Source organism: Streptomyces sp. NPDC055749, assembly GCF_053617235.1.
This window is the reverse complement of sequence record NZ_JBSHFH010000024.1, coordinates 1-57,671: the sequence shown is the minus strand read 5'-3', so window position 1 is coordinate 57,671 and position 57,671 is coordinate 1. Positions and strand designations below refer to the sequence as shown.

Annotated in this window: 37 protein-coding genes (1 of these 37 running past the window's edge); 17 read left to right on the top strand and 20 right to left on the bottom strand. The window is 70.5% G+C overall.

Translation table 11 applies throughout. The features are described from left to right. Nucleotides 1-1,326 carry the 5' portion of a serine/threonine-protein kinase gene (locus ACWGO0_RS19655; protein ID WP_453536166.1) on the bottom strand. It extends 279 nt beyond the left edge of the window, so only the first 1,326 of its 1,605 coding nucleotides appear in the window; its start codon is at nucleotides 1,324-1,326; its stop codon lies beyond the left edge, outside the window. 475 nt (nucleotides 1,327-1,801) lie between these two features. On the opposite strand from ACWGO0_RS19655, the gene ACWGO0_RS19650 reads away from it, so the two are divergent. From ACWGO0_RS19650 to ACWGO0_RS19630, 5 genes are all read left to right on the top strand, one after another. Further along, nucleotides 1,802-5,338 (top strand): FHA domain-containing protein, encoded by a 3,537-nt coding sequence (locus ACWGO0_RS19650; protein WP_453536163.1) that lies wholly within the window; start codon nucleotides 1,802-1,804, stop codon nucleotides 5,336-5,338. Nucleotides 5,339-5,533: 195 nt separating this feature from the next. Next, nucleotides 5,534-6,898 (top strand): ABC transporter substrate-binding protein, encoded by a 1,365-nt coding sequence (locus ACWGO0_RS19645; protein WP_453536160.1) that lies wholly within the window; start codon nucleotides 5,534-5,536, stop codon nucleotides 6,896-6,898. A 4-nt stretch (nucleotides 6,899-6,902) separates the two neighbouring features. Continuing rightward, nucleotides 6,903-8,264 carry a carbohydrate ABC transporter permease gene (locus ACWGO0_RS19640; protein ID WP_453536157.1) on the top strand — a complete coding sequence of 454 codons (1,362 nt, stop codon included), beginning with the start codon at nucleotides 6,903-6,905 and terminating at the stop codon, nucleotides 8,262-8,264. Further along, nucleotides 8,261-9,139: a carbohydrate ABC transporter permease gene (locus ACWGO0_RS19635; RefSeq protein WP_453536154.1), complete on the top strand. Its 879-nt coding sequence runs from the start codon at nucleotides 8,261-8,263 to the stop codon at nucleotides 9,137-9,139. Before ACWGO0_RS19640 ends, ACWGO0_RS19635 begins: the two co-directional genes overlap by 4 nt. Before the next feature lie 157 nt (nucleotides 9,140-9,296). Then, nucleotides 9,297-11,534: a bifunctional glycosyltransferase/CDP-glycerol:glycerophosphate glycerophosphotransferase gene (locus ACWGO0_RS19630; protein WP_453536151.1), complete on the top strand. Its 2,238-nt coding sequence runs from the start codon at nucleotides 9,297-9,299 to the stop codon at nucleotides 11,532-11,534. Between the two features lie 30 nt (nucleotides 11,535-11,564). Here ACWGO0_RS19630 and ACWGO0_RS19625 read toward each other — a convergent pair whose 3' ends face one another. The 7 genes from ACWGO0_RS19625 to ACWGO0_RS19595 all read right to left on the bottom strand — a co-directional run bounded on the left by ACWGO0_RS19625 (nucleotide 11,565) and on the right by ACWGO0_RS19595 (nucleotide 24,319). Then, nucleotides 11,565-12,713, bottom strand: a complete 1,149-nt coding sequence (locus tag ACWGO0_RS19625; RefSeq protein ID WP_453536148.1) for a glycosyltransferase — start codon at nucleotides 12,711-12,713, stop codon at nucleotides 11,565-11,567. Beyond that, a complete protein-coding gene (locus ACWGO0_RS19620; RefSeq protein WP_453536145.1) occupies nucleotides 12,710-15,580 on the bottom strand; it encodes a CDP-glycerol glycerophosphotransferase family protein in 2,871 nt (956 codons plus the stop codon). Before ACWGO0_RS19620 ends, ACWGO0_RS19625 begins: the two co-directional genes overlap by 4 nt. Continuing rightward, nucleotides 15,577-19,035: a CDP-glycerol glycerophosphotransferase family protein gene (locus ACWGO0_RS19615; protein WP_453536142.1), complete on the bottom strand. Its 3,459-nt coding sequence runs from the start codon at nucleotides 19,033-19,035 to the stop codon at nucleotides 15,577-15,579. The genes ACWGO0_RS19620 and ACWGO0_RS19615 overlap by 4 nt, the downstream gene beginning before the upstream one ends. Before the next feature lie 212 nt (nucleotides 19,036-19,247). Continuing rightward, nucleotides 19,248-20,114, bottom strand: a complete 867-nt coding sequence (locus tag ACWGO0_RS19610) for a TylF/MycF/NovP-related O-methyltransferase (protein ID WP_453536139.1) — start codon at nucleotides 20,112-20,114, stop codon at nucleotides 19,248-19,250. 49 nt (nucleotides 20,115-20,163) lie between these two features. Beyond that, nucleotides 20,164-20,883, bottom strand: coding sequence for a methyltransferase domain-containing protein (locus tag ACWGO0_RS19605; protein WP_453536136.1), 720 nt, complete (start codon nucleotides 20,881-20,883; stop codon nucleotides 20,164-20,166). A 106-nt stretch (nucleotides 20,884-20,989) separates the two neighbouring features. After that, entirely contained in the window at nucleotides 20,990-22,984 is a 1,995-nt protein-coding gene (locus ACWGO0_RS19600) for a CDP-glycerol:glycerophosphate glycerophosphotransferase (RefSeq protein WP_453536133.1), read from the bottom strand. A gap of 138 nt (nucleotides 22,985-23,122) precedes the next feature. After that, nucleotides 23,123-24,319, bottom strand: a complete 1,197-nt coding sequence (locus ACWGO0_RS19595) for an RNA-guided endonuclease InsQ/TnpB family protein (protein WP_453536130.1) — start codon at nucleotides 24,317-24,319, stop codon at nucleotides 23,123-23,125. 143 nt (nucleotides 24,320-24,462) lie between these two features. On the opposite strand from ACWGO0_RS19595, the gene ACWGO0_RS19590 reads away from it, so the two are divergent. After that, nucleotides 24,463-27,855 carry a bifunctional glycosyltransferase/CDP-glycerol:glycerophosphate glycerophosphotransferase gene (locus ACWGO0_RS19590; RefSeq protein ID WP_453536127.1) on the top strand — a complete coding sequence of 1,131 codons (3,393 nt, stop codon included), beginning with the start codon at nucleotides 24,463-24,465 and terminating at the stop codon, nucleotides 27,853-27,855. 15 nt (nucleotides 27,856-27,870) lie between these two features. On the opposite strand, the gene ACWGO0_RS19585 is transcribed toward ACWGO0_RS19590, so the two are convergent. Continuing rightward, nucleotides 27,871-28,479: a TetR/AcrR family transcriptional regulator gene (locus ACWGO0_RS19585; protein ID WP_453536124.1), complete on the bottom strand. Its 609-nt coding sequence runs from the start codon at nucleotides 28,477-28,479 to the stop codon at nucleotides 27,871-27,873. A gap of 127 nt (nucleotides 28,480-28,606) precedes the next feature. Between ACWGO0_RS19585 and ACWGO0_RS19580 the strand changes: the two genes are divergently transcribed. Both ACWGO0_RS19580 and ACWGO0_RS19575 read left to right on the top strand, forming a co-directional pair. Continuing rightward, nucleotides 28,607-29,554 (top strand): ABC transporter permease, encoded by a 948-nt coding sequence (locus tag ACWGO0_RS19580; protein ID WP_453536122.1) that lies wholly within the window; start codon nucleotides 28,607-28,609, stop codon nucleotides 29,552-29,554. 10 nt (nucleotides 29,555-29,564) lie between these two features. Then, nucleotides 29,565-30,338, top strand: a complete 774-nt coding sequence (locus tag ACWGO0_RS19575; protein WP_453536296.1) for an ABC transporter ATP-binding protein — start codon at nucleotides 29,565-29,567, stop codon at nucleotides 30,336-30,338. Between the two features lie 74 nt (nucleotides 30,339-30,412). Here ACWGO0_RS19575 and ACWGO0_RS19570 read toward each other — a convergent pair whose 3' ends face one another. Further along, nucleotides 30,413-35,431 carry an NAD-glutamate dehydrogenase gene (locus ACWGO0_RS19570; protein WP_453536119.1) on the bottom strand — a complete coding sequence of 1,673 codons (5,019 nt, stop codon included), beginning with the start codon at nucleotides 35,429-35,431 and terminating at the stop codon, nucleotides 30,413-30,415. Between the two features lie 412 nt (nucleotides 35,432-35,843). On the opposite strand from ACWGO0_RS19570, the gene ACWGO0_RS19565 reads away from it, so the two are divergent. Further along, a complete protein-coding gene (locus ACWGO0_RS19565; RefSeq protein WP_453536116.1) occupies nucleotides 35,844-36,410 on the top strand; it encodes a DJ-1/PfpI family protein in 567 nt (188 codons plus the stop codon). 24 nt (nucleotides 36,411-36,434) lie between these two features. Here ACWGO0_RS19565 and ACWGO0_RS19560 read toward each other — a convergent pair whose 3' ends face one another. Together ACWGO0_RS19560 and ACWGO0_RS19555 are read right to left on the bottom strand one after the other, a co-directional pair. Beyond that, nucleotides 36,435-37,112 (bottom strand): HAD family hydrolase, encoded by a 678-nt coding sequence (locus ACWGO0_RS19560; protein WP_453536114.1) that lies wholly within the window; start codon nucleotides 37,110-37,112, stop codon nucleotides 36,435-36,437. A gap of 66 nt (nucleotides 37,113-37,178) precedes the next feature. Beyond that, a complete protein-coding gene (locus ACWGO0_RS19555) occupies nucleotides 37,179-37,685 on the bottom strand; it encodes a DUF6912 family protein (RefSeq protein ID WP_453536111.1) in 507 nt (168 codons plus the stop codon). A 277-nt stretch (nucleotides 37,686-37,962) separates the two neighbouring features. Between ACWGO0_RS19555 and ACWGO0_RS19550 the strand changes: the two genes are divergently transcribed. Beyond that, on the top strand, nucleotides 37,963-38,409 hold the full coding sequence (locus ACWGO0_RS19550; protein ID WP_453536109.1) for an Rv3235 family protein: 447 nt from the start codon (nucleotides 37,963-37,965) through the stop codon (nucleotides 38,407-38,409). A gap of 137 nt (nucleotides 38,410-38,546) precedes the next feature. Here the strand turns inward: ACWGO0_RS19550 and secA are convergent, their stop codons facing one another. After that, complete coding sequence (gene secA, locus ACWGO0_RS19545) at nucleotides 38,547-41,375, bottom strand: preprotein translocase subunit SecA (protein WP_453536106.1); 2,829 nt, start codon at nucleotides 41,373-41,375, stop codon at nucleotides 38,547-38,549. 240 nt (nucleotides 41,376-41,615) lie between these two features. Here secA and ACWGO0_RS19540 point away from each other — a divergent pair, with 240 nt between their 5' ends. Together ACWGO0_RS19540 and ACWGO0_RS19535 are read left to right on the top strand one after the other, a co-directional pair. Then, the gene (locus ACWGO0_RS19540; RefSeq protein ID WP_453536103.1) at nucleotides 41,616-42,191 is read left to right on the top strand and encodes a GNAT family N-acetyltransferase; all 576 of its coding nucleotides are present in this window, start codon (nucleotides 41,616-41,618) and stop codon (nucleotides 42,189-42,191) included. 82 nt (nucleotides 42,192-42,273) lie between these two features. Further along, the gene (locus ACWGO0_RS19535) at nucleotides 42,274-43,449 is read left to right on the top strand and encodes a winged helix-turn-helix domain-containing protein (RefSeq protein ID WP_453536101.1); all 1,176 of its coding nucleotides are present in this window, start codon (nucleotides 42,274-42,276) and stop codon (nucleotides 43,447-43,449) included. Nucleotides 43,450-43,455: 6 nt separating this feature from the next. Here ACWGO0_RS19535 and ACWGO0_RS19530 read toward each other — a convergent pair whose 3' ends face one another. The 7 genes from ACWGO0_RS19530 to mtnA form a co-directional block, all read right to left on the bottom strand. Further along, the gene (locus ACWGO0_RS19530; RefSeq protein ID WP_453536098.1) at nucleotides 43,456-44,214 is read right to left on the bottom strand and encodes a response regulator; all 759 of its coding nucleotides are present in this window, start codon (nucleotides 44,212-44,214) and stop codon (nucleotides 43,456-43,458) included. 185 nt (nucleotides 44,215-44,399) lie between these two features. After that, complete coding sequence (hpf, locus tag ACWGO0_RS19525; protein WP_453536096.1) at nucleotides 44,400-45,092, bottom strand: ribosome hibernation-promoting factor, HPF/YfiA family; 693 nt, start codon at nucleotides 45,090-45,092, stop codon at nucleotides 44,400-44,402. A gap of 329 nt (nucleotides 45,093-45,421) precedes the next feature. Beyond that, nucleotides 45,422-46,162 (bottom strand): ComF family protein, encoded by a 741-nt coding sequence (locus ACWGO0_RS19520; protein WP_453536093.1) that lies wholly within the window; start codon nucleotides 46,160-46,162, stop codon nucleotides 45,422-45,424. Between the two features lie 62 nt (nucleotides 46,163-46,224). Further along, complete coding sequence (locus tag ACWGO0_RS19515) at nucleotides 46,225-48,048, bottom strand: LpqB family beta-propeller domain-containing protein (protein WP_453536293.1); 1,824 nt, start codon at nucleotides 48,046-48,048, stop codon at nucleotides 46,225-46,227. A gap of 34 nt (nucleotides 48,049-48,082) precedes the next feature. Then, a complete protein-coding gene (gene mtrB / locus ACWGO0_RS19510; protein ID WP_453536090.1) occupies nucleotides 48,083-50,035 on the bottom strand; it encodes an MtrAB system histidine kinase MtrB in 1,953 nt (650 codons plus the stop codon). A 14-nt stretch (nucleotides 50,036-50,049) separates the two neighbouring features. Next, nucleotides 50,050-50,739 (bottom strand): two-component system response regulator MtrA, encoded by a 690-nt coding sequence (mtrA, locus tag ACWGO0_RS19505; RefSeq protein ID WP_187281934.1) that lies wholly within the window; start codon nucleotides 50,737-50,739, stop codon nucleotides 50,050-50,052. A 4-nt stretch (nucleotides 50,740-50,743) separates the two neighbouring features. After that, entirely contained in the window at nucleotides 50,744-51,889 is a 1,146-nt protein-coding gene (mtnA, locus tag ACWGO0_RS19500) for an S-methyl-5-thioribose-1-phosphate isomerase (protein ID WP_453536086.1), read from the bottom strand. Between the two features lie 140 nt (nucleotides 51,890-52,029). Here mtnA and ACWGO0_RS19495 point away from each other — a divergent pair, with 140 nt between their 5' ends. Genes ACWGO0_RS19495 through ACWGO0_RS19475 form a run of 5 tightly spaced genes read left to right on the top strand, consistent with a single transcriptional unit; the run spans nucleotide 52,030 to nucleotide 57,516 of the window. Next, a complete protein-coding gene (locus tag ACWGO0_RS19495; protein ID WP_453536083.1) occupies nucleotides 52,030-53,235 on the top strand; it encodes a hypothetical protein in 1,206 nt (401 codons plus the stop codon). A gap of 4 nt (nucleotides 53,236-53,239) precedes the next feature. Then, the gene (locus ACWGO0_RS19490) at nucleotides 53,240-53,926 is read left to right on the top strand and encodes a DUF4129 domain-containing protein (protein ID WP_453536080.1); all 687 of its coding nucleotides are present in this window, start codon (nucleotides 53,240-53,242) and stop codon (nucleotides 53,924-53,926) included. After that, nucleotides 53,923-55,167, top strand: a complete 1,245-nt coding sequence (locus tag ACWGO0_RS19485) for a DUF4350 domain-containing protein (protein WP_453536077.1) — start codon at nucleotides 53,923-53,925, stop codon at nucleotides 55,165-55,167. Before ACWGO0_RS19490 ends, ACWGO0_RS19485 begins: the two co-directional genes overlap by 4 nt. Beyond that, a complete protein-coding gene (locus ACWGO0_RS19480) occupies nucleotides 55,164-56,192 on the top strand; it encodes an AAA family ATPase (RefSeq protein WP_453536074.1) in 1,029 nt (342 codons plus the stop codon). The genes ACWGO0_RS19485 and ACWGO0_RS19480 overlap by 4 nt, the downstream gene beginning before the upstream one ends. 10 nt (nucleotides 56,193-56,202) lie before the next feature. Next, nucleotides 56,203-57,516, top strand: a complete 1,314-nt coding sequence (locus tag ACWGO0_RS19475; RefSeq protein ID WP_453536072.1) for a DUF58 domain-containing protein — start codon at nucleotides 56,203-56,205, stop codon at nucleotides 57,514-57,516. Nucleotides 57,517-57,671: the final 155 nt, after the last annotated feature.

Genomic DNA, 57,671 nt, shown 5'->3' with positions numbered 1-57,671 from the left:
CGGCGGCGCGTACTGCTGGCGCTGCTGCCGCTGGGGCTGCTGCGGCTGCTGGTAGCGCTGGGGCTGCTGCGGCGGGTACTGCTGGTGCTGCGGGGGCTGCTGGCGCTGCGGCTGATGCTGAGGCGGCTGTGGCGGCTGCTGCTGGCGCTGGGGCCTGCGGCGCAGCGGGTCCTGGCTCGGGTCGAGGTACTGGACCTGCGTCTGTTCGTTGCGGTCGCGCGCCGCCTGGAGCTGCGACTGCCACGGGTGCGGGCCGTCGGGCTCCTGGGCGCCGTCGCGGGGCGGTACGGGGCTCTGCTGCATGACGCTGGTCGCGGCCGAGGGGTCGTAGGCGTTCGGGTCGTACGAGCCCGCGTTGCTCGGCAGCACCTGCGTGGGGTCGGCCGCGCCCGGGGTCTCCGGCACCGCGGCGGGTGCCGGGTCGGGAGCGAGCAGGGCGCCCACACCTTCGGCCGCCGCGATCTGGGCGGAGTTGGCGTGCACGCCGATGCCCGCGGCGACGGTACGCAGCGCACGGGCCAGGTTCTCGGCGCTGGGCCGCTGGTCGGGGTCCTTGCGCAGGCAGCGCTCTATGACCGTCCACAGCGGTGCGGGCACCGTGGTGGGGCGGCGCGGTTCCTCGCTGAGGTGCCGGTGCAGGACTTCGAGTGCGGTGCCGCCGGCGAACGGCGGGCGGCCGGTGACCAGCTCGTACAGCAGGATGCCCGCGCCGTAGATGTCCACGGCGGAGGTCTGCGGGCGGCCCTCGGCGGACTCCGGTGCCACATAGGCCGGTGTGCCGACGAACTCGTGGGTCCGGGTCAGGCCCGGGGAGTCCGCGAGCCGCGCGATGCCGAAGTCGGTGAGCATCGGGTGCATCTGGCCGTTGCGCTCGTCGAGCAGCACGTTGGCGGGCTTGAGGTCGCGGTGGACGACGCCGTCGGCGTGGCTGGCGGCGAGCGCGTCCGCGATCTGGGCGGTGAGGAGGGAGGCGGCGACCGGGGTGAGCGGGCCGTTCTCGCGGAGATAGCGGTGCAGGTCGGGACCGTCGATCAGGTCCATGACGAGGGCGAGAAGATCTCCCTCGACGACCAGGTCCCGGGTGCGCACGATGTTCTCGTGGGTGAGCCGCAGAAGCACGGAACGCTCGCGCAGGAACCGCATCACGACATCCGCGTCGTTGGCGAGCTCCTCCTTGAGGACCTTGATCGCGACGGTCTCGCCGGGCTGGCCCGCGACGGCCGCCTCGGCGCCCGCGGTCTCCCGCTGGCGGGCTCGCCAGACGGTGCCGGTGGCGCCGCGTCCGAGCGGCTCCTCCAGGAGGTACTTGCTGCCTACAGGCCGCACGTCATGCGCTCCCTGCTGATCGTGGTGCTCGCGGTCCGCCGGGCCTGCCCGGATGTTCCGGCCCACTCTAATGCCGTCGTACGGGCCGCCGGCCGGTCGCGTTCACACCGTGTTCCCGCTGTGTCCTGTGTGTCCTGGAGTGTGTGGGGAGAAGACGCAGCGCACACATGGATGGTTGCCGAACGGGCGTACAGAAGGGCTTCACGGAGTGCGGCGGGCATCCCGCGGGAGGCTTCGGGACCGACCCAAGCAGGCACTTTTACGCCCACAGCCGACCATTCAAGATCACTTAGTGCTGGCCCCCGGGCGTGTTGTCAGTGGCAGGTGCGAGGATGCCTCCAGCACGGAACTGTGGGGTCGGGAGCCTCGCGGTACGTGACGACCTGTACCGGACGACGCGTCCGTGCCGGGTGGGGGGAATCACAGGTCATCTCCCCCTGCCGGGCGCCCCGCGCAGAAGGGACCGCTGACGGCGATGCAGATCCGGCTGACCGTCCTCGCGCCGCGCAGCGGCCAGACCCCGACCCCGGCGCGCGCCTGCGATGTGCTCGTCACCGCCCCCGCGGGCACCGCACTCGCCGCCGTCGCCTCCGGCCTGGCATCGGCCGTGTCCGGACCCGACAGCTCCATGGGCGGCGGTGCGGTGGTGCTGTTCGCCGGACGCGAGCGGCTCGACGCGCAGCGCATCGCCCTGGGTGAGCCACCGCTGGTGGACGGCGCGGTGCTCTCGCTCCAGGTGCCCGGTGAGGACGAGGCGGCGGACGACGCCGTCCCCGCGCACCTGCACGTGATCGCCGGACCCGACGCGGGCGGGGTGCATCTGCTGCACGGCGGGCAGATCAGGATCGGCCGCTCCGCCGACGCGGACGTCCCCCTCGACGACCCGGACGTGTCCCGGCTGCACTGCGCGGTGACGGTCTCCGAGGACGGCCGGGTCTCGGTGACGGACCTGGGCTCGACGAACGGCACATCGCTGGACGGTACGGAGGTCCACGACCGGCCGGTCCGGCTGAACCCGGGCGCGCTGCTGCGCCTCGGCGAATCGACGCTCCGGCTCACTTCGGGCACCCGTGCCCCCGTGCTGCCGACGGCCCCGGACGGCGAGGGCCACCTGCGGGTGAACCGGGCGTCCGTCGCCCACACCCCGGAGCCTTCGCAGCGTGAGGCGGAGTACGGGGAGAGTTACGGGGACGGCTCGGCGCACGCGTACGGCGAGGCCCCTTCGCGGGGCGGCCAGGGGCCGGCCGCACACGACGACCACCGGTACGGGCAGGCCGGGGCGCACTCCCCCGCCACCCATGGGCACGGCACCCGTGTCACGGCGGAGGAGGCTCCCCGGCGCGGCGGCATAGGCGCCTGGGCGCGACGGCTCGCCGGCGGCAGGGGCGACGGGGCGCACGACACAGCAGGGCAGGCGGACGATTCCTTCGCCCCCGCCCCGTCGCCCTCTCCCTTCTCCTCGCCGCCCGCGCGTTCCGCCGCCCCGGAGGGGACGTGGCCCGACCCGGCGGCGGTGCTCCTGACGGCTCTCGGACCCGGCCCGCGCCTGTGGGAGCGCGACACCGCGCACCCCGAGGCCCTGGTCGTACGGCTGGGGACGACCGACCGCGCCGACCTGCCTGCCGTTCCGGTGACCGTGGGCCTGCGGGAGGCCGGTTCGCTCGGTCTCGCGGGGCCCAGGGCCCGGCTGGCCGGACTGGCCCGGTCGACGGTCGCGCAGCTCGCCGCGCTGCACTCCCCTTTCGATCTGGAGATCGTGCTGATCAGCACGGACCGCGCACGCAGCGCGGACGAGCGCCGCCGCGAGTGGGCGTGGCTCGGGTGGCTGCCGCACCTGCGGCCGATGCACGGGCAGGACTGCAGGCTGCTCCTGGCGTACGACCGGGAGCAGGCCACGGCGCGTACGGCGGAGCTGGTGCGCCGGCTGGACGAGGGGCCGCTCGGAGCGGGCTGGGCGAGCGTCGACCGGTCCACGGTCGCCGAGGCCGCCCGGCGGCACACAGGTCCGTACACCGTGGTGATCGTCGACGGCGACCCCGGTTCCGCGGCGCTGCGCGAGACCACGGCCAGGCTGGCCGGTGCGGGGGCGGCTGCCGGTATCCATGTGATCTGCCTGGCCGAGACACCGGCCTCGTCGCCCACGTCTCCGGTCGCCGCGACGTACGACGCGGCCTGCCGGGCCTCGATCGCGTTCCGGGAGTGCGGGGCCGTCGCCATGCTGAGCGGCGACGTGGCGACCGCGCTGCGCCTGCTGCGTACGGCGGGCGGACAGACCGCGGGCCACGGCACCGTGGCGGCCGTGGACGCGGTGTCGCAGGCCTGGGCCGAGCGGTTCGGGCGGGCGCTCGCCCCGCTGCGCGAGGAGGGCTCGGTGGCCCTGCCGGGCCGCCCGATCGCCGCGGCTCTGCCGCCGTCGGCACGCTTGCTGGACGAGCTGGGGCTGGCGAGGGCCACCCCTGCGTCGCTGATGGCGCGCTGGGCCTCCACGGCGGAGGAACAGCCGGGTGCGACACCCCGCCCCGCCGCCGCGCCCGGCCCGTCGGCCGCGGACCTGGACACCCCGGGCTCGGGGCGGACGGTCAGCACAGCCGCCCGCGTGGGCCCTCAGCGCACACCCCCGGAGGGGGGCACCCGCGACTCGGGCCGCACGCCGTACCCGGGAACCACGACCCACGGCTCGGGCCGCACGCCGTACCCGGGCACGGACACGCACGGCTCGGGCCGCACCCCGTACCCCCGCACCGACAACACAGGCTCTGGCCGCACTCCGTACCCCGGCGCCGACACCCGCGACTCCGGCCGTACCCCATACCCCCGCACCGACACCCGTGACTCCGGCCGGACCACGTACCCCGACACCCGTGACTCCGGCCGGACCCCGTACCCCGGAACGGACGCCTGGGGCTCGGGACCAACCCCGTACCCCGGCGCCGAGTCATCCGGCTCCGGCCGCACCCCCGGCGGCGCTTCGGCGGGGTATGCCGGGCGGCCCGTGATCGTGCTCGGGGCCGGGCCCCGGGGGGCCCTCAGTATCGATCTGGCCGACGAAGGGCCGCACCTGCTCGTCGAGGGCCCCGCGGGCAGCGGGCGTACCGAGTTGCTGCGTGCCGTCGCCGCCTCGCTGTCCGCCGCGGCCCGGCCCGACCGGCTCGGCATCCTGCTCATCGACGGCGCGGGCAACGAGCGCGGCGAGGGACTTCGTCCCTGCACCGAACTCCCGCACGTCTTCACGCACTTGGTGGCATCCGATCCCGTGAGGATGCGGGAGTTCGCCCAGGCACTCGGCGGTGAGCTGAAGCGCCGGGCCGAGCTGCTCGGCCCGCTGGACTTCGCCGAGTGGCACGCGCGGCACGAGGTGTCGCAGCGGATGGTGGGCCAGCGTCCGCCGAGCGCGGCCGAGCAGCGCGGCGACATCGACTCTCCGGCCACCGGCACCCTGCGGCTGAGACCCGCCTCGCGGACCGCGGACCCGGGCCCTTCGCCGCTGCCCCGGCTCGTCGTCCTGGCGGACGACTTCGACGCCCTGGTCGCCCCAGCCCTCGGCAGCCCCGGCCGCCCGGCCGCCGGGTCCGTCGTCCGGGCCCTGGAGGCCGTGGCCAGGGACGGCGGCCGGCTCGGCGTCCACCTGGTCGCGACCTCCGCGCGCCCGGACCGCACCGAGGACACCGAACTGGCACGCGGGGCCCGGTTGCGGATCATCCTCGACGCACCGGCCGTACCACCGTCCCCGGACGAACCCGCCCCGGGTCGCGGGCGGTTGGGGCATCCCGACGGCCGGGTCACCCCGTTCCAGGGCGGCCGGGTCACCGGCCGTATCCCCCGTACGGCGACCCTGCGCCCCACCGTCGTCCCGCTGGAGTGGGAGCGGATGGGCGATCCGCCCACCCGGCGCCCCGTCCGCGAGCTGGGCAACGGACCGACGGACCTGGCGCTGCTGGCCAGCGCCCTGGAGCGCGCGGCCCGTTCGGTGAACGCGGAGCGACTGCCCCCGCTCCTCCCCTTCCCTTCCTGACGTCACGAGGCCATCACGATCGGCTGGTTGGGGCTGATCGCGGTATTGCGGCGCCCGTGCCCCGGGCGTAGGACTGTGCGCACGGACGACGTGAACGCACTGAACGCACGACATGTGTACGGAGTGGCAGCGCACGCAGGCCCATCGGCGGCGCCATCGCTCCGCGCACATGCGCGCAGGAGAGACGGGGCAGGGATGCGCACAACCCTTCGAATGCGTAGGGCCGCACTGGTATGCACCGCCGTCGGGGCACTGGCCCTCACCGGCTGCGGTGGGGACAGCGACGGCAAGGACAAGCCGGGCAAGGGTTCCGCCAAGGACACCACCAGCCCGTCGAGCGTCGTATTACCGAAACTGGACGGCGAGAAGATCTCGGTCGCAGCCGTGTGGACCGGGCCCGAGCAGGCCAACTTCACCAAGGTTCTGGACGAGTTCGAGAAGCGCACGGGTTCGACGGTCACCTTCGTCCCGGCGCAGGACCCGATCGTCAACTTCCTCGGTACGAAGGTGGCGGGAGGCCAGCCGCCGGACGTCGCGATGATCCCGCAGGTCGGCGCGATCCAGCAGGCCGTGGCGAAGAAGTGGGCCAAGCCGGTGGGGCCCGAGGCGAGGGCCCAGCTGGGCCAGAACTACGCACAGGTCTGGCAGGACCTCGGAGCGGTCGACGGCACCCAGTACGGGGTGTACTTCAAGGCCGCGAACAAGTCCCTGATCTGGTACAACGCGAAGGCGTTCGAGAACGCGGGCGCGAGCGAGCCGAAGACCTGGAAGGACTTCCTGGCCACCGCCGAGACGGTCTCCGCCTCCGGTGTCACCCCGGTCTCGGTCGGCGGCGCGGACGGCTGGACCCTCACCGACTGGTTCGAGAACGTGTACCTCTCCCAGGCGGGCCCGGAGAAGTACGACCAGCTGGCGCAGCACGAGATCAAGTGGACGGACCCGTCCGTGAAGGACGCGCTCACCACGCTCGCCCAGCTCTTCGGCAAGCCCAGCCTGATCGCGGGGGGCGCCGACGGCGCGCTCCAGACGGAGTTCCCGGCGTCCGTCACCCAGACGTTCACCGGCGGCGACCAGCCCAAGGGCGCCATGGTCTTCGAGGGCGACTTCGTCTCCATCAACATCGCCCAGACCGAGGCCAAGATCGGGACGGACGCCAAGGTGTTCCCGTTCCCGGCGGTCGGCGCCGAATCCCCCGTGGTGACGGGCGGCGACGCGGCGGTGGCCCTGAAGGACAGCAAGGGCGCGCAGGCGCTGCTGACCTGGCTGGCCTCCACCGACGCGGCGAAGATCTGGGCAGAGGCGGGCGGGTTCATCTCGCCGAACAAGGGCCTGGACGCCGCCGCGTATCCGAACGAGGTGCAGCGCACGATGGCCGAGGCACTGATCGCGGCCGGTGACGACGTCAGGTTCGACATGTCCGACCAGGCACCGCAGTCCTTCGGCGGTACCCCCGGGAAGGGCGAGTGGAAGATTCTCCAGGACTTCCTGAAGAACCCGAAGGACATCGCGGGGACTCAAGCCAAGCTGGAGTCCGACGCGGCCAAGGCGTTCAAGAGCTGACGGGATGAGCGAAGCGGCCAAGGGGGACACCGCCTCGGTGTCCCCCGCAGACCAGCGTCCACATCAGCGCCCGCGCAGGAGCGTGACCGGTACCCGGAAGATCATCGCGGCGGTGTTCCTGCTGCCCGCACTGGTGCTCCTCGGCGCGCTCGTGGTCTATCCCATCGTCTACTCCGTCTACCGGTCCTTCTTCGACCAGGCGGGTACGGGCTTCGCCGGGATCGACAACTACAAGGCCCTGTTCTCCGACACCACCATCCGTACGGCGGTCAAGAACAACGCGGTCTGGGTGGTGTTCGCACCGACCATTTCCACCGCCCTCGGGCTGATCTTCGCGGTGCTCACCGAACGCATCCGCTGGGGTACGGCGTTCAAACTGATCGTCTTCATGCCGATGGCGATCTCGATGCTCGCCGCCGGCATCATCTTCCGGCTGGTGTACGACCAGGCACCGGAGCGCGGTGTCGCCAACGCCGTATGGGTGGGTGTGCACGACACGTTCGCCGAGTCGGCGGGCTTCCCCAAGGCGCATCCGCTGCCCGTGCATCCGCTGAAGGCGGGCGGCGGCGGTTCGTTCGTCACTAAGCAGCCGGTGAAGGCCGGTGAGCCGGTCCTGATTCCGCTCGTCGGCGTGGCACCGGCCAAGATGCCGGGCGACGCCGCTCCGGCGAAGGCGGCCACCGCCGGGGACGGGAAGATCACCGGCACCGCCTGGCTCGACTTCACCAAGGGCGGCGGCGGCAAACCCAATGTCGTCGACCCCAAGGAGCTCGGCCTCAAGGGCATCAAGGTCGAGGCGGTCAAGGACGGCAAGGTGATCGCGTCGGCGACGGCGGGCGCGGACGGTACGTTCACGCTGCCCGCCTCTGCCGACGGCGCCCAGGTCCGGCTGCCCGCAGCCAACTTCGCGGAGCCGTACAACGGCGTCGACTGGCTCGGACCGTCCCTGGTGACGCCCGGGATCATCGGCAGTTACGTGTGGATGTGGGCGGGCTTCGCGATGGTACTGATCGCGGCGGGCCTGGCCGGTCTGCCGCGTGAACTCCTGGAAGCGGCCCGGGTGGACGGCGCCAGTGAATGGCAGGTGTTCCGCCGGATCACGGTCCCGCTGCTCGCACCGGTCCTCGCGGTGGTGCTGGTCACCCTGATGATCAACGTCCTGAAGATCTTCGACCTGGTGTTCATCATCGCGCCGGGGTCCTCGCAGGACGACGCGAACGTGCTGGCGCTCCAGCTGTACCGGTCCTCGTTCGGCACGGACGCCGACCTGGGGATCGGCAGCGCCATCGCCGTACTCCTGCTGCTGCTGGTGATCCCGGTGATGCTGTTCAACATCCGCCGGATACGGAAGGAGGGGCGCCGGTGACCACAGCGCCAACGGTGAAGGCCAAGCAGTCACTCGGCGCGCGGATCGCCGCCCGGGCCGGCGGCGGGGTGATGCGGGTCTTCCTGATCCTGGTCGGCCTGTTCTGGCTGATGCCGACGATCGGACTGCTCCTCTCCTCGCTGCGGGGCGCCGACGACATCGCGGCGACCGGCTGGTGGAAGGTCCTCACCGCCCCCTCCGAGCTCACCTTCGACAACTACCAGCGCCTGCTGGACAATTCGGTCATCACCGATTCCCTGCTCAGTACGGTGATGATCACCGTCCCGACCACGTTCCTGGTCGTGGTGATCGGTTCGCTCGCCGGATACGCCTTCGCCTGGATGGAGTTCCCCGGCCGCGACTGGTGGTTCCTGATCGTCGTCGGGCTGCTGGTCGTGCCCGTACAGGTCGCCCTGATCCCGGTGTCCGAACTCTTCGGCGTCATCGGGATCTTCGAGACGACCTTCGGCGTGATCATGTTCCACACGGCCTTCGGGCTGCCGTTCGCGATCTTCCTGCTGCGGAACTTCTTCGCGGAGATCCCGCGCGAACTGCTGGAAGCCGCACGGCTCGACGGGGCGGGCGAGATCAGGCTCTTCACCCGTGTGGTGATGCCGCTGGGCGGACCGGCGATCGCCTCGCTCGGGATCTTCCAGTTCCTCTGGGTGTGGAACGACATGCTCGTGGCGCTGATCTTCGCCGACTCCGAGTCCCCGCCGATCACCGTGGCGCTCCAGCAGCAGGTGCGCCAGTTCGGCAACAACATCGACGTGCTGGCGCCCGGCGCCTTCGTCTCGATGGTGATTCCGCTGGCCGTCTTCTTCGCGTTCCAGCGGCAGTTCGTGTCCGGTGTGATGGCGGGCGCAGTGAAGTAGCCATCCTGCCCGACACGTCAACCCGGAGCGGCCCTGTTACCCATAACCGGGCCGCTCCACCGCGTACGTCCCCCGAATGCCACGTCTGGCGTAACCATGTCACTCCATCGGCCGTTTGCGGGCCACCTGCCGCCCGCGACCGACCCATGGATGTGTTGTGCCCCGGTTCAGTGTCATCGTGCCCGCGTACCGGGTCCAGGCGTATCTGCACGAGTGCCTGGACTCGGTGTCGGGCCAGTCCTTCAAGGACTTCGAAATCATCGTGGTCGACGACGGCTCACCGGACGCCTGCGGCGCCATCGCCGACGAGTACGCCGGCCGCGACCACCGGGTCGATGTCGTCCATCTGCCGCAGAACACCGGTCTCGGCCCGGCGCGCAACGCCGGTATCGCCAGGGCGACCGGGGACTACCTGATCTTCCTGGACGGGGACGACACGCTCCTGCCGGACGCGCTCCGGACCATCGCCGACCGGATCGCGGAGACCGGTGGTCCCGACGTCCTCGTCTACGACTACACCCGCGTGTACTGGAACGGCGACACCGTCCGCAACCAGCTCGCCATACACCTCGCCGAGACCGGGCCGGGCTCCTTCCGGCTCGCCGACCGCCCCGAACTCCTCAAGGTCCTGATGGTCGTCTGGAACAAGGCGTACCGCCGCGAGTTCGTGGAGGCCGAGGGCTTCACCTTCCCGCCCGGCTACTACGAGGACACACCCTGGACCTATCCGGTGCTGATGGCCGCCGGATCGGTCGCGGTCCTCGACGCCGTGTGCGTCGGCTACCGCCAGCGGCGCCGGGGCAACATCCTCTCCACCACCAGCCGCCGGCACTTCGACGTCTTCGACCAGTACGACCGGGTCTTCGCGTTCATCGACGCACGCCCCGAACTCGCCGTGTGGCGGCCGGTGATGTTCCGGCGGATGCTCGACCACTTCTCGACCCTGTTCACCTCGCACGGACGGCTGCCGCAGGGCACGCGCGCCGAGTTCTTCCGCCGCGCCCGCGCCCACTGCGCCCGCTACCGCACACCGGGCGCCCGCGTCCCGCGCCGCGCGCGCATGCGCCACGGTCTGTTCCGGCTGGGCGCCCACCGCACGTACCGTCTGCTGTGGGCCGCGCAGCGGCTGCGCGGCGCCCTGGGGCTGCGCGCGGCCTCGCTGCGCCACGTGGTGCGCGGGACCCTCCTCCAGCTGCACTACCGCGTCCAGCTGCGGCTGCCTGTCCGTTCCCGCGAGGCCGTGTTCGCCGCCTACTGGAACCGGGGCTACGCCTGCAACCCGGCGGCGATCGAGGCGAAGGCCCGCGAGCTGGTGCCCGGACTGCGGACCTCGTGGATCTGCCGTCCCGAAGACGCGCACACCGTGCCCACGAGCACCCGCACGCTGCACCCGGGGACGTACCGCTACTGGACCGCACTGGCCCGCTCCAAGTACCTCGTGAACAACGTCAACTTCGACCGGCGGCTGGTGAAGAGGCGTAGTCAGGTGCTGTTGCAGACCCACCACGGGACGCCGCTGAAGACGATGGGGACGGACCTGCGGGACCGTCCGGCCGCTGCCGGGACCACGGACTTCGATCAGCTGCTGCGCAACATCGACAAGTGGGACTACTCCCTCTCCGCCAATCCGCACTCCACGCTCGTGTGGGAGCGGACCTACCCCTCCGGCTACACGACGCTGGAGTACGGCTATCCGCGCAACGACGTCTTCCAGCGCACGAACGCGCAGGAGGTGGCCAGACTGCGCGAGACGCTCTCCATCCCCGAGGACTGCACCGCGATCCTGTACGCGCCGACGCACCGCGACTACCGGCGCTCCCAGCGGCACTCCCTGGACCTGGAACAACTCCTCCAGGTGCTCGGACCGCGTTATGTGGTCCTGGCCCGCTCCCACTACCTGCACAGCGCCCCGAAGGCCCCGGCCCGCCGGACCCCGCACCCCCGGATCATCGACGTCAGCGACCATCCGTCGCTGGAGACACTGTGTCTCGCATCGGACGCGCTGATCACGGACTACTCGTCACTGATGTTCGACTACGCCAACCTGGACCGCCCGCTCGTCATCCACCTGGACGACAGCCAGGCGTACGAGGCGGCCCGGGGGACGTACTTCGACCTCCAGGCGTTCCCGCCCGGAGTCGTCGCGCGCAGCCAGGACGAACTGCTCGACATCTTCACCACGGACCACTGGCGCGGCTCCCGCTCCGCACAGCTGCGGGCGGCGTTCCGGAGCCGGTTCTGTCCGTACGACGACGGGTACGCCGCCGAGCGGGTGGTGCGCCGGGTCTTCCTGGGCGAGACGGCCGGGCTGCCCGCGCCCGTACCGCTCAAGGAACGCCGGCCCATCGGGGCGCTGCCCCGGCAGACCGCCGTGCGGGAGTCCATGGGCGGGTGAGATCAAGCCCGTCCGCGCGCCGGGAGGAGCTCACCGCTCCAGGAAGTCGAAGAGCTCCTCCCAGCGCCGTACGGTCTCCGCCTCGGAGAACCGCTGCACATTGGCCCGTGCCCGCTCCCCCATCGCGTCCCGCATCCGCGGGTTGCCGGTCAGCCGCAGCAGCCGGTCGGCGAGGGCGCCGATGTCCCCGGGCGCCGCGAGGAGGCCGTCCTCGCCGTCGCGCACGATCTCCCGTACGCCGGGCGCGCAGTCGAAGGCGGCGCACGGCACACCGCTCGCCATCGCCTCCATGAGCGCCAGCGGGAAGCCTTCGCCGCGTGAGGACTGCACGAAGACCGAGGCGTCGGCGAGGGCCCCCGGCACGTCGTCCGTGCGGCCCTTCCACTCGACCGAACCGTCCAGGCCCAGTTCGCTGCACCGGGCCCTCAGTTCCGCTTCGTCCTCGCCCGCCCCGTACACCGCGAGCCGCCATTCAGGGCGCTGCGGGGCCACCAGTGCCCAGGTGTCCAGGAGCATGTCGATGCCCTTCTGGTCGCTGAGCCTGCCGATGCTCGCCACGCTCGTCGCGGTGCGCGGGGAGGGCACTTCGGGCAGCCCGGCCAGGGCGTTCGGCATGAATCCGACGTTGTTCATGCCGTCGCCCGCCCAGATGTCGGCGTCCTCCGCGGTGAGGACGAGCCAGTGGTCCAGGGCGCTGTAGTGGTTCTTGATCCAGCGGTAGCGGTGGCTCGCGCGGGAGTAGTCGTACGACTCGTGGCTCATCCCGATGACCCGGTGGCCGGAGGTGTCGGCCTCGCCGACCCATTCCATGGCCCACACCTGGGTGACGACGACGACGGCCCCGGGCGGCGCCGAGCGGAAGATCTCCGAGAGCCGCCGGACCGCGTGCCGCTTCTCCTCGGCTCTGGCCGCCTCCCTGCGGCGTGCCGGGAGCCGGAAGCGGTCCCGCAGACTCCTGGGCGCCCAAGGGGTCGGCGGGTGGGCCGGGTAGAGGGCGGTGACGGGGATGCCGGGGGCTTCGGGCAGCGCCATCTTCAGCTCCGACGCGTGGATGCCGATCACCTGCACCCGGTGTCCGCGCTGCTGGAAGAGCCGGGCGGTCCGGTGCGTCCAGCCGGTGACTCCGCCGAGTTCGTCCGTGCTGTTGGAGACGAGGAACACGTCACGGCTGCGGCTCATCGGCCTGCCTCCTCGGTGTTGCGGGACAGATGGCGGGCGAAGAGGGTCCGGACGACGGTACGGGCCGCGTCGCCCTTGTCGTAGCCGCCGAACTCCTCGGCGAACGCGGCGCGCGCCTCCTGGAACTCGACGTCGGTGGCCTTGAGCCTGCCCATCACGGCGAACAGTTCGTCCTCCGTCTCCGCCACCGGACCCGGTGCCTTCTCCCGCAGGTCGAAGTAGCTGCCGCGGGCCTCGGCATAGGCGTCGAGGTCGGGCGCGAACAGGACGACGGGGCGGTCGAGGAGTGCGTAGTCGAACATGATCGACGAGTAGTCGGTGATCAGCACATCGGCGAGCGTGAGGAGTTCGGTGACGTCGTGGTGCGAGGAGACGTCCAGCACCGTCCCGGGCGGGCACACGGGCAGCCTCGCGGCCTCCAGGTAGTGGGCCCGCACGAGCAGGGTGTACTCGTCGCCGAAGCGCTGCGCGAAGCGCGCCACGTCCAGCAGGAGGCGGCGGCGCTTGCGCTTCCCGGTGCCGCCGCGGAACGTCGGCGCGTACAGCACGACCTTCTTGTGGTCGGGGATGCCGAGCTCCTCGGCGAGCGCCGGGCGCGGCAGCCGCCCTTCGGCCTCGTCCCTGGCGCGCGCGGCGGCCAGGGCGTCGTTGCGGGGGTAGCCGGTCGCCAGCAGCCGCTCGGCGGGGAGCCGGTAGGCGCGGGCGAGGGTGTTCACGTCGTGCCCGGAGCGGACGAGGAAGTGGTCGAAGCGGTGCACGGCCTCCTGGAGGCGTTGGCGCTGCGGGGCGTTCTGCATCCGGACGCGCGTCTCGTCGAAGCCCATCCGCTTGTACGCCGAGCCGTGCCAGGTCTGGAGATAGGTGGTGCCGGGGCGCTTGCGCAGGTTCTGCGGGAAGCCCTGGTTGTCGACCCAGTACTCGGCCCTGGCCAGCGCCCACAGATACCGCCACGACCAGCGCCGTACGAGCCGGGCGTCGGCCGGGAAGCCCTTGGGGGAGCTCTCGTACGACCAGACGCAGCGCAGCGCGAGGCCCTGTCGGCGGACCTCTTCGTGGATGGCGCGGGGGCTGTCGCCGTAGCACTTGCCCATGTGGCTCTCGAAGACGACGGAGCCCTTGCGTACGGGCAGCCGGCAGAGCCAGGTGTTGTAGACGGGGGCCTTGAAGGCGCGCGAGTGCAACCGGTCGCGCCGCTTGCGCAGGGCCCGCAGCAGGAGCTGGGCCTTGCGTGCGGGGCGGAAGTGGGTGGCGTAGTGGACCAGGCGGCGCAGGACGCGGGCGGGGCGGCTGCGGGCCACGAGGCGCAGGGCCAGGTGGTCCTTGAGCGTGACGTAGGGCTCCCAGGTGTCTCCGGCGAGCCGTCCGAGGCGTGGCCTGGCGGTGAAGCGGTCCGCCCGGCCGAGCAGGTCGTGGGCGGCGAACAGGTCGCTGACGTTGCGGGCGTCACCGGACTCGACGAACAGGCGGGCGTCCCACAGGGTGTCCCGTGCGCCGAGCGGGCGCAGGACGCGGGTGAGGTCGGCGTGGGCCCGCCAGCGGATGCCGGTGGCCTCGCGGCGCAGTTCACCGACCGGGAAGCGGAAGGCGCGCGAGCCGTCCCGCACCCGGAACTCCAGCTGTGCGGTGAGCGGAAGTTCGGGGTCGGGTCCGGCGTGGGAGGGCAGGACCAGGTGCCCTTCCAGGAGCAGCTGTCCGTTGTCGGTGGTGCACCGGGTGAGCCTGTTCATCAGCCGCAGCTCACCGAACGTGCGGTACTGATGGCCGAGTTCGGTGACGTCGAGGCCGACGGGCGCCGCCTGACCGCTGTCCCCGGCGGGCCAGTGGACGCGTCCGTCGTCGCCGGTGGTGAGGGGGGCGGCCACCGTCCCGGGGCGGCTCAGGGCGTACGCCGCCGCGAGTACGCCGTCCGCGTCGCCCTGGGCGAGCAGGTGGACGGCGACGCGTTCGAGGGGCGGCAGCGTCTCCCGGACCGGGCCCGGGACGCTGCCGGCCAGGCCGAGGGCGGTGGCCGCGGCGATCCGGTCGCGTTCGGCGGCGGGCAGCCGGGGGAAACTCCGGGCGAGGGGCACCAGCCGGTCGACGGCGAAGGCGCGTTCCCGCTGCTCGCGCAGTTCGTGCAGACCCTGTGCGACCAGCGTGTTGCATACGCCGCGGTGGGCCCGGAACGATCCGGCGACGTCCGGCCCGTCCGCCGCCCGCCCGGTCACGATCAGTCTGCGTACGAGGGCGATGCGGCCGACCGCGGCGGCGGCCAGGGGCCCGAACAGGATCTCGCTGCGGGTGAGGTCGTCCTCGTACCGCAGGCCGTGCCGCTCCAGGGCCTCGCGGCGCACACAAAATCCGGTCACCAGGGCGTCCCTGACGGTCAGTTCGGGTGCGTCGGTGAAGCGGGCGAGCGTCCGGGAGCGGGCGAACAGCTGGTGCTGCCAGGGAGGCTCCTGCTCCTTCACGCCGTCCCCGGTGAGCCGGCTCCAGCGGCCGGCGACGAGGTCGGCTCCGGTGCGTTCGGCGGCCTCCAAGAGGTTGCGGCAGGCGTGGAGGTGGAGCCGTTCGCCCTCGCCGAGCACGAGGACATGACGACCCCCGGCGGCATCAAGTCCCATGTTCCGCATGGCCGCCGTGGTGCTCGCGTCCCCTTCCGCGACGAGGAGGCGGACCCGGCCGGGGCTCGCCGCGGCGAGTGCGTCGGCCGCCGCCCGGGTGTCCGCGTCGCAGCCGGCGGCGAGGACGACGAGGGCCTCGGTGGCCCGCAGGCTCTGACCGGTCACGGAGTCGACGGACGCCCGCAGCGCGGCGGCCCCTCCCCCGCCGGTGACCACACAGCTGAAGTCCGGTGCGTTCACGACCGTCGGGTCCGGTGCGCTCATACCTGCTCCCCCTTGAGCATCAGATCGGCGACCCGCGCCGCAGCGCCGCCGTCGTCGAGGTCGCAGAAAGACTCACGGAACCTGGCGTAGGCGTCGCGATGGGATTCGCTGACGGACGCGAGGTCCCGCAGGGCCTCCACCACACCCGCCGATGTGGGGATCAGCGGCCCCGGTGCCCGAGCGGCGAAGTCGAAGCAGAAGCCGCGCAGGGTGTCGCGGTAGTGCTCCAGGTCGTATGTGTGGAACACCATCGGGCGGCCGGTCCCGGCGAAGTCGAACATCAGGGACGAGTAGTCGGTGACCAGGACGTCACTGATCAGGATCAGCTCGGCGACGTCCGGGTAGCGCGACACGTCGCGGACGAACTCGCCGCGCGGGATGCTCCCGCCCACCAGGTAGTGGCGGCGCACCAGCAGGACGCTGTCCTCGCCGAGTTCCTTCTCGGCGTGTTCCAGGTCGAGTTGGAGGTCGAGTCCGTAGCGACCGCCCTTCTTGGGCCGGTCCTCGCGCCAGGTGGGCGCGTAGAGGATCACGCGCTTGCCGTCGGGGATGCCGAGCCGTTCCCGTACGGCGTCGGCGACCTTCTCCCGGTCGGGGGCGTACAGGAGGTCGTTGCGCGGGTAGCCGCACTCGACGACCGCGCCGGTGTGCCCGAAGGCGCGCCGCATGACCGGAGTGGAGAAGGTGTTCGGCGAGACAAGGACGCTCCACTGGGCGGCGCGGTGCGGCATCGACGCCATGTAGGCGGCGTCCGCCGTCGGGGTGCCCGCCAGGTCGCGGCCGATGCGCTTGAGCGGGGTGCCGTGCCAGGTCTGTACGACGAACTGGCCGTCCGCCCGCTCGAACCACTCGGGCAGCTGCGTGTTGGAGACGATCCAGCGGCTGCGGGCCAGCGCCTCGTGCCACTCGGCGCTGTGCAGCGCGACCGCGCGCGCTCCGGCCGGTACGCGGACCTGCTCGTCGCGGACCACCCAGAGGTGTTCGAGCGTGGTGTCGCGGCGGGCCAGCTCCTCGTGGACCGCGCGGGGCGAATCGGAGAACTGGCGTCCGTCGAAGCTGCTGTACAGGACGGCCCTGCGCAGCTCCCCCTCCCCGCGCAGGGTGGCGTACCGCTCGCGCAGCCGGCGCTGTCCGTACGCTCCCCGGTCCGCGACGGGCAGGGCGCTGCCGGACTCCAGGGCCAGCCGGTCGTGGAAGCGCCGCTCCAGGGTGAAGAGCCGGCCGCCCGCCGGTTCGCGCCGGAGGGGCAGCCCTGCGTGGAGCGGCGTCCCGGCCCGCACCGGCAGATAGGCGTCCGGGTCGGTCTCGCCCCGTTCGCGCAGGAAGAGGTACCAACGGCCCTCGGCGAGCGGGAGAGTGCCGCCGAGCCCCTCGACGGCAGCCGGGTCGAATCCGGCGCGGAACACGCCCGCCACGGTCTCGGCCGCGAAGGCGCTCTCCTCCTGGTGCCCGCTGTGGCGCAGGACGAGTTCGATGCCTCTGTCGTACGTCCCGGGCAGGCTGCCTTCGATGTCGAGTTCCCCGGTCTCCGTCCAGGAGAGCCGCTCGACGACCGGCTGCACGGCGCGGTCGGTGAGGACCAGGTCGCCGGAGGGGTTGGCGGATGCGTACAGTTCGCGGCCACCCGCGAGCGGGTAGCGCGCCGACGCGGTCTCCGGCCGGGCGGCCACCGTCACCCGGCGCTTCCCGCCGACCAGTTGGACCCCCCACACCCCGTCGGAGCCGCGGAAGGCCGTCAGCGGCAGCTCGGCGACGACCGTGCCGTCCGCCGCCCCGTCCGGGCCGCTGAGTCCCAGAGGGAATTCGCGGGTCTCCTTGGTACGCCATTCCTGGACGCGCAGGGCGGTCGGCTCGCTTCCGTCGAGGACCCGTACCTCGATCCGTACGCCGTCCCCGGTGGCGGTGTGCGAGACGAGGACGGCGTCGATCCGGTCGGTGCGCAGCTCCAGCTTGTTGCCCGACAGGGCGGGGACGATCCGGGTGCGCTCGTCGGTGTACACGACGGCGGGGGCCGCCGGGTTGCCGAGCAGCCGCATCGGACCGCGGCGCGGCCTGCCTGCGCCGAGGACGACGGATTCCAGCTTCCAGGTCCTCCGGCCGCCCGTTCCCGCCCCCCTGGCAGCGAGCTTGCGGGGGTCGACGACTGCCTCGAAGCCGGACCGCTCGTAGCGGTGCAGGGTGCGGCCGGAGCGGGCGGCGGCCTCTTCCGTACGGAAGGTGCGCACGCGTAGCGGCAGGACGCGGCGCCCGGATCTCAGCCAGCCGGTGCCGGCCGGGCGTCCCGGTGCGTTGCGGACGTAGGCGTACCCCTTGAGGTGCAGCAGCCCTTCGCGCCAGACGGCCTGTGTGAGGTGGGCGTGTACGGGCAGATCGGCGGCGCTCAGGGCGGTGGTGCGGCTCGGGAGCGGGCCGTCGACGACCGGGTACTGCGCGCGGGGCCGGAGCAGGCCGCGCACGTGGAAGGTGTCGCGGTCGGGCTTCTCGTACGCGAGCAGGGCGAGGAGTTCCGGCATCCGGCGTTCCCTGATGAGCTGCCACTTGACCCGCAGATGCAGGGGAAGCGCGTCGACGACGGCCGGGTCGACGGTGGCCGCGAAGGTGTTGGCGTGTTCGAGGAACGCCTCGTGGAACGCGGCGTCGCCCTCCGGGAGTGCGGCGATGAACAGCCAGAGGTCACCGGAGAGCGCGTGCTCGTCGTACCGGCGCTTGGCCTCGGCCATGCCCCGCGCGGCGAGGAACCCGCTGACGGTGGAGACGGCGGTGACGCGGTCGCGGATGCCCCGGGGCACCGCACGCCGCGTCGTGATCGAGCCGGCGCGGTCCCGCCAGTGGTACACGGGCTCCTCGACGACGTCGACGGACCGCGCCAGGAAGTGGGCGGGCAGCACGACGGCGATGTCCTCGTACAGGACCCCCGTCGGGAACGCGAAGGCGTGGTGGTCCCAGAAGGACCTGCGGAAGACCTTGTTGCAGGCGATGCGGTCGCCGAGGAGCACCCAGTCCCGGGTGACATGGGTGGCGGACCGCCGTTTCTCCATCGGTTTGCGGAACATCGGCGACTGCTCCAGCGCGCCGTTGGCGCGCAGCCGGAGCACATTACCGGTGGCGAAGTCGGAGCCCGAGCGGCCGAGTTCGGCGAGCATCAGCTCGTACGCGCCCGGCGGCACGATGTCGTCACTGTCGACGAACGTCAGGAACTCCCCGTCCCGGTGGGCCTCCAGGACTCCGGCGTTGCGGGCCGCACCGAGACCGGCGTTCTCCTGGGTGATCAGCCGGAAGCGCGGGTCCCGCGCGGCGAACTCCCGGGCGACCTGCCCGCTTCCGTCCGTCGAACCGTCGTCGACCATGACGACTTCGAGGTCGGGCATGGTCTGTTCGGCGAGCGAGTCCAGGCATGCACCGAGGTACTCCTCGACGTTGTAGAGCGGGACGACGACGGTGAGACGGGGTGCCATGCGCTGTGCACGATCCTTCCGGACGGACAACCTGGGGGTCTGGGGCCGGTGTCCGGCGGATCAGGGCCGGACGCGCCCCAGGGGGTAACAACCCGGGCCCCGCCCCGGTCACCCGATGGCAGCCATTCGAGTGACGGCCGGCGGTCGGGCGTCGGTGAAAAGACCGAGCCCCGTACCGGTGCGGCACGGGGCTCGTGGGGTCCTGACGGAGCTCAGGGCTTGACTGCGATACGGCCCTCGTCCATGCGCAGCAGCAGCAACTGCTCGCCGGTCTTCTCCAGGAACTCGTCGACCGCCTGCCGCGAGCCCTGCCAGTAGCCGTAGTCGTCGATCAGCAGCACACCGCCGCTCACCAGGCGCGAGTAGAGGTGCTCCAGCTCGTGCTTGGTGGAGGCGTACCAGTCGGTGTCCAGGCGGAGGATGGAGATCTGCTCCGGCGCACGGTCCGGGACGGTGTCCTCGACCCTGCCCCGCACGTAGTGGACGCGCTCCTTCGGGTAGGGCACGTGTCCGAACCCGGCCTGGACATCCTCCAGGGATGCGACCGCCCAGATCGGCCGGTCCTTGCCCTGCGCGTCGAGCAGTTCCTGCGCCGACCTGCCGTCGAGCCGCAGATCCTCCTCGGTGGGCGGGGTCATGCCCTCGTACGTGTCGAAGAGGTACAGGTCCCGCTCGGTCTCGCCGAGCGAGAGCAGCGTCTTCGCGCATGCCTGCATGGAACCGCCGCGCCACACACCGCACTCGACGATGTCGCCGGGGATGTTGTGACGGGCGATGTGACGGGTCGCGAGGATGAAGGCGTTGAGCCGCTCCGGCGAGGTCATCGAGTACGGCTTGACCGCACGGATGATGTCCTTCGCCTCGTCGTCGTAGTCCGCCGGGAACTGCGGCCCGGCCTTGGCCTTCGGCTTGGGCTTCGGCTCGGGTGCGGGCGCCGCAGGCGCGGTGACGGGGGCACCGGAGCGGGGAGCGGGCACGGGAACGCGCCTGAGCTGGTATCCGGTGAGCTGCTGAAGGACGCCGTTGACGGCGTTGCGCCAAGCCATGCCCCGGGACAGTACGCGCGCATTGCGGCTCATGTCATCTTTCGTCAACCTGTCATTGATTTGCCCCTGTTGGACCATGGAATCAAGCTGCCGTCCCGGCCGAGGCGGGGACGTCCACCGGGGCCTCGGGCCGCCCGCACCGCTCCCGGCCGTCCAGCGGTCGCGGCACCGGCACCGCGTCCACCCCGCCGACACGGTTGGCCCACCACACGGTCAGCTCCCGTACGGCGAACATCGTCAGCCGGGGATAGCGCTGCGGCCTGCGGAAGACCCCGACGGAGTCGCCCCAGTAGGCGCCCTTCTCGATGCCCCGGTAGTCGTGCCAGATGCCCTTCCTGGGCGGGAAGTCGGTGTACGCCTCGCAGAGTTCGAGCCGCGCGTGGGCGGCCAGGGCGCGGAAGCCGTCCGGGTAGTAGCGCCAGCAGTCCTGGGCGTCGTGTGCGTGGCCGCGCGAGGGCGCGGTGATGAAGGCGTACCCGCCGGGCTTCAGCACCCGGGCGATCTCCAGCATCGAAGCCCAGAAGAACGGAATGTGCTCGAACGCCTGCCCGGAGAGCACGACATCGGCGCTGCGGGACTTGGCGGGGATACGGTACGGCCGCTTCATCACGGCGTCGACGTTGGGCCCGTCCTGCACGTCGACCCCGAAGTAGTCGATGTCGTGGCCCGCCAGCAGGCCCCTGTGCGTACGTGTCTGCTTGCCGGAGATCCGCGACCCGAGGTCGACGACACGGTGCCTGCGGTTCTTGGGCAGATACTCCTCGATGCAGAGTTCCATCTGCTCATAGGCGGACTGGTGCATGAGGTTCTCCCAACATTGCCGTGTGCATGAGCTGTTGAACACAACGACGGCGGGATGCGGAGGGGTCGCACCGGGCGGGGAGAGTCCGCCATTCGGGTGGTGTCTCCTAGGGGCCGTCGAGGAACAGCCGTCGCACCACACGCTCCGCCGCGTGCCCGTCGTCGTACGGACAGAACCGGTCCCGGAACGCCTTGCGCAGCAGCGTCGTCCGCTCGGAGTCCCACGCACCGCCGCGCAGCAGGTCCAGCAACTCGTCCTGGGTGGTGGCGACCGCCCCCGGGGTCTCGCCCGGGCGGCCGGAGAGCAGGTCGAAGTAGGTGCCGCGCGAGGCCCGGTAGGCGTCCCAGTCGGGGGCGTAGCTGATGATCGGGCGGTCCAGGCAGGCGTAGTCGAACATCAGCGAGGAGTAGTCCGTGATCAACGCGTCCGCCGCCAGGCAGAGTTCCTCGACGGCCGGGTGCCCGGTGACATCGACGACCCGGCCGTGCCCCGCGTCGGCGAGGCCCGCCGTGCGCCCGTAGAAGTAGTGGGCGCGCACCAGGACCACATGGCCGGGGCCGAGTTCGCGGGCCAGCAGTTCCGGGTCGAGGTGGGGAACGAAGCCCTTGCGGTAATCACGGTGGGTCGGCGCGTACAGCAGCGCCTTCTGCCCGGGCGCGATGCCGAGTCCGGCGCGGATCGCCGCCGTCCGCTCGGCGGTGGCGGTGAAGAAGACGTCGTTGCGCGGATAGCCGAGGTTCAGATGCTCGTACGAGGACGGGTAGACGCGGTCCCAGATCTCGGTGCTGTGGGGGTTGGCGGAGAGGCTGTAGTCCCACTGGTCGGTGTGGGCGACGATCTTCTCGAAGCTGATCCCGTTGGCGAGGGCGGGGTAGGCGCGTTGGTCGAGGCCCATGGTCTTCAGCGGGGTCCCGTGGTGGGTCTGGAGGTAGATCTGCCCGGGACGCTTGGTGAAGCCGCCGGGGAAGCTGGAGTTGTTGACGAGGTACGTGGCGGTGGCCATGGTCCGCCAGTAGGCGCGGGAGCCCTCGATGACGTACGGGACTCCGGGCGGCACCCGGTCGCGATGGCGCGAGGAGACCACCCAGACACCTCGGACGTGCGGGGCGAGTTCGCGGGCCTTGGCGTGGATGGCGGCCGGGTTGCAGGCGATCCCCCGGTTCCAGTAGGCCCCGTACACGGCGAGGCCGGGATCCAGTGGCCGCAGCAGGTCGGCGCGGTAGGCGGCGCGCATGACGCGGGTGCGCAGGGCCTTGCGGCGCCGGAGGAGGGTGGCGCGGGTGCGTACGCGGGCGGTGCGGGCGGCGGCCCGCGCGCGATGGACGGCGTACGGGCCCGGAAGCCCGGCGGCGCGGAAGAGCGCGGCGCGGTCGCGGTCGGGGACGGCGCCGGGCATCTCAAGGAGCGCGCGGAGATGCGCGCTGCGTGCGGCCTCGCCCCGCGGATCACGGCCGGTGTCGGCGAGGAGCTGTTCGTACGCACCGAGGAGCCCGGGGAGGTCATGGCCGCGCTGCCGGCCCTCCCGCCCCAGGAGCCGGTGCCGGACGCAGAGTTCGTCGAGGGTGACGAGGGAACCGGCATCGGATGCCAGCAGGTGCGCGCGCCGGACGGGGACGACGTCCGCGTACGGGCCGTCGGTGAAGCCGAGCCCGTGCGTGGTCCAGAAATCGCGCCGGAAGAGCTGGTTGCGCGCGGCGGGGACGGCGTCGGGGGCGCCCGGCCGGACGTCGCCCCACCGGTCGACGCGGTCGTGGCCCAGGCACAGCACGTCCGGACGGGCACCCGACAGCACACCCGCGACCCCGTCCAGCACGCCGGGAAGCAGCAGGTCGTCGCCATCGAGGAAGAGGAGGTAGTCACCGCGCGCCTCCCCGGCCCCGGCGTTCCGCGCTCCGCCCGCCGCGAGGTGCCCGTCGGCGGCGAGGACCCTCACCCGCGCGTCGCGCTCCACATACTCCGCCGCGACGGCGGCGAAGGCGTCAGAGGACCCTCCGCACAGGATCAGCTCCAACTCCCCTACCGGCTGGTCGAGTACGGAGTCCACGGCAGCGCGCAGATATCCCTGCCCGCGGTGGACGGCCATGACAACACTGAGGAGCATGGCAGCCGAGCGTAATCGGGCCGGTACGCGATCCGGCCTTTCCCTTCACCCATTCGGGTCAGTGCCGGTGACTCGAGGGCGCCCACCCCGGTTGAGCATGACCTTGACATCGTCCTCCTCATGAACGAGGAGGATTCCTCACTTCGCAGTGAGGGTTTCCTGCTTCGCAGCAGGTTGCCCCGTCCGGGAGGACTCCCGTTGAGGTCTTACACCCGCTCCACAGGCTGTAACCGCCAGTCCGGCGGCCAGAATGTTGCGTGCCGCGTTCACGTCGCGGTCGTGCGTTGCGCCGCAGCCGCACGTCCACTCGCGGACGTTCAGCGGCAGCTTGTCCCGGACGGTGCCACATGTGGAGCACAGCTTGGTGGAGGGAAACCAGCGGTCGATGACGACCAGGTTCCTCCCGTACCACGTGCACTTGTACTCCAGCATGGAGCGCATGTCGGTCCAGGCCGCGTCCGAGATGGCGCGGGCCAGACTCTTGTTCTTGACCATGTGGCGCACGGTCAGATCCTCGATCACGATCGTTTGGTTCTCACGAACGAGCCGAGTGGTGAGCTGGTGCAGGAAGTCCCGGCGCCGGTCGGCGATCCGCGCGTGCACCTTGGCAACCTTGAGACGGGCCTTGTCCCTGTTGCGGGAGCCCTCCTCCTTCTTGGCCAGGACACGCTGGGCTCTGGCCAGGCGCGCGCGGTCGCGGCGTTCATGCCGGGGATTGGTGATCTTCTCGCCGGTGGACAGGGTCACAAGAGTGGTGATCCCCGCGTCAATGCCCACAGCGGTGTCCAGAACCGGCATGGGCCCGACGGACGCGTCCTCGCACAGCATGGACACGAACCATCGGCCTGCACTGTCCTGGGACACGGTCACCATGGACGGCTCCGCACCCTGAGGGAGAGGCCGGGACCACACGATCGCGAGAGGACTCCTCATCTTCGCGAGCGTCAAAGCACCATCTCTGTACGTGAACGCCGACTTGGTGTACTCCGCACTGCGGCGGGTCGCCTTCTTCGACTTGAACCGGGGGTACTTCGCCCGGCCCTCGAAGAAGTTCGAGAACGCCCCTTGCAGATGCCGCAGCGTCTGCTGCAAAGGCACCGACGACACGTCAGCGAGAAAGGCCAGCTCCTCGGTCTTCTTCCACTGCGTGAGCATTGCCGACGTAGCAATGTAGTTCACCCGTTCCTGACGCTGGAACCACGCCACCGTTCGGGCTTCCAACGCCAGGTTGTAGACCTTGCGCACACACCCGAAAGTCCGCGACAGCTCCGCCGCCTGCTCGCTCGTGGGGTGGAAGCGGTACTTGAACGCCCGCTTCACCAACTCGGTCCTCACAACTCACAAATTATCAGTCCTACTTGTGAAGACCGAGCGGCCAGAACGGAGACACACCAAGACTCCGCCGCTTCGCGGCTCCGGGCCAGGAATGCGATTCCTCCCCGCACTGAATCACGGGGTATCCACGCAAGGAGTTTGGGATGAAGCCTCTCCTCAGCGTCGTCGTCCCCGTCCACAACGTCGAGGAATGGCTCTCGGAGTGCCTGCTGTCGCTGGCCGGGCAGTCCCTCGAAGCGATCGAGGTGGTGCTCGTCGACGACGGCTCCACGGACAACAGCCGCCGGATCGCCGAGGAGTTCGCCGCGCGGGACGACCGCTTCCGGTGTGTCCACCAGCCCAACGCGGGGCTGAGCGCGGCCCGGAACACGGGGGTGCGCCACACCACTCCCGGTGTCCCGTACCTGGCGTTCGCCGACAGCGACGACGTCGTCGTCCATGACGCGTACGCACGGATGCTGGCGTCGTTGGAGTCCACGGGTTCCGATCTGGTGACCGGCAATGTCTGGCGGCTGACCGAGCGGGGAAGGCAGCAGGCGTGGCAGTACCGCTGGCTGACGGCCGGCCGCTCCCGTACCCACATCACCCGCGATGCCCGTCTGCTCGCCGACCGGGTCGCCTGGAACAAGGTGTTCCGGCGCTCCTTCTGGGACCGCCACGCCTTCGCCTTCCCCGAGGGGAAGCTCTACGAGGACACCCCGGTGATGATCCCGGCGCACTATCTCGCCGGCTCGGTCGACGTACTGCACGAGCACGTCTACCACTGGCGGGTGCGGGAGGGATCGATCACCCGGCGGCGTACGGACGTGACGGGCGTACGGGACAGGATCGCCGCTTGTGAGCAGGTCAGCGCGTTCCTGGCAGGCCGGGACGCGGTGCAGCAGCGGCGCTACGACGTGTCGTGCCTGCGCGACGACTTCCTGTACTTCCTGGAGGGGATGACGCTCGGGAGCGCCGCCTACCGCACGGCGTTCGTGGCCGACGCGGCTGCCTTCCTCGACCGTGCGGGCAGCTCGGCCCTCGACGGGCTGCCGGTGGAGCTGCGCGTCAAGTGGCGGCTGGTGCGTGAGCGCAGGCTCGACGACCTGCTGGCCGTCCTCGCCTTCGAACGGACCAACGGGGCAGGCACCTTCGCCGTCGAGGGTCTGCCCGGTCGGCGCAGGGCCGTCCACCCGGGCGTCTCGCACGCCGACTCACGGCTCGGCCGGTCCGATCTTCCGGCGGTGGCGCGGCTGCTGGAGTCCTCGTGGAGCGCGGACGGGCGGCTCGCGCTGCGTGGATACGCGTACATCCGCAACCTCCCTGCGGACACGGCCCGCCACGCGCTGAAGTGGGGCGTGCTGCGGTCGGCGCGCGGCAGGCAGGTGCGGGCGGTTCCCGTACGGTCCGTCCAAGCGCCCGAGGCGACTGTGAACTCCTCCCAGGAACTGCACAGTTATGACCGCGCGGGCTTCGAGATGGTGATTGACCCGCGCAGGCTGCGGCCCGGCAGCTGGCTAGTGGGCGTGGTCGTGTCGGGCCACGGCGTGGTGCGGCGCGCCGCCGTCCGGGCCGTGGACGCGGCCTCCGCCCAGCCGCTCGTCCACGACCTGGGCGGCGGGCGCAGGGCGGTGCTCGGCTACCGGGACGGGCGGCTCGAACTGACCGTGTCGCAACTGCCCGCACTCGCGCAGGCCCACGACGGCGGCACGGGGACGCTGGAGCTGACCGGGCAGCTGTACGGCGATGCCCGGCCCGAGGCGCTGCTGCTCACCCTCGACGGCACCGAGGAGGGCCGGACCTGTCCGGTGGAGTGCGGGGACGACGGGCGTTTCGCCGTACGGATTCCCCTCGCGGAGCTCGCGGCCGTACCCCCCGCGCCGCACCGGGCCCCCCGCGAGGTCGAGCCGGAGGGCGGCGCGCGGTGGCGGGCCCGGCTGCTGCTCCCCGGCGGCGGCCGGGTCCCGCTCGCCGCCGCTCCCGATCTGCCGCCGCCGGTCACCGCCTGCCCGGCGGGCGAGCTGGTGGTGGACGTGAGCGGACAGCCGGTCGTGGACGGGGCGCGGTGGGCGGCCGACGGCGGGCTGTGCGTCGAGGGGACGGGGGCGGGCGCCGAACTCGTCCTGCGCCACGAGACCCTGCGCGAGACGGCGACCGTCACGGTGACGCGGCAGGACGGCCGCTTCACCGCGTCCGTGCCCCCCGAACTCGTCGCCGCCACGCTCCAGGAGGGCCAGTGGGACCTGCGCCTGGACGGATTCCCGGTACGCGCCACGGCGGCGCTCGCCGCCCGGCTCCCGCTCCACCGGCCTGGCAATGAAGGTGAGTTGACCCTCGAACGGCGTCACGGCGACCGGCTGACCCTGCACGCGGGCCCGGCACTCGCGGCCGACGGGCGGGGCGCGTTCCGTCGGCGACGGCTGCGCACCGCGCACTACCCGGAGCAGCGCGGCCTCCCGCTCCGCGACGCCGTCCTCTACACGGGCGGCGACTCCCCGCGCGCCGTCCACGCCGAACTGGTGCGGCGCGGCACCGACGTCGAGCACCTCTGGGTCACCGCGGGACGGGCGGGGCGAGCAGCCCATGTCCCGGACACGGCGGTCCCCGTCGTCGAGCACAGCGCCGCCTGGTACGAGGCGCTGGCGCGGGCCCGCCGCATCGTGACCGACGACCAGTTGCCCGAGTGGTTCGAGCGCCGCCCCGGTCAGACGGTCGTGCAGACGTGGCACGGCAGCCCGCTCGGCCGCTTCGGCACGGACCTCGACGGCAGTCTGTACGCCGACCACCACGCACTCGCCTCCCTGCCGCACCGCTCGGCCCAGTGGTCGGTACTGGTCTCCCCGAGCCGCTTCGCCACCCCACATCTGCGCCGTGCGCTGGCGTACAAGGGAGAGGTGCTGGAGGCGGGCTCGCCCGCCGCCGACCTGCTGTTCTCGCCCGACCGGGAGAAGACGGCCGAGCGGGTCAGACGCCGGACGGGCATCCCGGACGGCCACCGGGTCGTGCTCTACGCGCCGACGTACCGCGACCACCTGGCCCACGACCGGACGGGCCCGTCCGGCCATCTGCCGGGCCCGTACCGCTGGGACCCGGCGCTCGACACGGCCGCCCTGGCGCGGTCGCTCGGCGCCGGTCACACGGTGCTGGTGCGCAGGCATCCCCGGGTGACGGGCAGCGTGGCGGCCGGGCCGGGCGTGCTCGACGTGTCCGGGCACCCGGACACGTCCGAACTGCTGCTGATCGCCGATGTGCTGGTCACGGACTACGCGGGCCTGGTCTTCGACTACGCGCACACCGGCCGCCCGATGCTGTTCCACACCTACGACCTGGAGCACTACCGCGACACGGTGCGCGGCTTCTGCCTGGACTTCGAGACCCGGGCGCCGGGCCCGCTGCTCGTCACCACGGACGAGGTGGCGCAGGCGCTGCGCACCACGGACGTGCTGGCGGCGCGGCACACGGACGCGTACGAGAGCTTCCGCAGGGACTACTGCGACCTGGACGACGGGGGTGCGGCGAGCCGGGTCGCGGACCGGCTGCTGGCGGACGGGGCGTAGCGTGCCCCACCACTCTCAGCCCTGCCGCAGCGCCGCGACCGCCGATGCCGCGAGGTCGTCCAGGTAGCCCTTGGGCAGGCTCCCCCTGACCACGGCAAGACGCCAGTACAGCGGGCCGACGATCAGGTCCAGGGCACGGTCCGGATCACTGCCCGCGGGCAGCTCGCCCCGGGCCACGGCCTCGCGCACGACGACGGCGGCCACGCCCTGCTGCTGGTCGAGCAGGGCGGCCTTGATCGCGTCGGAGATCTCCGGGTTGCGTGCAGCCTCGACCAGGAGGTCGGGGATGACCTGCGAGGCGACCGGGTGCCGCAGGGCGTACGCGGCGAGTTCGAGTACGGCGCGGACGTCCCCGTACAGCGAGCCGGTGGCCGGCGCGGGCATGCCCTGGGAGGCGACCGCCGAGACCAGGTCGAGGACGAGCGAGAGCTTGGACTTCCAGCGGCGGTAGACGGCCGTCTTGCCGACGCCCGCGCGCCGGGCGATGCCCTCGATCGACATCCGGGCGAATCCCACCGTGGCCAGTTCCTCGAAAACGGCGGCGCGGATCGCATCGGTCACGTCCTCGCGCAGCACGGCTGCGCCCGCCGGGGTACGGCGTCGGGTTCCTGGGTCGGTGGCCATGGGCGAAATGATAGTGCGTAACGACGAAACGGTTGCGTTGCGACGTGGAAGCGTCCTACTGTCAGCGTTGCGACGATACGGTTCCGTCCCGTCGCCATCCCGTCACAGCCCCCCATCGAAAGTGATCGTGGTGAGCCAGACAGCAGCGCCTGTGGCGCCCGTGGAATCCGCCGCCCCCACTCCTCCTCTCCACCCGGTCCACGCTCCGGGCGAGCTGGCCGCGCTCGCCGCCAGGCACGGGCTGACCGTCAGCGGGGCCCGGCCCTCGCTCGGCGCGTACATCGGGCAGCTGTGGGGGCGCAGGCACTTCATCACCGCGTTCGCCGGCGCCAAGCTGAGCGCCCAGTACAGCCAGGCGAAGCTCGGCCAGATCTGGCAGATCATGACGCCGCTGCTGAACGCGACGGTCTACTACTTCATCTTCGGTGTCCTGATGAACACCAAGAACGGGGTCGCCGACTACGTGCCGTTCCTGGTCACCGGAGTCTTCATCTGGACCTTCACCAGCAGCACGATCACCGCGGGCACCCGGGCCATCAGCGGCAACACCGGGCTCGTACGGGCCCTGCACTTCCCCAGGGCCTCGCTGCCGATCGCGCTCGCCCTCCAGCAGCTCCAGCAGCTCATGTACTCGCTGGTGGTCCTGCTCCTCATCCTGCTCGCGTTCGGCCAGTTCCCCCAGCCGTCCTGGCTGCTCGCCATCCCCGCCCTGACCCTCCAGGCCCTGTTCAACACGGGTGTCTCGATGGCCGTGGCCCGGCTCGCCGCCCAGACCCCGGACATCGCCCAGCTCATGCCGTTCGTCCTGCGCACGTGGATGTACGCGTCGGGCGTGATGTGGAGCCTGGACACCCACCTGTCGAGCGACCGGATCCCGCACGCCGTCGTGGTGGCCCTGGACTGCAATCCCGCCGCCGTCTACATCGACCTGATGCGGTTCGCACTCATCGACAGCTTCACCGGCAAGCAGCTGCCCGACCATGTGTGGGCCATCGCGACGGGCTGGGCACTCGTCTGCGCGATCGGCGGCTTCGTGTACTTCTGGAAGGCAGAGGAGCGGTACGGACGTGGCTGAGACCCCTGATATGCGAGTACCCACCGTCGTCGTGGACGACGTCCACATCACGTACACCGTGCATGGAGCCCGTACCGGCAGGGGCAGCGCAACCTCGGCGCTGAGCCGGCTCGTGTCGCGCGGGAAGAGCCCGGGAGCGCGGGAGGTGCACGCCGTGAAGGGCGTGAGCTTCGCCGCGTACAAGGGAGAGGCCATCGGCCTGATCGGCTCCAACGGCTCGGGAAAGTCGACGCTCCTCAAGGCCGTCGCGGGCCTGCTGCCGCCGACGCGGGGCCGGGTCCACACCCAGGGCCAGCCCTCGCTGCTCGGGGTGAACGCGGCCCTGATGAGCGATCTGACCGGTGAGCGCAATGTCGTACTGGGCGGACTGGCGATGGGCATGACCCGTCGGCAGATCCGCGAGCGCTACCAGGACATCGTCGACTTCTCCGGAATCAACGAGAAGGGCGACTTCATCACGCTGCCGATGCGGACGTACTCCTCCGGCATGGGGGCCCGGCTGCGGTTCTCCATCGCCGCGGCGAAGAACCACGACGTACTGCTGATCGACGAGGCACTGTCCACCGGGGACGCGAGGTTCCAGCGTCGCAGCAAGGACCGCATCAAGGAGCTGCGCCAGGAGGCGGGCACGGTCTTCCTGGTCAGCCACAGCAACAAGTCGATCACCGAGACCTGCGACCGGGCACTCTGGCTGGAGTCGGGCACGCTGCGCATGGACGGCCCGGCCGAGGAGGTCGTGGCCGCCTACGAGCAGTTCACCAAGGCGGCCCCGAAGAAGCGCTGACCACCGATTCCAGCGCGTCCGGCGCTTGAGGACAGGGGCGGGGCGCCCGCAGGCACCCCGCCCCTGTCCCAGCACTACGCGTGCGTCCGCAGCAGCGTCCGCATCGTCCGCATGGCCACCGACAGGTTGGCCAGATCGAACGCGTCCGAGCTCTGGATCTCATCCAGCGTGGAGCGGGACCGCGCCAGGATCGCCGCGTTCTTCTCCTCCCACGCCTTGAACCGCTCCTCCGGCGTCGACGACCCGTTGCCCACGGACAGCACGTCCGCCGTGAGCGCGGCATGCGCCGCGTACAGGTCCTCGCGGATGGACGCACGGGCCATGGACTGCCAGCGGTCCGCCCGCGGCAGCTCGATGATCCGGTCCATCAGCTGGGTGATCCGCAGCCGGTCGGCGAGGTCGTAGTAGACCGAGGCGACGGACAGCGGGTCCTTGCCGGTGCGTTCCGCGATCGCCACGATGTCCAGCGCCGGGAAGGCGGAGGAGAATCCGGCGACGCGGGCCGCCAGCTCGTCCGGGACGCCCACCGAGGTGAGCTCCTCCAGGATCGACTGGTACCACTCCTGGTCCGCGCCCATGAGCATCTTGGGCATCTCGCTCCAGACCTGCTCGACCCCGTCCCGGAAGAACTCGATCGTCTCGGCGATCTGGACGGGCTGCGGCCGGTTCCCGAGCAGCCAGCGCGAGCCGCGCTCGACGAGGCGGCGCGAGTGCAGCCGGATGCGGGTGAGGACATCCGCGTCGACCTGGTTGTCGAGCGCCTCGACGGCGTCCCACACCTGGGCCAGGCCGAAGATCTCGCGGGCCGCGGCCTGCGCGCGCACGATCTCCTCGATCGATGCCCCGGTCTCCTCCCGCAGCCGGTGCAGGAAGGTCGAACCACCGGTGTTCACCGTGTCGTTGACCAGCACGGTCGTGATGATCTCGCGGCGCAGCGCGTGCCCGTCGACGGCCTCCGGGAAACGCTCACGCAGCTGCTGGGGGAAGTACGCGTGCACCAGCTTCTGCAGATGCGGGTCGTCCGGCAGGCTGGTCGAGATCAGCTCGTCGGCGGCCGTGATCTTGGTGTACGCGAGCAGCACGGCCAGCTCGGGCTGGCTGAGCCCCTTGCCGGAGTTCAGCAGTTCGCGGATCTGCCGGTCGTTGGGCAGGAACTCCAGCGCCCGGTCCAGGGCCCCGTCGCGGCCCAGCCGGCGCATGAAGCGCTGGTGGGCGTGGAGCAGGGACGGCGCCTGCGCGCAGGCGTTGGCGAGCGCGGTGTTCTGCGCGTAGTTGTTGCGCAGCACAAGACCGCCGACCTCGTCGGTCATCTCGGCGAGCAGCTTGTTGCGCTGCTTGACGGTCATGTCTCCGTCGAGGACCAGCGCGTTGAGCAGGATCTTGATGTTCACCTCGTGGTCGGAGGTGTCCACACCGGCGCTGTTGTCGATCGCGTCGGTGTTGATCCGGCCGCCGTTGCGGGCGAACTCGATGCGGCCGAGCTGGGTCGCACCGAGGTTGCCGCCCTCACCGACGACCTTGGCCCGCAGGTCCTCGCCGTTCACCCGGATCGCGTCGTTGGCCTTGTCGCCGACGTCCGCGTTCGACTCGTGGGACGACTTGATGTACGTACCGATGCCGCCGTTCCACACGAGGTCGACGGAGGCCTTGAGGATGTTCCGCATCAGGTCGGCGGGCGTCATCTTGGTGACCCCCGACTCGATGCCGAGCGCCTCACGGATGTGCGCGTTGATCGGGATCGACTTGGCGCTGCGGGGGTGGATGCCACCGCCCGTGGAGAGCAGGTCCTTGTTGTAGTCGGCCCAGGAACTGCGCGGCAGGTCGAAGAGACGGCGCCGCTCGGCGTACGAGGTGGCGGCGTCCGGCTTCGGGTCGATGAAGATGTGCCGGTGGTCGAAGGCCGCGACCAGCCGGATGTGCTCGGAGAGCAGCATGCCGTTGCCGAACACGTCCCCGGACATGTCGCCGACGCCGACGACGGTGAAGTCCTCGGTCTGGGTGTCGTGGCCGAGCTCGCGGAAGTGCCGCTTGACGGACTCCCAGGCGCCGCGTGCGGTGATGCCCATGCCCTTGTGGTCGTAACCGACGGAGCCGCCGGACGCGAAGGCGTCGCCGAGCCAGAAGCCGTAGGCGACGGCGATCTCGTTGGCGATGTCGGAGAAGCTCGCGGTGCCCTTGTCGGCGGCGACGACGAGGTAGGTGTCGTCCTCGTCGTGGCGGACGACGTCCGCGGGCGGCACGACCTCGCCGGCCACCATGTTGTCGGTGATGTCGAGCAGCGCGGAGATGAACGTCTTGTACGAGGCGATGCCCTCGGCCAGCCAGGCGTCACGGTCGACGGCCGGGTCCGGGAGCTGTTTGGCGACGAAGCCGCCCTTGGCTCCGACGGGCACGATGACGGTGTTCTTCACCATCTGTGCCTTGACCAGTCCGAGGATCTCCGTACGGAAGTCCTCCCGCCGGTCCGACCAGCGCAGGCCACCGCGGGCGACCTTGCCGAAGCGCAGGTGGACACCCTCGACTCGCGGCGAGTACACCCAGATCTCGAAGGCCGGGCGGGGCGCAGGGAGGTCCGGGATGGCCTGCGGGTCGAACTTCATCGACACGTAGCTGTGCGGCTTGCCGTCCTCCGCCTTCTGGAAGAAGTTGGTGCGCAGCGTGGCCTTGATGACCGTGAGGAAGGACCGCAGGATGCGGTCCTCGTCGAGCGAGGCGACCTGGTCGAGTGCCCCGTCGAGCTCCTCCAGGAGCCCGTCGGTCAGCTCCGTGCCGGCCCGCTGCCGGTCGGGCGACATCCGGGCCTCGAAGAGCGAGACCAGCAGCCGGGTGGTGTGGACGTTGTTACGGAGGGTGTCCTCCATGTAGTCCTGGCTGAAGGTCGAACCCGCCTGGCGCAGGTACTTCGCGTAGGCGCGCAGCACCATGGCCTGGCGCCAGTTGAGACCGGCGCGCAGCACGAGGGAGTTGAAGCCGTCGTTCTCGGCCTCACCCGTCCAGGTGGCCGAGAAGGCTTCCTGGAAGCGGTTGCGGGCGTCGTCGGCGAGGTAGTCGCCACCGCCGTCGGCCTGCGGCATGCGCAGCCCGAAGTCGTAGACCCAGGCGCTCGTACGGTCCGCGCAGCGCAGCTCGTAGGGACGCTCGTCGACGACCTCGACGCCGAGCCGCTGGAGCACCGGCAGGACGGCCGAGAGGGAGACCTGCTCGCCGGTCCGGTAGATCTTGAAGCGGCGCTCGCGGGCGACGGCGCCGACGGGCTCGTACAGGCTGAGCGCGAAGTCCTTCTCGCGCCGCTGGAGCGCTTCGAGGTGGACCAGGTCGGCGACGGCGGCGCGCGGCGAGTGGTCGGCCTTGTAGCCCTCGGGGAAGGAGTGCCCGTAGCGGCGCAGCAGCTCGGCGGCCCGCTCCTCGCCGCACTCGGCGTTCAGCGCCTCCTGGAAGCCGTCGGCCCAGGAGCGTGCGGCCTCGACGAGGCGGGCCTCGATGCGGTCGGTGTCGGCGTCGGTGAGGTGCGGGAGCTCCGTGCCCGGCGGGACCCGGATGACGAAGTGCAGCCGGGAGAGGATCGACTCGGTGTTCCAGGCGGTGAAGTCGACGCTGGTGCCGCCGAGCTCCTCCTTGAGGATGTCGATGAGCCGCAGGCGCACACCGGTGGTGTACCGGTCGCGCGGCAGGTAGACGATCGCGGAGTAGTAGCGCCCGTACTCGTCCTGGCGCAGGTACAGCCGCAGCCGGCGGCGCTCCTGGAGGTAGAGCACGGAGGTGACGATGGAGCGCAGCTGGTCGGGCGGCGTCTGGAACAGCTCGTCGCGCGGGTACGTCTCCAGGATCTGGAGCAGGTCGCGGCCGTCGTGGCTGTTGTACGAGAAGCCGGCGCCCTCCAGCACCTCGGCGACCTTGCGGCGGACGACGGGCACCCGGCGCACGGACTCGGTGTAGGCGGCGGAGGAGAACAGGCCGAGGAAGCGGCGCTCACCGATGACGTTGCCGTCGGCGTCGAACTTCTTCACACCGACGTAGTCGAGGTAGCTGGGGCGGTGCACGGTCGCCCGGCTGTTGGCCTTCGTCAGGATGAGCAGCTTGTGCTCGCGGGCCTTGGCGCGGGCGTCGGCGGGCAGCCGGTCGAAGGACGGGGAGACGGGGTGCGCCTCGTCGCCGGTGTGCTGCGGGTCGGAGCGCAGGATGCCGAGGCCGGTGCCGGGGACCGCGGTGAGCGCGTCGCTGTCCTTGAGCTCGTACTCGCGGTACCCGAGGAAGGTGAAGTGGTCGGCGGCGAGCCAGCGCAGCAGCTCGCGGGCCTCGTCGACCTCCTCGTCGGCGAGGTCGTCGAGCGGCTCACCGGGAAGGTCGTCGGCGATGCGCAGAGCGGCGTCGCGCATCTTGTCCCAGTCCTCGACGGTCTCCCGTACGTCGGACAGGACACGCAGCAGGTCGGCGGTGATCTGCTTCAGGTCGGCACGGTCGGTCTCACGGTCGATCTCGACGTGGATCCAGGACTCGACGAGCGCGTCGTGCGGCAGCTCGGCCTTGTCCTCCTTGGCACCCTTGGCGTTCTTACGGCCCTTCGGGCTCGGCCCCGCGCCGTTGTCGGTGAGGACCTCGATGAGCTTTCCGGTGACATCGCGGCGGACGATGATCTGCGGGTGGATCACGACATGGATGCCACGACCCTGCCGGGACAGCTCATTGGTGACGGAGTCGACCAGGAACGGCATGTCGTCCGTGACGACCTCGACCACGGAGTGGCTGGACGTCCAGCCGTTCTCCTCGACGGTCGGGGTGTGCACCCGGACGTTCGCCGTGCCCTGGGGCCGGTTCTCCGCGAGCCGGTAGTGGGAAGAGGCAGCACCGAAGACATCGACGGGATCCCGGCCGCTGAGGTCCTCCGGAGCGGTGTGCAGGTAGTAGCGCTGGAGATAAGCGAGCAAGGTGCCCTCGCCCGGACGGTCCCCCTGCCCGGTCCCGGCTTCCGTCCCGGCAACGTGCACCCGGGGGGTATGCCCCGGGCCACCGACACCACCGCCCGGGCTGTTGTCAGCTACCTCGGCGGCCCGTGCGAGCTGCTCGGCCTTGGCTTCGTCCAGCTTGGTCTGCATGTCCTCTGGCTCCTGTCGCGCGCCGTTGCGTGACGTAGGTGAAAAAGACGACGTACCGCCACGACACGGGGTATCCGGTCTGAGTCGACGCTATGCCGCAATGAGAGATACCCGAGACCATATTGGCCATTTCTGGCAGGCGGTCCGGGGTACGGAGAGCGCGGATCGCCCGGGTGCTGTGGCACTCCGGGCGCAGGACGGGGGCTTCGCTGCCCCCGAGGCGTATCGCGCTGATCACGGGACCAGGCTATCTCCCTTGCCCCCGTACCCGTCATGAGCTGTATGTGTACAAAAGATGGGTCCAGACTTTGACACTTTGGCCAGTGCGCCGCGCCGTCTTGGCGAACCGCGCCGCGACCGGCAGGCTGTCCGGGTCGCACTCGACACCCTTCGACGTGTGGGGAGCCCTGCCATGGCAGCGAAGATCCTGATCATCACCGGCGATGCCGCCGAGTCCCTCGAAGTCCTCTACCCGTACCAACGGCTGCGCGAGGAGGGGTACGAGGTCGACATCGCGGCCCCCGAGCGCAAGACGCTCCGATTCGTGGTCCACGATTTCGAGCCCGGCTTCGACACGTACACGGAGAAGCCCGGCTACACCTGGCCCGCCGACCTCGCCTTCGCGGACGTCGACCCCGGTTCCTACGTCGCCCTCGTGATCCCGGGCGGCCGGGCCCCTGAGTACCTGCGCAACAACGCCGAGCTCCGCAAGATCGTCCAGGCGTTCTTCGACTCGGACAGGCCGGTCGCCCAGATCTGCCACGGCCCGCTGATCACCGCGGCCACCGGCGCCCTGTCCGGCCGCCGGGTCACGGCCTATCCGGCACTCGAACCGGACATGCGAACGGCCGGCGCCGTGTTCAGCGACGTGGAAGCGGTCGTGGACGGCACACTCGTCTCGTCCCGCGCCTGGCCGGACCACTCGGCCTGGATGCGCGAGTTCCTGAAGGTGCTCCGCACCACGACGCCCCAGCCCTGACCCACCCCAGGGATCGCGCGCCGCTCAGCCCGACCCCGCTATCCCCTCCGCCAGGAAGACCGCCTCGGCCAGGGTGTCGACCACCGGCACCCCGGCCGCTTCCAGGCTGGCCCTGCTGTGCGACCCCCCGGTGTAGAGCACCGCCTTCGCCCCGACGTGCGCCGCGGCCACGGCGTCGTCCACCGCGTCGCCGATGACCACCGACCACTGCGGGGATATCCCGTCCAGCGCCGCGAAGTGCCGCTCCATGTGCAGCGCCTTGCTGCCCCCGGAAGGCCCCGTACGGCCGTCGACCCGCAGGAAGTGGCTCTCGATGCCGTACCCCCGCACCACGGGTACCAGCTGTTCATGGCCGTACATGCTCAGAATGGACTGGCTGCGCCCTGCCAGCCGCCACTGCGAGAGCAGCTCCTCCACGCCCTCGGTGAGCCCGCAGGCGACGCGCTGCTCGGTGTAGTGGCGATGGAAGATGCCGTCCATCCGCTCCCACTCGGCCTCGGTGGGCAGCCGTCCGAGCAGCCGCTCGTAGAAGCGGGGAATCGGGACGCAGTACATCTCGCGGTACTGCTCCAGCGTGATCGGCGCGAGGTCGATCTCGGCGAACGCGGCGTTCGTCGCGCCGATGACGGCCACGTTGTCGTCGAGCAGCGTGCCGTTCCAGTCCCAGACCAGATGTGCGTGGTGATTCCCTGACGTCCCCATGCGAAGAACGCTACCCGCCGGGTCGGACAGTCGGCCGGTCGGTCGGCAGATCGCTCGGCCGATCGCTCAGCCGATCAGGTTCGGGATCTCCTGGATGCCGAACCACAGCAGCTCATGGTCCTCGGCGCCGTCCACCGTGAACTGCGCGTCGTCGTCACCGAGGTCGGCGGCTCCCAGCACCGCGGCCGCAGCGGCCACGTCCTTCTCGGCGTCGTCGGCGTCCACATGCACGGCGGCGGCCTTCGACAGCGCCACTGCGGCCTCGATCCGCACCTCGCCGAGCGCCGCCCCGTCCAGGCTGTGATGGGGATCGGCGACGGCGGCCCCGTCCGGTACGTCGACGGCGACGACGACCCTGCGCCGGGGCTCGTCGGGGTTCCCGGCGATCATCCGCAGCGAGGCGGAGGCGGCCCGGTTGAGCGCCGCGTACTCCAGTTCCTCGATGTCGTCGGAGACGTACCACTCGCGCAGCGCCGGGGTCACCGCATAGGCCGTCAGCGGCCTGGGACCGACTTCGCCCGCCCCGTGCGCCGCTGCGAGACCGGAGAGGGTCAGGGGGACGTACACGCGCATGGCTGGCCGCTTTCGTAGTCGGAAACGTCCTCAGGATACGTGGGAGGTCCCTCGTTGGGGTCCTTGAGCGGCCCCCGTTCGTCCACCCCGCGGCAGCCCCTCACCCCCGCCGCGCCCTTGTGGCACAGGCGCCGCTACCCGGATAGGTGATCTCCGTGGGCCCGCTCCGGGCCCTTTTCCCGGCTTGCGGCGCCGCCCGCCTGCCCCGTAGAAGATCCGCAACAGAAGTTACTGCCCGGTAGTTCACCGGGCTCGGAGCAGCACGGGGGCGATGAGCATGAGCATGGACAAGACCAGGCCCGCCGCACGACGCGACCAGCGGAGGCCCGGAACCGTACCCCCGCAACAGATCCGGCAACGGACCGCGCGCCATCCCCGCCCGCACCAGTGGTTCGCCGAACGCCTGCTCGCGGTGCTCAGCGGCCGGCGCCCGGTGCACTGGATGCTGGGGCACACCATCGGCGAGGCGTACGACCAGCTCGCCGAACTCGCGCCCAGCAGCCCGTTCGGCGCGGAGGGCGTCCGGCCGGTCCTCCGCCACTGCCACGGCGCCCAGCCGGCCACCGGCGTCGTCGAGGCGTTCGCGAGCATCGCCGCGGGCGACCGGGTCAGCGCCATGGCCTTCCGCCTGGAACGGGGCACCGACCTCCGCTGGCGCTGCGCGGCGGTGGAACTGGGCGGTGAACGCGTCCCCGGCGCGCGGACCGGCCCCAGCGGCGGCTGAGGCGGAGCCGGAAGCCGGTGAGCGCGTACCCCACGACGCGGGAACGGCCGGGGCCGGACACCTCGAAGGTGCCCGGCCCCGGCCGTCCTGCGGACGCGTGCGGTGTCTCAGTACCGCACCGCCCTCAACGCCACGCGCTACTTCTTGCGACGACGGCCGCCACCACCACCGGTGCTGCCGCCCTTCTGCGCCTTGCGACGCTCGGCGCGCGTCATGCCGTCCGACTCCGAGCGGGCACCGTCGCCATTGGCGAAGTCACCCTCGACGACCCCGCCCTCCCCGTCCACGGTGGGAGCGGAGAAGTGCAGCCGGTCGGGCCGCTGCGGAGCGTCCAGGCCCTTGGCCCGGATCTCCGGACGGGACACCGGCGCGGGCGCGCCTTCCTTGGAGAGCGACAGCTCGGCCGCGTCCCGCACGGGGACCTCCTCGACCTGCTGCTCGACCTGGACCTCCAGGTTGAACAGGTAGCCGACGGACTCCTCCTTGATGCCCTCCATCATGGCGTTGAACATGTCGAAGCCCTCGCGCTGGTACTCGACCAGCGGGTCCTTCTGCGCCATGGCCCGCAGGCCGATGCCCTCCTGGAGATAGTCCATCTCGTAGAGGTGCTCACGCCACTTGCGGTCCAGGACCGACAGCACCACGCGACGCTCCAGCTCACGCATGATGTCCGAGCCGAGCGACTTCTCCCGCTCCTCGTACTGCTCGTGGATGTCGTCCTTGACCGACTCGGCGATGAACTCCGCGGTGACCCCGGCCAGATCCCCGGCGGCCTCCTCCAGCTCCGCGACCGTGACCTTCACCGGGTAGAGCTGCTTGAAGGCGCCCCACAGCCGGTCCAGGTCCCACTCCTCGGCGAAGCCCTCGGCGGTCTCCTGCCGGATGTAGTCGTCGATCGTGTCGTCCGTGAAGTGACGGATCTGGTCCTGGAGGTCCTCGCCCTCCAGGACACGGCGGCGCTCGCCGTAGATGACCTCACGCTGCCGGTTGAGCACCTCGTCGTACTTCAGGACGTTCTTACGCGTCTCGAAGTTCTGCTGCTCGACCTGCGACTGGGCCGACGCGATCGCGCGCGTCACCATCTTGTTCTCGATCGGCACGTCGTCCGGCACGTTCGCCATCGACATCACGCGCTCGACCATCTGGGCCTTGAACAGGCGCATCAGGTCATCGCCCAGCGACAGGTAGAAGCGGGACTCGCCCGGGTCGCCCTGACGGCCGGAACGACCGCGCAGCTGGTTGTCGATACGACGCGACTCGTGCCGCTCCGTACCGAGCACGTACAGCCCGCCGAGTTCCTTGACCTCTTCGAACTCCGCCTTCACCGCGAGTTCGGCCTTCTCCAGCGCCGCGGGCAGCGCGGCCGCCCACTCCTCGACGTGCTCGACCGGGTCGAGTCCGCGCTGGCGCAGCTCCGCCTCGGCGAGGTCGTCGGGGTTGCCGCCGAGCTTGATGTCCGTGCCTCGGCCGGCCATGTTCGTGGCGACCGTGACCGCGCCCTTGCGGCCGGCCTGGGCGACGATCGTCGCCTCACGGTCGTGCTGCTTGGCGTTGAGGACCTCGTGCTGGACTCCGCGCTTGGAGAGCTGCTGCGAGAGGTACTCGGACTTCTCGACCGAGGTGGTGCCGACCAGGATCGGCTGGCCCTTCTCGTGCTTCTCCGCGATGTCGTCGACGACGGCGGCGAACTTCGCGACCTCGGTGCGGTAGATCAGGTCCGACTGGTCCGCCCGGACCATCGGCCGGTTCGTCGGGATCGGCACGACGCCCAGCTTGTAGATCTGGTGGAACTCGGCGGCCTCGGTCATCGCCGTACCGGTCATGCCGGAGAGCTTGCCGTAGAGGCGGAAGAAGTTCTGGAGGGTGATCGTGGCGAGTGTCTGGTTCTCGTCCTTGATGTCCACCCCTTCCTTCGCCTCGATGGCCTGGTGCATGCCCTCGTTGTAACGGCGGCCGGCGAGCATACGTCCGGTGTGCTCGTCGACGATCATGACTTCGCCGTCGACGACGACGTAGTCCTTGTCCTTCTTGAAGAGTTCCTTGGCCTTGATCGCGTTGTTGAGGTACCCGACGAGCGGCGTGTTCACCGACTCGTAGAGGTTGTCGATACCGAGCCAGTCCTCGACCTTCGCGACACCGGGCTCGTGGATGGCCACGGTCCGCTTCTTCTCGTCGACCTCGTAGTCGCCGGTCTCCTCGATGCCCTTCAGCGGGTTGCCGGCCTCACCCTTGGTGAGGCGCGTCACCAGCTTGGCGAAGTCGCCGTACCACTTGGTGGCCTGGTCGGCGGGTCCGGAGATGATCAGCGGCGTACGGGCCTCGTCGACGAGGATCGAGTCGACCTCGTCGACGATGGCGAAGTTGTGGCCGCGCTGGACGAGCTCGTCCTGGGACCACGCCATGTTGTCGCGGAGGTAGTCGAAACCGAACTCGTTGTTGGTGCCGTACGTGATGTCGCAGCCGTACTGCTCGCGGCGCTGGGCCGGAGTCATGTTGGCGACGATGCAGCCGACGGACAGGCCCAGGAACTTGTGGACCCGGCCCATCATCTCGGAGTCACGCTCGGCCAGGTAGTCATTGACCGTGATCAGATGAACACCCTTGCCGGAGATCGCGTTGAGATACGCGGGCAGGGTACCGACGAGGGTCTTGCCCTCACCGGTCTTCATCTCGGCGACGTATCCGAGGTGCAGGGCGGCGCCGCCCATCATCTGGACGTCGTAGTGGCGCTGTCCGAGGACGCGCTTGGCCGCCTCGCGGACGGTCGCGAACGCTTCGGGAAGCAGGTCGTCCAGGCTCTCGCCGTCCGCGTACCGTTCCTTGTACTCGTCGGTGAGCGCCCGCAGCTCGGCGTCGGAGAGGTTGACGAAGTCCTCTTCGATGGAGCTGACCTGGTCCGCGATGCGGTGCAGTTTGCGCAGGATCTTGCCTTCGCCTGCACGCATGAGCTTGTTGAAGACGGACACTGAGGCTGGTCTCCTTGCCGGTCGGGCCTGGCACTGGGTCGTGTAATGGACTCTGGCGCGGGCACGGCAGGTGGGCCCCACCGCAACGGCCATCGTAAGCGAGGACCCCACCGCGTCGGGAGGGCTGCTGCCGCGTGGACCTCGCCGCACCCTTCCAGGACAACGGACGGAAGGGCCCGAAGGTGCCGGGAAGCGTCAAAAGTGCTCGCACTACGGGCCTCGCCTCACCACAATCTCCCCATGGAGCCGATCACCCTCACCACCGAACGCCTCATCCTGCGCCCCTTCGCACGGGACGACGCGGACGGCGTGTACGCGGCCTGCCAGGACCATGACATCCAGCGCTGGACGGTGGTCCCTTCCCCGTACTCCAGAGCCGACGCGGAGATCTTCACGGCCACGCTGTCGCCAAGAGGCTGGGAGGACGACTCGATGTACAACTTCGCGGTGCTCCTGCGCGACGGCGGGCAGCTCGTCGGCGCTCTCGGTATCAACCACCGCGTACTGCCCGGGACGTACGAGGTGGGGTTCTGGACCGGCAAGGAGCACCGGGGCCGCGGCTATATGACGGAGGCGGTGCTCGCCTCCGCCCACTGGTCGTTCACCTCGCTCGGCGCGGACCGGCTGGAGTGGCGGGCCGAGATCGGCAACACCCCGTCGCGATCGGTCGCCCGGCGGGCCGGCTTCCGCATGGAGGGCGAACAGCGCTCGGCGCTGCTCAACAAGGGAGTGCGCCGTGACGTCTGGACCGGCGCGCTGCTCCCGTCCGACCTGGGGCTGCCGGGCAGCCATCCGTACGTACCCACGAGCCGCTGACCACCGCGGTGCGAGCTGCCGGTGCGGCCCTTGTTCCCGCACTCGTGCCCGAGTGTCAGTGCCCCGCTCTAGGGTTCGGTGCATGACGCCCGTGCCGCTTCCCGCCGTAGAACTCTCCGCCGACCAGGCCCGCCGGATCGCCCTGCGCGCACAGGGCTTCCTGGGGGCCCCGGACCGCCGGGCCGGAGTGCCGGGCGTCCTCCGCCACCTCGGAGCCGTACAGCTGGACACCATCTCGGTCCTGGCCAGATCGCACGAGCTCGTTCCGTACGCACGTCTCGGCGCCGTCGACCGCCGCACGGTCGAGGAGGCGTACTGGTCGGGAGGGCGCTCGTTCGAGTACTGGTCGCATGCGGCCTGCATCCTGCCGGTCGAGGAATGGCCGCATTTCGCGTTCCGCCGCCGCGCCTACCGCTCCCGTCCGCACTGGCACCACGACCTGCCCGACGGGACGTACGAGACGGTGATCAAACAGCTGCGCACCGAGGGCCCGCTGACCGCAACGGAACTCGGCGGCGCGAAGAACGGCGGCGAGTGGTGGGACTGGTCGGCCTCGAAGGTCGCCGTCGAACGGGCACTGATGTACGGCGAGGTGGTCTGCACGGAGCGGCGCGGCTGGAAGCGGGTCTACGACCTCGCCGAGCGCGCCATTCCGGACGAGATCCTCCACGACGACCTCGACGACGCGGAGTGCCACCGCAGGCTGGTCGCCCTGGCGGGCCGGTCGCTGGGGGTCGGCACCCGGGCCGACATCGCGGACTACCACCGCCTCAAGGGCGAGCAGTTCGACGCCGTGGTGGCGGACTCGGGTCTGGTGCCGGTGTCGGTGGAGGGCTGGGCCAAGCCGGCCTGGGCGGACCCGGAGGCGCTGGCATCGGAGCCGCGCGGACGGCACCGCACGACGCTGCTTTCGCCCTTCGACTCGCTGATCTGGGAGCGCGCGCGCACGGAGCGGATCTTCGGCTTCACCCACCGCCTGGAGGCGTACGTCCCCAAGCCCAAGCGGATCCATGGGTACTTCGCGATGCCGCTGCTGGCCGGAGGCAGGCTTCAGGGCCGGGTCGACCCCTCCCGCGAAGGCACCACGCTGGTCGCCCGGCAGGTGTCCGTCCTTGGCCGAAGGGCCGTGAAACCGATGGCCGAGGCCCTGGTGGAAGCGGCATCCTGGGTCGGCTGCACGAACGTCCGGCTGGACCGGGTGGACGCCCCGGAACTGCGCGAGCCGCTCATGGCGGAAATCGCCCGGGCGCTCACGTAAAGGGCATTACCTGATCTCGAGGATCTTCTCCCGCATGGCATAGACCACGGCTTCCATCCGGGAGTGCAACTGCAGCTTCTCCAGAATGTTGCGGACGTGGTTCTTCACGGTGTTCTCGGAAATGAACAGCTCCTTCGCGATATCGCGATTGTTCATGCCCGTAGCAACGAGTTTGAGGACCTCGAGCTCGCGTTCGGTGAGCCGCGGCGCGGGGACGAGCCGACGCTCATCGGTGCGCTGGATCATCGACTTGAACTCGGTCAGCAGTTTGGACGCCATCGACGGGCTGATCTGGGACTGCCCGTCGGCGACCGCGCGAATCGCCGTGGCCACCTCGTCGGTGGAGATCTCCTTCAGGAGATATCCGGTGGCCCCCGCCTTGATCGCGTCGTAGAGGTCGGCCTCCTCATCACTGATCGTCAACATGATGATCTTCGCGCTGGGGGCCACCTCCTTGATGGAGGTACAGGCCTCGATGCCGCCGCGCTTGGGCATCCGGACATCCATCAGCACGATGTCGGGCAGCAGGTCGGCCGCCTTGTCCACGGCCTCCGCCCCGTCGCCGGCCTCGCCGACGACCTGGATGTCCTCCTCCTGCGCGAGGACGATCTCCAGACCTCTGCGGAAGAGCGCGTGGTCATCGACCACGAGAACCCGGATGGGCTCCTTGCGTGAGCCATCGGTATCCGCGTCCGCGCCGGCATCCGAACCGGCGGCATCGTCGGCGTCATTCGCATCGCGCACGGGCCCGAAGGTGTTCGCCATCGTTCCTCCCCCTGAAGGCCACAACCTGTAGTCCACAAGCTGTCCGCCAACGGCAGCTCATGGAGCCCCGATTGGCCTGGGACGCCATGCTTTCATGCCTGGACGCCGGAGCGGTGATCCAGTTGTCGCACGCGGGTGCCCCTGGGGGCGCACAGACGCTCCAGGGGCACCACGAAGGTGCGGCGTCAGCCGCCGAGCGCACCGCCCGCGCCGCCTGCTTCATCAGCGGCGAGCGGGTCCGTCACCAGGCGGATCACACCGTAGTCGTAGGCATGCCGCCGGTAGACGACACTGGGTTCCTTGCTCTCGGAGTCGACGAACAAGTAGAAGTCGTGCCCGACCAGCTCCATCTCGTAGAGCGCCTGGTCGAGCGCCATCGGTGCCGCGACGTGCGTCTTCTCGCGCATCACCAGCGGCCCTTCGCCCTGTACCTCGAGCGAACCGATCTTGGTGGTGGGCACACCGCCCGCCGACGTCTCATCGGGGACCAGCTCGCCGTTCCCGTTGAACGAGGCCGCGCCCGGCACGGTCTCTCCGACCTCGGCAGCAGACAGCCGACCCGTACCGCGGCGGCTGTAGCGCTTGTCGTGCTGCTTGCGCAGCCGCGCCTCCAGCTTGCCGGTGGCCAGGTCCAGCGCTGCGTACGGATCGCCCGCAGCCGCTTCCGCCCGAATGACAGGCCCGCGGGAGCGGAGCGTGATCTCCACCCTGTCCGAACGGTCGGCCTGACGGGGATTCGGCTCCTTGGACACCTCGACGTCCAGGCTGATCACCTTGCCGTCGAAATTCTGGATCTTGTCCAGCTTCAACTTCTCGGCCACGTGCTTGCGGAACCGCTCGGGCACCTCGGTCTTGCGGCCCTTGACGACGATGTCCACGCAGAACTCCGTTCCCGGATCGCTCCGCTTCAGCGGCGGAGCATTTCCCTTTTGCACCAGACTCCGGTGATCGCCGGAGCCTCGGACTCGGTGGCTTTCACCCCCTCCTCCCCCTCCGGCAAGGTCTCCACCCCACCGATTCCAGCGTTTCTGGACTACCGATGAGTTACCTGCCCGAAACCTGGTGGTGCATTCGTCGAGGTCTGGCATTCACCATTCCTCACAACCGAACATAGCCTGCCCGGCAGGGTGTCGGCACCCGCTACTCGCGCGTACCTCCGTTCAGGTCTCTTTGCCCACTCACTACCTGCAACGACGCAAGTTCTCTGTCAGTTCCGGTTTATTTCGAAAGCGGACGGTGAAGCTGCGACGACCGCAGCTCGCAGGGCATGTGCCCCTGTGTCCTTCCAGCGTGCACCGGCATCCGCCGATGCGCCCGCGCGCACGGCACGCGCCGCCTCGGCCAACGAAGCGCCCGTCGTCATGAGGTCATCGACCAGCACCACCCGGCCACCCGCGAGAAGCCGCCCGGCGCCGCCCGCCACTTCGAGCGCCCCGGCCAGATTCGCCCGCCGCTGTCCGGCCCCGAGCCCCGACTGGTCGGCCACGGCACGCCGCTGCCGCAGCACCGCGAGGACACCGGCAGGCATCCCCGTACGCCTCAGCTCCGCCGCGGCGGCCAGGGCGATGCGCCGCGCCGGATCATGACCCCGCGCGGCGGTGGAACGCCGCGCCGACGGTATCGGCACGAGCAGCAGCGGCCCCGCCTCGCGCATATGCCCCGCCCCGGCCCGCACGGCGCCCGCCAGAGCGCTTCCGAGCACCGCGGCGAGCCCTAGTGCGCCCCTCTCCTTATGGGCCAGGAGCACCGCACGTACCGCGTTCTCGTACGGGGCCGCGGCACGCACCACCGGCAGCCCGGCAGGCTCCGGCGCGGGTCTCACCCGACGCGGCGCCGCACCGAGCAGCGCGGCCCGGCACTCCTCGCACAGTTCGGTACGGGGCCTGCCGCAGCCCCCACAGGCCACCGGCAGGACCAGTCCGGTGAATTCCCGCCACCATCCCCGCATGCCCACACTGTGCAGGGGGTGGCCGGAAGCCGGCCACCCCCTGTGGATAACTCCGGACCGTCTCAGCCCGGATAGACCAGGGACGAGCCCGCCTTGAGCACCGTCTGCCAGTTGTCGCCCGGAGACAGCTTCACGATTCCGTCGTCCTCGGTCTCCGCCATCAGCGGAAGCTGTTCGTCGTCGGCCGCCGCGACCGCCGTCACCTGGTTCACCCCGGGCAGCACACCGGAGGACGAGGTCGAACCGTCGGCCTGCACGTAACGCACCTGCTGAACCCCGCCCTCCTCCTTGCCGACCACCACGAGGCGGCTGCGGCCGGACCAGGAGATCGCCGTCACGTCCGTGAGCTGCGGCGCGGCCTGGCGCAGGTCCTCGACGGAGACCTGCGGCTGCTCCTCGGAGCCCTGGCGCTCCACCCGCCCGATCTTGAGCGTGGTGCGCCCGTCCTTCGACCGCACCAGCAGTGCGATCCGCACCCCGTCGGCCGACATCCGAAGCGCCTCGATCCGCCCGCCGTTCAGGCTCGGCACCGTGACCTCCTGGGGCGTGCCCTTGCCGCCCACCAGGCGCAGCAGCCTGGGGCTCGCCGGGTCCCGGTCGGCCACCCAGAGGTCGCCGCGGCCGTCCCAGCTCGGGGCCGAGAGCCGGTCCTCGGACTTTTTCGCCCCGCTGGTCACCACGGGCGCGGCGAGTTCGCCGTCCGAGACCAGTGAGGAGACGTACAGGTGCTGACCGTTCTCGGAGACGCCCGCCGCCAACCGCTCGTCACGCGCCACCCCGACCGTGCTCATCGGCACCGGGCCGCTGCCGAACGGGCCGGTCACGGGCTGGGGTTCGCCGGTGCCCTTGGTGTTCCCCGGCATCCGCTCCACATGCCCCTTGGCATCGACGAAGTACTGGCTGTCGGGCGCGCCCGCACCGCTGTCGGGGGCGAACTCCACCGCCTCGTCCGACCCCAGCGAACACAGCCGGCCCCGGTCGCTCCGCAGCTCCACCTGTTCGACGCGCGCGGACGTCAGGTCCCGCAAGGTGAAGAAGACCTGGGCGGCCATCATCCGGCAGGCCGTCCGGCCGACCTTGTCCGCCTTCTTGTTGAGCGGCACCTTCAGTACGTTCTGGTCGTCGGGCGCCAGGGCGGTGACGCCCTTCTTCAGCGCCGTACCCGTGGGGAAGCGGGAATCGGCCACGGGCCGCAGCCAGTTCGTCGGTCCTTCGAGAAGGGTCCGGACGGTCTGCGTGGCGGTGTCCATCCGGGTGACGGGGTCCGTCCGGGTCCGTACGTAGACGGGGTCGGCCACCAGGGTGGACCGGCCGTTGGTCCGCCCCGTGGCGAAGTAGTACTTGTTGACGGACCGGTAGAGCCGCTTGAAGTCGGACTGCCCGAGCACCAGGCCGTCGGGCACGATGTCGATGCGCCACTCCTGCTTGCCGTCGGCCCCCTTCTCCCGCACCAGGTGAAGCATCTGGGAGTAGTCGGTGGGCGCAAGCGGCTGGTACGAACTCTGCGCGTCCACGGCGGCGACCTGCTCGCCGGTCAGCATGTAGGCGCCTTCGGTGCGCTTGCGGTCCTTGTCGTGGAGCGAGGCGCCGTCCCTGTTGGGCGCCTTGGAGAGCACCGTGGTGCCCGCGTTCGGCTTCCAGGCGCGGGCCGCTTCCTCGGTCAGGTACTTACGGGTCGTCATGAAGGCGGGGTCGTCGCTGGTCATCGACTCCAGGAAGCCGTCGACGACCTCGGTGGGCGTGGCGCCTTCCCTGGGCGGCACCGCGTACACCTGCACCTGGGAGTCACCGGGCTGCGAGGCGTCGACCGCCTTGACATCCCCGGTGACGGGCATGGAGGCGCAGCCGGCCAGCACCACGACGCCGCAGGAGAGCAGCGCGGACATCCGCACCGCGCGTCCATGGCCGCCCCGACGACGGTCAGTGTCCACGAGTCGTGTCCCCCCGGTCCGGATCCTGCGCTTCGTAGTCGGCGCCGCCGCCCGGCCGGTCCCCGGCCTGACGCGCCACCACACGTGCACCACTGCCCGGCAGTGCGGCCGGATGGACGGATGCCGGTGCCGTGCGCGGCGCCACGGGGGCCCGCGCGGGCACGGACAGCTGCGAGCGCTCCGTGGAGCCGGGCTGGCTGGGCACGGCCATCAGCCGGTGATCGCTCACCGTCGCGGGGCTGGCCTCGGCGCGCTCCCGGTTCTCCCGGTTGCGCCTTGAGTCCTCGGGCTCGAGCGGTATCGGCGAACCACGCAACGGCTCGTCCGCCGTACGGGGCAGGGTGAGCCTGAACTGCGAACCACCACCGGGCTCGCCCCACGCCTGGAGCCAGCCACCGTGCAGCCGGGCGTCCTCGACGGCGATCGAGAGCCCGAGACCGGTACCGCCGGTCGTACGGGCCCGTGCCGGGTCGGCCCGCCAGAAACGGTTGAAGACCCGGGTCGCCTCGCCCGGCTTGAGTCCCACACCGTAGTCGCGGACCGCCACGGCCACGGCGCCCTGCGCCACACCGAGCCGTACGACGACGTCGCGCCCCTCGCCGTGCTCGACGGCGTTGACCACGAGGTTGCGCAGCACTCGCTCGACCCGGCGTGCATCGGCCTCCGCGATCACCGGCTGCTCGTCACCGACAACCCGGATACGGGTGCCCTTGCGCTCGGCCAGCGGCTCGGCGCCGCCGATGACCCGCCGTACGACCGTACGCAGGTCTATCGGTTCGGCCTCCAGCGCCGCGGCGCCCGCGTCGAACCGGCTGATCTCCAGCAGATCGGAGAGCAGCGACTCGAAACGGTCCAGCTGATCCCCGAGCAGTTCGGCGGAACGGGCCGTGATGGGGTCGAAGTCGGCGCGCGCCTCATGGATGACATCGGCTGCCATCCGCACGGTGGTCAGCGGCGTCCTCAGCTCGTGCGAGACGTCCGAGACGAATCGCCGCTGCATGCGGGAGAGCTCCTCGAGCTGCTGGATCTTCAGCTGAAGGCTCTGCGCCATCTTGTTGAAGGCTTCACCGAGCCGGGCGATGTCGTCCTCGCCGGTGACCTTCATCCGTTCCTGGAGCCTGCCCGCGGAGAGCCGCTCGGCGATGCCGGCCGCCATCCGTACGGGCGTGACGACCTGCCGCACCACGAACCAGGCGATCGCCCCGAGCAGCACCACGACGAACAGCCCGGCTGTCGCCAGGGTCGTCATGACCAGACTCAGGGACTTCTCCTCCTGCGTCAGCGGGAAGAGGTAGTACAGCTCGTACGGATTGTGGTCGATGTCGTAGAGCCGCTTGCCCACGACAAGCCCGGGCTGCGACTCCTTCCCGTACGAGTAACGGATCACGGAGTAGGTCTGGAAGGCCCCGGGCCCCTTGTCCACGTCCTCACGCAGACGCTGCGGGATGGAGGACGCCTCCACGCTGCCCGAACCACGCGGTGCACGGCTGGTCGCGCCTTCGTCGACGGAGTCGGCGCTGAGCGCGACCACGTTGAAGGCGTTCTTGCCTCCGCTGGCGAGCTGGTCGACGAGCTCCGTGCGCCAGGACGTATTGGCCGTGACGCCGTCCGCACCGTCCTCGCCCCGGCCACCCGGCACGAGCGGCTCGTTCGCCTTCTCCTGAGCCGCCGCGAAACCACCGGCGGCCTGCGTCTGAGCGGCCTTGCCCTTCGCGTCGAGCAGGCCGTTGCGGACCTGCCCGATCACGACGAAGCCCAGCAGCAGCACCACGCCGATGGACATCAGCAGGGTGCCGGCGACGACGCGCAACTGAAGGTTGCGCCGCCACAGCCGCACAGCGGGCAGCAGCGGACGCCGCACCCAGCGCATCAGCAAACGGGGCACGGGACCGCCGGGCGCCCGGTCCTGGAACAACCGGCCGCCCCTCAGTACACCGCCCATCCGAGAAGACAATGTCAGCTCGGTCCGGCCTTGTAACCGACGCCTCGGACGGTCACCACGATTTCCGGCCGCTCCGGGTCCTTCTCGACCTTGGAGCGGAGCCGCTGGACATGAACGTTCACCAGACGTGTGTCGGCGGCATGGCGGTAGCCCCACACCTGCTCGAGCAGCACCTCACGGGTGAAGACCTGCCACGGCTTACGGGCGAGCGCGACCAGCAGGTCGAACTCCAGCGGGGTCAGCGCGATGGACTGACCCTCCCGCTTCACCGAGTGACCGGCCACGTCGATGACCAGGTCACCGATGGCCAGCTGTTCCGGCGCAGGCTCTTCGGACCTCCGCAAACGCGCCCTGATCCGGGCAACCAACTCCTTCGGTTTGAACGGCTTGACGATGTAGTCGTCGGCCCCGGATTCCAGGCCCACCACCACATCGACCGTGTCGCTCTTGGCAGTGAGCATGACGATCGGCACACCGGACTCGGCCCTGATCAGCCTGCAGACCTCGATGCCGTCCCGACCGGGCAGCATGAGATCCAGCAGAACCAGGTCCGGCTTTGCCTCACGAAATGCAGCAAGTGCCTTGTCACCGTCTGCTACGAACGACGGCTCGAAACCTTCTCCACGCAGCACAATCCCGAGCATCTCGGCCAGTGCGGTGTCGTCGTCGACGACAAGGACGCGTCCCTTCATAAACGACATCATCCCATTAGCTAATCGTTACCTGCGATGACCTGGCACACAGCTCTGCCAGTCCGACCCCCGTGACCGGGGAAATTACGCCCTCCTCCGTGACGATCGCCGTGATCAGTTCCGGCGGCGTGATGTCGAATGCGGGGTTGTACGCCGGTGTCCCCAGCGGCGCGACGGGCGATCCGCCCGCCTCTCCGCCCGGTGACACCAACTGCGGAGATGTGAGCTCCGTCACTTCTCGGCCTGGGCGCTGCTCCACAATGATCCCCGTCCCGTCCGCGGTGTCCAGATCGACGGTCGTGACAGGCGCGACGACGATGAACGGCACATGGTGGTATTTGGCGAGTACGGCCAGCGGATAACTCCCCACCTTGTTCGCCACCGATCCGTCCGCGGCGATACGGTCCGCCCCGATAAGTACGGCATCCACCTCACCCGCGGCAAACAGCGAACCCGCCGCGTTGTCCGTGAGCAAGGTGTACGCCATCCCGTTCCTCGAAGCCTCGTAGGCGGTGAGCCGGGCCCCCTGGAGCAGCGGACGCGTCTCGTCCACCCACAGCCGCCTGAGCCGGCCCGCCCTGTGCGCCTGGAGAGCCACCGCGAAGGCCGTGCCCTCACCCCCGGACACGAGGGCGCCCGTGTTGCAGTGGGTGAGGAGCTGGTGTCCCCCACCGGGCAGCAATTCCTCCAGGAGCGCCAGACCGAACCGCGCCATACGCCCGCTGGCCGCCGCGTCCTCCCGATGCAGCGCCCTCGCCTCGGCAAGCGCCGCCCCGGCCGCCTGCTCGGCGCCCAGGCCCTTCTCGAGGGCCGCCCAGTACACCCCGGCCACCCGCCGCACCCCGTACCCGAGGTTCACAGCGGTGGGCCGCGCCTGCTCCAGCAGGCCAGTCGCCTCGGCCACGTCATAACCACGGGCCGCGGCGAGCGCCACCCCGTACCCCCCGGCGACACCCAGCAGAGGAGCCCCCCGGACAGCCAGGGTCTGGATGGCCCGCACCAGCGCGGGCACGTCGGTACACACCAGCTCGATTTCCTCGACCGGCAGTCGTGTCTGGTCGAGGAGCACCAGCACGGGACCTTCCGGAGGCTCGTCCCACCGGAGTACGGAGAGCGCGGGAGGCTCGATACCCACCGTCGATTGCGCGTCCTGATCAGCCATCCGCCCAGTCTGCCCGGTGAGGCGTCCACAAATGAAGGCGCAAAGGAGATAGAGCGCCCGGCCCGCACGGCACCCCCGCGTGGCACGATGGCTGCCAACCTGCCGCCCCGATGAGCGGACGGCATCGTGAAGGAGCGAGAATGAACGACTCTCCGGGCTGGGCCTCGCCCGGATCTGCCCCCTCCGACGGCAAGGAGACGGGAATCCCCCGGCCCTCCGAACCCGTGGACGCAGGCAGCCCTGCACCCCAGTGGTCTCCTGCACAGCCGCCGCCCGGGCAGTGGTCCCCACCGAGCACGTCCGGCACCGGCCCCGGAGCGCCCCCGCCGGCCCCCGGCTGGGGCGGCGCCCCCCAGGGTCCCGGATGGGGCCGCCCGCCCATGGCGGCGAAGCCCGGTGTCATCCCGCTCCGCCCGCTGGGCATCGGGGAGATCCTGGACGGCGCGGTGTCCACGATGCGCGCCCACTGGCGCACGGTGCTGGGTGTCAGCCTCACCGTCGCCGTGATCGCACAGATCGCGATCATTCTCATCCAGCGCTATCTGCTGCCCGACCCCGTATCGGTCGACCCGAACGCCGTCGGCGCCGAGGCCCTGCGCCAGGCCGGGGACTCCATGCAGTCCACCATGCTCTCCAGCGCCCCTGGCACGCTCATCTCGATGATCGCCACACTCATCACCACAGCGGTACTCACCGTGGTCGTCAGCCGTTCCGTACTGGGCCGTGGCGCGACGCTCAAAGAGGCATGGACCGAGGCCCGCCCCAGGCTCCCTCAGCTGCTCGGACTGACCCTGCTGCTCAGCCTGATGAGCGCCGCGATCATGACCGTGGGCCTGCTCCCCGGCATCCTCCTGGGCTCCACCCCAGGAGTCCTCCTTGCCGTGTTCGGCTTCGCCGCAGCCGTGGTCGTCGTCATCTGGCTGATGGTCCGCTTCACCCTCGCCGCTCCGGCGCTGATGCTGGAACGCCAGTCGATCCTGACCTCGATGCGCCGGTCCGCGAAGCTCGTCCGCGGTGCCTGGTGGCGCACCTTCGGCATCCTGGCACTCACCTACCTGCTGGTCATCGTCGTCGCACTGGTCATCGGCATCCCCTTCGGGATCATCGCGATCTCCGTCGACAGCGGCGGAATCGGCGACCTGATGAACGGCAACGCCTCCGAATTCGGCTGGCCCTTCTTCATCGTCTCGGGCATCGGCGAAGTGATCGTCTCGACGCTCACCTACCCCTTCACCGCAGGCGTGATGGCGCTGCTCTACGTCGACCAGCGAATCCGCCGCGAAGCCCTCGACCTCGATCTCGCACGGGCCGCGAACGTGCCGGGCTACGAGACCCCCAGGAGCTGATGCAGTGTCGGGGGCGGGGGGCACCACATCGATACGGCAATTCATCAGGGCGGACGACATACCCGTGGACATCCCACGCGTCCCCGCCCGCGAGGCGGCAGAGGACGAACTGTCCAAGCCGATGTACCACGAGAATGATCCGAATCTCCTCCAGCGCGGCCTCAATCGCTTCTGGGAATGGCTCGGGAGTCTCTTCGACACCGTCGCCGACGGAGCGCCCGGGGGGCCGCTCGGAGTCGTCGCACTCGTACTGATCGTCGTCGGCCTGGCCGTCGCCCTCTGGTGGCGGCTGGGCACCCCCCGACCCACCCCCCGCTCGGCCGACGCCCTCTTCGGCAGCAGCACCCGCAATGCGGACGCGTACCGCACCGCAGCGGAGACACACGTCGCCGCGGGCCGCTGGACCGAAGCAGTCCAGGACCGCATGCGCGCCGTGGTCCGCACACTGGAGGAGCGCGCACTGCTCGACCCGCGCCCGGGCCGCACCGCGGACGAGGCCGCCGCCGAAGCAGGCCGCGCCCTCCCCCAGCACGCCGACCGCCTCCGCGCAGCTGCCAGAGCCTTCGACGACGTGACGTACGGGGGCCGCACCGCGGACGAGCAGGCATACGTCACCCTGCGCACCCTCGACCTGGATCTCATGGCCGCAAAGCCCTTGCTGACCAGCACGGTCGGAGGAGCCGACGCATGACCGAGACCACCGCCGCCGCCTCCTCCACCTCGGCGTCGCCCACCGCACTCCAGGTCTGGAACCGCACCCGCGGTCTGATGATCGCCCTGCTCATCCTGGTCGTGGCCGGCATCACCCTCGCGGCCATGCGGTCCGGCGAACACCACGGCCGCCTGGACCCTCGTTCCGCCGACCCGCAAGGCAGCCGCGCCGTCGCCGAACTCCTCAAGCGCAGCGGCGTCTCCGTCGATGTCGTCACCACACTCGACGAGGCCACCACGGCAACGGGCCCCGACACGACCCTCCTCGTCACCGCACCGAATCTGCTCACTCCGTACCAGCAGCGCCGACTCCACGCGGCCACAAGCGACTCCGTAGGCCGCACGGTCCTGCTCGCCCCCGGCTACCTGTCCCTGAGCAACCTCGCCCCGGGCGTACGAGCCGAGTCCTCCCGCCCCGTGAAGGCCAGGGAACCGCGCTGCGAGCTCCCCGCCGCCCGCACGGCCGGCAAGGCGGACACAGGCGGCATCCGCTACACGACGGACGCCCTCACCACCACCTCCTGCTACCTGAGCGACGGCCTTCCCACCGTCCTCGTCATCCAGGAACAGCGAGCCGGCGACGGCGACACCGTCCTTCTCGGTTCCCCCGACCTGCTCCACAACAACCGCCTCGACCACGAGGGCAATGCCTCGCTGGCCCTCCAACTCCTCGGTTCCCGCCCACATCTCGTCTGGTACCTCCCTTCACTGGCTGATCCCTCCGCCACCGAGGCCGACAAGGAGCCCGGAGACCGGCCCACCGACGAAGACAGCGCCACAAGCGACTCGGCGAGCTTCACGGACCTGATCCCCTCCGGCTGGCTGTGGGGCACCCTGCAACTCGCCCTCGCCGCCGTCCTCGCCGCCATCTGGCGCGCACGACGCCTCGGCTCCCTCGTCACCGAACGCCTTCCCGTCGCCATCCGGGCCTCCGAGACAACGGAGGGCCGCGCCCGCCTGTACCGCAAGGCCAACGCCCGCGACCGGGCCGCAGCCTCTCTGCGCTCCGCCGCCCGGAACCACATCGCGCCCCTCGTCGGGGTGTCCCCCCGCGATGCGCACTCCCCCGAAGTCCTCCTCCCCGCGATCTCGGCACGCGTCACCGAATCGGGCGGCGGCCTCAACGCCCTGCTCTTCGGTCCCGCCCCCGCCGATGACGCTGCTCTTGTCCTCCTGACCGACCAACTCGACGCCCTCGAAAGAGAGGTACGCACTTCATGAGCGCCCCGACCCCCGAGTCCACGGAGCCCAGGGAGACCGCCTGGGCCCCTGCGGCTCCTGTGGACTCCGTGGACTCCGACAGCGCCCGCGCGTCCTTGGAAGCCCTGCGTTCCGAGATCGCCAAGGCTGTGGTCGGCCAGGACCCGGCTGTAACCGGGCTCGTCGTCGCGCTGCTCTGCCGGGGTCACGTCCTGCTCGAAGGCGTCCCCGGCGTGGCCAAGACCCTCCTGGTCCGCGCCCTCGCCGCCTCACTCGAACTCGACACCAAGCGCGTCCAGTTCACCCCCGACCTGATGCCGAGCGACGTCACCGGCTCTCTTGTCTACGACGCCCGCACAGCCGAGTTCTCCTTCCAGCCCGGCCCGGTCTTCACGAATCTGCTTCTCGCCGACGAGATCAACCGCACCCCTCCCAAGACTCAGTCGTCCCTCCTGGAGGCCATGGAGGAGCGCCAGGTCACTGTCGACGGAACCCCGCGCCCCCTGCCCGACCCGTTCCTGGTGGCCGCGACCCAGAACCCGGTCGAGTACGAGGGCACGTACCCCCTCCCCGAAGCCCAACTGGACCGCTTTCTACTCAAACTGACGGTGCCTCTCCCGTCGCGCGAGGACGAGATCAGCGTCCTGACCCGTCATGCGGACGGCTTCAATCCGCGTGATCTGAAAGCAGCGGGCATTCGCCCCGTAGCCGCCCCCGCAGACCTGGAGGCGGCCCGCTCGGCCGTCGCGAAGACCAAGGTCTCCCCGGAGATCGCCGGCTATGTCGTGGATATCTGTCGTGCCACGCGTGAGTCCCCCTCGCTCTCCCTCGGAGCCTCCCCCCGAGGAGCCACAGCTCTGCTCAGCACCGCCCGCGCCTGGGCCTGGCTCACCGGCCGCGACTACGTCATACCTGACGATGTGAAGGCCCTGGCGCTTCCCACACTCCGTCATCGCATTCAACTGCGGCCCGAGGCGGAGATGGAAGGAGTCACCCCCGACTCCGTCATCACCTCAGTGCTCGCCCACGTCCCCGTTCCCCGATGAGGCGGTGACCATGGCCCTCACCGGACGAACCGCGCTGTTGGCTGCCCTGGGGTCACTCCCCGTAGGCATCCTGGCCCCGAGCTGGACAGGCATGCTCGCGGTCAACGCCCCGCTTTCTCTAGCAATTCTGTGGGACTACGCCCTGGCCGCGCCAGTGCGAACGCTGCAGTTCACCCGATCCGGTGACACGTCTGTTCGACTGGGTGACGCGGCAGAAGTGCAACTGACCGTAACCAATCCCTCGCGTCGCCGCCTCCGCGCCCACCTGCGTGACGCATGGCCGCCCAGCAGCTGGCCGGCGGGAACCGACCAGGCCGCGTCCAGACACGAACTGACAGTCCCCGCGGGCGAACGCCGCCGCCTCACCACGTTCCTCCGCCCCAGCCGACGAGGAGACCGCCGGGCCGAGCAGGTGACTGTGCGGTCCTTCGGCCCCCTCGGCCTGGCCGCCAGGCAGGGAAACCACCAGGTCCCCTGGACGGTCCGGGTCCTCCCGCCCTTCACGAGCCGCAAGCACCTGCCTTCACGGCTGGCGAGGCTCCGCGAACTCGACGGACGCACCAGCGTGCTCACCCGCGGCGAAGGCACCGAGTTCGACAGTCTTCGTGCCTACGTGCCCGGCGACGACACCCGCTCCATCGACTGGCGGGCCACGGCCCGCCAGTCGGCCGTTGCTGTTCGCACCTGGCGTCCGGAACGGGACCGCCACATCCTCATCGTGCTGGATACCGGCCGCACATCAGCGGGCCGAGTGGGTGACGTACCCCGCCTCGACGCGGCGATGGACGCCACCCTTCTGCTCACCGCCCTGGCAACGCGCGCCGGCGACCGGGTCAACTTCCTCGCCTACGATCGCCGCGTCCGGGCCCAGGTCCGGGGCAGAACAGGGGCGGGCGATGTTCTGTCGGCACTCGTCGGAGCCATGGCCACGCTGGAACCCGAGCTCGTTGAGACGGACGCTCATGGCCTGAGCACGGCCGCGCTGGCGAGCGCGCCCCGCCGCTCCCTGATCGTACTTCTCACCAGCCTGGATGCCGCACCCATCGAAGATGGTCTGCTGCCGGTTCTTCCGCAGCTCACCAAACGCCACACAGTGCTGCTGGCCTCGGTCGCCGATCCCAGGATCGAGACGATGACGGGTTCACGGGGCACAGTGGACGCGATCTACGAGGCCGCAGCCGGCACACAGGCTCAGGCCCAGCGGCTCCGCACAGCGGATCAGCTCAAGCGACATGGCGTGGTGGTCGTCGATGCCACCCCGGAGAAGCTCGCACCCGCACTGGCCGATGCCTACCTGGCTCTCAAGGCTGCGGGCCGGCTCTGAATCTGACGCACGTCGTCCGTCCACACCAAGCAGAACGGAGCACTCTGCCCGAAAGGCTCAGAACGCAGAAAAGCCCCGTACCTTGCGGTACGGGGCTTTCCCGGAATAATTGTTCGGCGGCGTCCTACTCTCCCACAGGGTCCCCCCTGCAGTAC

Coding starts and splice junctions, on each gene's coding strand:
- ACWGO0_RS19625 (WP_453536148.1), bottom strand. CDS start 12,713: ATGAGCCGCAGCCGTGACGTGTTCCTCGTCTCCAACAGCACGGACGAA.
- ACWGO0_RS19550 (WP_453536109.1), top strand. CDS start 37,963: ATGAGCATGGACAAGACCAGGCCCGCCGCACGACGCGACCAGCGGAGG.
- ACWGO0_RS19530 (WP_453536098.1), bottom strand. CDS start 44,214: ATGGCGAACACCTTCGGGCCCGTGCGCGATGCGAATGACGCCGACGAT.
- ACWGO0_RS19535 (WP_453536101.1), top strand. CDS start 42,274: ATGACGCCCGTGCCGCTTCCCGCCGTAGAACTCTCCGCCGACCAGGCC.
- ACWGO0_RS19650 (WP_453536163.1), top strand. CDS start 1,802: ATGCAGATCCGGCTGACCGTCCTCGCGCCGCGCAGCGGCCAGACCCCG.
- ACWGO0_RS19570 (WP_453536119.1), bottom strand. CDS start 35,431: ATGCAGACCAAGCTGGACGAAGCCAAGGCCGAGCAGCTCGCACGGGCC.
- ACWGO0_RS19640 (WP_453536157.1), top strand. CDS start 6,903: ATGAGCGAAGCGGCCAAGGGGGACACCGCCTCGGTGTCCCCCGCAGAC.
- ACWGO0_RS19495 (WP_453536083.1), top strand. CDS start 52,030: ATGAACGACTCTCCGGGCTGGGCCTCGCCCGGATCTGCCCCCTCCGAC.
- ACWGO0_RS19520 (WP_453536093.1), bottom strand. CDS start 46,162: ATGCGGGGATGGTGGCGGGAATTCACCGGACTGGTCCTGCCGGTGGCC.
- ACWGO0_RS19590 (WP_453536127.1), top strand. CDS start 24,463: ATGAAGCCTCTCCTCAGCGTCGTCGTCCCCGTCCACAACGTCGAGGAA.
- ACWGO0_RS19575 (WP_453536296.1), top strand. CDS start 29,565: ATGCGAGTACCCACCGTCGTCGTGGACGACGTCCACATCACGTACACC.
- mtnA (WP_453536086.1), bottom strand. CDS start 51,889: ATGGCTGATCAGGACGCGCAATCGACGGTGGGTATCGAGCCTCCCGCG.
- ACWGO0_RS19515 (WP_453536293.1), bottom strand. CDS start 48,048: ATGTCCGCGCTGCTCTCCTGCGGCGTCGTGGTGCTGGCCGGCTGCGCC.
- ACWGO0_RS19560 (WP_453536114.1), bottom strand. CDS start 37,112: ATGGGGACGTCAGGGAATCACCACGCACATCTGGTCTGGGACTGGAAC.
- ACWGO0_RS19610 (WP_453536139.1), bottom strand. CDS start 20,114: ATGAGCCGCAATGCGCGCGTACTGTCCCGGGGCATGGCTTGGCGCAAC.
- ACWGO0_RS19620 (WP_453536145.1), bottom strand. CDS start 15,580: ATGAGCGCACCGGACCCGACGGTCGTGAACGCACCGGACTTCAGCTGT.
- ACWGO0_RS19600 (WP_453536133.1), bottom strand. CDS start 22,984: ATGCTCCTCAGTGTTGTCATGGCCGTCCACCGCGGGCAGGGATATCTG.
- mtrA (WP_187281934.1), bottom strand. CDS start 50,739: ATGATGTCGTTTATGAAGGGACGCGTCCTTGTCGTCGACGACGACACC.
- mtrB (WP_453536090.1), bottom strand. CDS start 50,035: ATGGGCGGTGTACTGAGGGGCGGCCGGTTGTTCCAGGACCGGGCGCCC.
- ACWGO0_RS19540 (WP_453536103.1), top strand. CDS start 41,616: ATGGAGCCGATCACCCTCACCACCGAACGCCTCATCCTGCGCCCCTTC.
- ACWGO0_RS19645 (WP_453536160.1), top strand. CDS start 5,534: ATGCGCACAACCCTTCGAATGCGTAGGGCCGCACTGGTATGCACCGCC.
- ACWGO0_RS19605 (WP_453536136.1), bottom strand. CDS start 20,883: ATGCACCAGTCCGCCTATGAGCAGATGGAACTCTGCATCGAGGAGTAT.
- ACWGO0_RS19475 (WP_453536072.1), top strand. CDS start 56,203: ATGGCCCTCACCGGACGAACCGCGCTGTTGGCTGCCCTGGGGTCACTC.
- ACWGO0_RS19615 (WP_453536142.1), bottom strand. CDS start 19,035: ATGGCACCCCGTCTCACCGTCGTCGTCCCGCTCTACAACGTCGAGGAG.
- ACWGO0_RS19480 (WP_453536074.1), top strand. CDS start 55,164: ATGAGCGCCCCGACCCCCGAGTCCACGGAGCCCAGGGAGACCGCCTGG.
- ACWGO0_RS19565 (WP_453536116.1), top strand. CDS start 35,844: ATGGCAGCGAAGATCCTGATCATCACCGGCGATGCCGCCGAGTCCCTC.
- ACWGO0_RS19485 (WP_453536077.1), top strand. CDS start 53,923: ATGACCGAGACCACCGCCGCCGCCTCCTCCACCTCGGCGTCGCCCACC.
- ACWGO0_RS19555 (WP_453536111.1), bottom strand. CDS start 37,685: ATGCGCGTGTACGTCCCCCTGACCCTCTCCGGTCTCGCAGCGGCGCAC.
- ACWGO0_RS19585 (WP_453536124.1), bottom strand. CDS start 28,479: ATGGCCACCGACCCAGGAACCCGACGCCGTACCCCGGCGGGCGCAGCC.